The organism is Bradyrhizobium macuxiense (assembly GCF_007993935.1).
Taxonomy (GTDB): domain Bacteria; phylum Pseudomonadota; class Alphaproteobacteria; order Rhizobiales; family Xanthobacteraceae; genus Bradyrhizobium; species Bradyrhizobium macuxiense_A.
Map to the genome: position 1 here is coordinate 114,291 of NZ_VITY01000014.1, position 57,235 is coordinate 171,525.

Annotated in this window: 53 protein-coding genes and 1 tRNA gene (2 of these 54 only partly in view); 22 read left to right on the forward strand and 32 right to left on the reverse strand. The window is 62.9% G+C overall.

Translation table 11 applies throughout. The features are described 5' to 3' along the window. Positions 1-225, forward strand: the 3' end of a protein-coding gene (locus tag FBZ93_RS31290) for an FkbM family methyltransferase (RefSeq protein ID WP_146991286.1). The gene continues 579 nt to the left of window position 1, outside the view; the window shows 225 of its 804 coding nt (coding positions 580-804); the start codon falls outside the window, past its left edge; it ends in the stop codon at positions 223-225. A 22-nt stretch (positions 226-247) separates the two neighbouring features. Here FBZ93_RS31290 and FBZ93_RS31295 read toward each other — a convergent pair whose 3' ends face one another. After that, positions 248-1,660 carry an HlyD family type I secretion periplasmic adaptor subunit gene (locus FBZ93_RS31295; RefSeq protein ID WP_146991384.1) on the reverse strand — a complete coding sequence of 471 codons (1,413 nt, stop codon included), beginning with the start codon at positions 1,658-1,660 and terminating at the stop codon, positions 248-250. Then, positions 1,644-3,785: a type I secretion system permease/ATPase gene (locus tag FBZ93_RS31300; RefSeq protein ID WP_146991287.1), complete on the reverse strand. Its 2,142-nt coding sequence runs from the start codon at positions 3,783-3,785 to the stop codon at positions 1,644-1,646. The genes FBZ93_RS31295 and FBZ93_RS31300 overlap by 17 nt, the downstream gene beginning before the upstream one ends. Positions 3,786-4,708: 923 nt before the next feature. On the opposite strand from FBZ93_RS31300, the gene FBZ93_RS41445 reads away from it, so the two are divergent. Next, on the forward strand, positions 4,709-7,375 hold the full coding sequence (locus FBZ93_RS41445; protein WP_246667718.1) for a hypothetical protein: 2,667 nt from the start codon (positions 4,709-4,711) through the stop codon (positions 7,373-7,375). Between the two features lie 156 nt (positions 7,376-7,531). On the opposite strand, the gene FBZ93_RS31315 is transcribed toward FBZ93_RS41445, so the two are convergent. The 6 genes from FBZ93_RS31315 to coxB all read right to left on the reverse strand — a co-directional run bounded on the left by FBZ93_RS31315 (position 7,532) and on the right by coxB (position 12,290). Further along, a complete protein-coding gene (locus FBZ93_RS31315; RefSeq protein WP_050422713.1) occupies positions 7,532-7,726 on the reverse strand; it encodes a hypothetical protein in 195 nt (64 codons plus the stop codon). 24 nt (positions 7,727-7,750) lie between these two features. Next, entirely contained in the window at positions 7,751-8,158 is a 408-nt protein-coding gene (locus FBZ93_RS31320) for a cytochrome C oxidase subunit IV family protein (protein ID WP_074130345.1), read from the reverse strand. An 8-nt stretch (positions 8,159-8,166) separates the two neighbouring features. After that, a complete protein-coding gene (locus FBZ93_RS31325) occupies positions 8,167-8,889 on the reverse strand; it encodes a heme-copper oxidase subunit III family protein (RefSeq protein ID WP_050422715.1) in 723 nt (240 codons plus the stop codon). A gap of 16 nt (positions 8,890-8,905) precedes the next feature. Continuing rightward, the gene (locus FBZ93_RS31330) at positions 8,906-9,610 is read right to left on the reverse strand and encodes a cytochrome c oxidase subunit 3 (protein ID WP_146991288.1); all 705 of its coding nucleotides are present in this window, start codon (positions 9,608-9,610) and stop codon (positions 8,906-8,908) included. After that, positions 9,607-11,382 carry a cytochrome c oxidase subunit I gene (gene ctaD, locus FBZ93_RS31335; protein WP_146991289.1) on the reverse strand — a complete coding sequence of 592 codons (1,776 nt, stop codon included), beginning with the start codon at positions 11,380-11,382 and terminating at the stop codon, positions 9,607-9,609. Before ctaD ends, FBZ93_RS31330 begins: the two co-directional genes overlap by 4 nt. Positions 11,383-11,456: 74 nt before the next feature. Next, positions 11,457-12,290: a cytochrome c oxidase subunit II gene (gene coxB, locus FBZ93_RS31340; RefSeq protein ID WP_146991290.1), complete on the reverse strand. Its 834-nt coding sequence runs from the start codon at positions 12,288-12,290 to the stop codon at positions 11,457-11,459. A gap of 528 nt (positions 12,291-12,818) precedes the next feature. Between coxB and FBZ93_RS31345 the strand changes: the two genes are divergently transcribed. The 3 genes from FBZ93_RS31345 to FBZ93_RS31360 all read left to right on the forward strand — a co-directional run bounded on the left by FBZ93_RS31345 (position 12,819) and on the right by FBZ93_RS31360 (position 16,755). Next, positions 12,819-13,715 (forward strand): DUF2189 domain-containing protein, encoded by an 897-nt coding sequence (locus FBZ93_RS31345; RefSeq protein WP_146991291.1) that lies wholly within the window; start codon positions 12,819-12,821, stop codon positions 13,713-13,715. A gap of 454 nt (positions 13,716-14,169) precedes the next feature. Further along, positions 14,170-14,691 carry a GNAT family N-acetyltransferase gene (locus FBZ93_RS31355; RefSeq protein ID WP_146991293.1) on the forward strand — a complete coding sequence of 174 codons (522 nt, stop codon included), beginning with the start codon at positions 14,170-14,172 and terminating at the stop codon, positions 14,689-14,691. Between the two features lie 321 nt (positions 14,692-15,012). After that, on the forward strand, positions 15,013-16,755 hold the full coding sequence (locus tag FBZ93_RS31360; protein WP_433995458.1) for a SulP family inorganic anion transporter: 1,743 nt from the start codon (positions 15,013-15,015) through the stop codon (positions 16,753-16,755). 100 nt (positions 16,756-16,855) lie between these two features. Here FBZ93_RS31360 and aspT (FBZ93_RS31365) read toward each other — a convergent pair whose 3' ends face one another. Next, positions 16,856-18,550, reverse strand: coding sequence for an aspartate-alanine antiporter (aspT, locus tag FBZ93_RS31365; RefSeq protein WP_146991294.1), 1,695 nt, complete (start codon positions 18,548-18,550; stop codon positions 16,856-16,858). 13 nt (positions 18,551-18,563) lie between these two features. Next, positions 18,564-20,255, reverse strand: coding sequence for an aspartate-alanine antiporter (gene aspT / locus FBZ93_RS31370; protein ID WP_146991295.1), 1,692 nt, complete (start codon positions 20,253-20,255; stop codon positions 18,564-18,566). A gap of 347 nt (positions 20,256-20,602) precedes the next feature. Between aspT (FBZ93_RS31370) and aspD the strand changes: the two genes are divergently transcribed. After that, on the forward strand, positions 20,603-22,228 hold the full coding sequence (gene aspD / locus FBZ93_RS31380; protein WP_146991296.1) for an aspartate 4-decarboxylase: 1,626 nt from the start codon (positions 20,603-20,605) through the stop codon (positions 22,226-22,228). A gap of 99 nt (positions 22,229-22,327) precedes the next feature. Here aspD and FBZ93_RS31385 read toward each other — a convergent pair whose 3' ends face one another. From FBZ93_RS31385 to FBZ93_RS31395, 3 genes are all read right to left on the reverse strand, one after another. After that, positions 22,328-23,065 carry an outer membrane protein gene (locus FBZ93_RS31385; RefSeq protein ID WP_146991297.1) on the reverse strand — a complete coding sequence of 246 codons (738 nt, stop codon included), beginning with the start codon at positions 23,063-23,065 and terminating at the stop codon, positions 22,328-22,330. 213 nt (positions 23,066-23,278) lie between these two features. Then, on the reverse strand, positions 23,279-23,545 hold the full coding sequence (locus FBZ93_RS31390; RefSeq protein ID WP_433995459.1) for a hypothetical protein: 267 nt from the start codon (positions 23,543-23,545) through the stop codon (positions 23,279-23,281). Between the two features lie 156 nt (positions 23,546-23,701). Then, positions 23,702-24,130: a universal stress protein gene (locus tag FBZ93_RS31395; protein WP_146991298.1), complete on the reverse strand. Its 429-nt coding sequence runs from the start codon at positions 24,128-24,130 to the stop codon at positions 23,702-23,704. 315 nt (positions 24,131-24,445) lie between these two features. On the opposite strand from FBZ93_RS31395, the gene FBZ93_RS31400 reads away from it, so the two are divergent. Further along, positions 24,446-24,709, forward strand: coding sequence for a hypothetical protein (locus FBZ93_RS31400; protein ID WP_146991299.1), 264 nt, complete (start codon positions 24,446-24,448; stop codon positions 24,707-24,709). A 31-nt stretch (positions 24,710-24,740) separates the two neighbouring features. On the opposite strand, the gene FBZ93_RS31405 is transcribed toward FBZ93_RS31400, so the two are convergent. The 7 genes from FBZ93_RS31405 to FBZ93_RS31435 all read right to left on the reverse strand — a co-directional run bounded on the left by FBZ93_RS31405 (position 24,741) and on the right by FBZ93_RS31435 (position 31,453). Continuing rightward, positions 24,741-25,172, reverse strand: a complete 432-nt coding sequence (locus FBZ93_RS31405) for a hypothetical protein (protein WP_246667719.1) — start codon at positions 25,170-25,172, stop codon at positions 24,741-24,743. Between the two features lie 19 nt (positions 25,173-25,191). Continuing rightward, entirely contained in the window at positions 25,192-26,118 is a 927-nt protein-coding gene (locus FBZ93_RS31410; protein WP_146991300.1) for a DUF2950 domain-containing protein, read from the reverse strand. Next, on the reverse strand, positions 26,115-27,836 hold the full coding sequence (locus FBZ93_RS31415) for a DUF3300 domain-containing protein (RefSeq protein ID WP_167529296.1): 1,722 nt from the start codon (positions 27,834-27,836) through the stop codon (positions 26,115-26,117). The genes FBZ93_RS31410 and FBZ93_RS31415 overlap by 4 nt, the downstream gene beginning before the upstream one ends. Positions 27,837-27,923: 87 nt before the next feature. After that, a complete protein-coding gene (locus FBZ93_RS31420) occupies positions 27,924-29,234 on the reverse strand; it encodes a TAXI family TRAP transporter solute-binding subunit (protein WP_246667720.1) in 1,311 nt (436 codons plus the stop codon). Positions 29,235-29,322: 88 nt separating this feature from the next. Then, positions 29,323-29,736, reverse strand: a complete 414-nt coding sequence (locus tag FBZ93_RS31425) for a hypothetical protein (protein WP_246667721.1) — start codon at positions 29,734-29,736, stop codon at positions 29,323-29,325. Between the two features lie 30 nt (positions 29,737-29,766). After that, the gene (locus FBZ93_RS31430; protein ID WP_146991303.1) at positions 29,767-30,999 is read right to left on the reverse strand and encodes an HlyD family secretion protein; all 1,233 of its coding nucleotides are present in this window, start codon (positions 30,997-30,999) and stop codon (positions 29,767-29,769) included. Further along, on the reverse strand, positions 30,992-31,453 hold the full coding sequence (locus FBZ93_RS31435; protein WP_246667732.1) for a hypothetical protein: 462 nt from the start codon (positions 31,451-31,453) through the stop codon (positions 30,992-30,994). The genes FBZ93_RS31430 and FBZ93_RS31435 overlap by 8 nt, the downstream gene beginning before the upstream one ends. A gap of 171 nt (positions 31,454-31,624) precedes the next feature. Here FBZ93_RS31435 and FBZ93_RS31440 point away from each other — a divergent pair, with 171 nt between their 5' ends. Together FBZ93_RS31440 and ppk2 are read left to right on the forward strand one after the other, a co-directional pair. Then, entirely contained in the window at positions 31,625-32,080 is a 456-nt protein-coding gene (locus FBZ93_RS31440) for a hypothetical protein (protein WP_146991304.1), read from the forward strand. Positions 32,081-32,103: 23 nt separating this feature from the next. Next, the gene (gene ppk2 / locus FBZ93_RS31445) at positions 32,104-32,898 is read left to right on the forward strand and encodes a polyphosphate kinase 2 (RefSeq protein ID WP_208764083.1); all 795 of its coding nucleotides are present in this window, start codon (positions 32,104-32,106) and stop codon (positions 32,896-32,898) included. Positions 32,899-32,938: 40 nt separating this feature from the next. On the opposite strand, the gene FBZ93_RS31450 is transcribed toward ppk2, so the two are convergent. Both FBZ93_RS31450 and FBZ93_RS31455 read right to left on the reverse strand, forming a co-directional pair. Then, the gene (locus tag FBZ93_RS31450) at positions 32,939-33,373 is read right to left on the reverse strand and encodes a hypothetical protein (RefSeq protein WP_146991305.1); all 435 of its coding nucleotides are present in this window, start codon (positions 33,371-33,373) and stop codon (positions 32,939-32,941) included. A gap of 33 nt (positions 33,374-33,406) precedes the next feature. Further along, positions 33,407-36,157 (reverse strand): decarboxylase, encoded by a 2,751-nt coding sequence (locus tag FBZ93_RS31455; protein ID WP_146991306.1) that lies wholly within the window; start codon positions 36,155-36,157, stop codon positions 33,407-33,409. Positions 36,158-36,577: 420 nt separating this feature from the next. On the opposite strand from FBZ93_RS31455, the gene FBZ93_RS31460 reads away from it, so the two are divergent. Together FBZ93_RS31460 and FBZ93_RS31465 are read left to right on the forward strand one after the other, a co-directional pair. Further along, on the forward strand, positions 36,578-37,465 hold the full coding sequence (locus tag FBZ93_RS31460; protein ID WP_146991307.1) for an alpha/beta hydrolase family protein: 888 nt from the start codon (positions 36,578-36,580) through the stop codon (positions 37,463-37,465). A gap of 23 nt (positions 37,466-37,488) precedes the next feature. After that, positions 37,489-38,067 carry an invasion associated locus B family protein gene (locus FBZ93_RS31465; protein WP_146991308.1) on the forward strand — a complete coding sequence of 193 codons (579 nt, stop codon included), beginning with the start codon at positions 37,489-37,491 and terminating at the stop codon, positions 38,065-38,067. Positions 38,068-38,082: 15 nt separating this feature from the next. On the opposite strand, the gene FBZ93_RS31470 is transcribed toward FBZ93_RS31465, so the two are convergent. From FBZ93_RS31470 to FBZ93_RS31480, 3 genes are all read right to left on the reverse strand, one after another. Further along, positions 38,083-38,457, reverse strand: coding sequence for a response regulator transcription factor (locus FBZ93_RS31470; protein WP_146991309.1), 375 nt, complete (start codon positions 38,455-38,457; stop codon positions 38,083-38,085). 166 nt (positions 38,458-38,623) lie between these two features. Beyond that, the gene (locus tag FBZ93_RS31475; RefSeq protein WP_167529297.1) at positions 38,624-39,256 is read right to left on the reverse strand and encodes a response regulator transcription factor; all 633 of its coding nucleotides are present in this window, start codon (positions 39,254-39,256) and stop codon (positions 38,624-38,626) included. A 112-nt stretch (positions 39,257-39,368) separates the two neighbouring features. Further along, positions 39,369-40,766 carry a sensor histidine kinase gene (locus tag FBZ93_RS31480; protein WP_246667722.1) on the reverse strand — a complete coding sequence of 466 codons (1,398 nt, stop codon included), beginning with the start codon at positions 40,764-40,766 and terminating at the stop codon, positions 39,369-39,371. 696 nt (positions 40,767-41,462) lie between these two features. Here FBZ93_RS31480 and FBZ93_RS31485 point away from each other — a divergent pair. Next, positions 41,463-42,131, forward strand: coding sequence for a helix-turn-helix domain-containing protein (locus FBZ93_RS31485; protein WP_146991311.1), 669 nt, complete (start codon positions 41,463-41,465; stop codon positions 42,129-42,131). Positions 42,132-42,139: 8 nt separating this feature from the next. On the opposite strand, the gene FBZ93_RS31490 is transcribed toward FBZ93_RS31485, so the two are convergent. Further along, a complete protein-coding gene (locus FBZ93_RS31490; protein ID WP_167529298.1) occupies positions 42,140-42,577 on the reverse strand; it encodes a potassium channel family protein in 438 nt (145 codons plus the stop codon). Further along, complete coding sequence (locus FBZ93_RS31495) at positions 42,577-43,656, reverse strand: AI-2E family transporter (protein ID WP_146991313.1); 1,080 nt, start codon at positions 43,654-43,656, stop codon at positions 42,577-42,579. Before FBZ93_RS31495 ends, FBZ93_RS31490 begins: the two co-directional genes overlap by 1 nt. Before the next feature lie 191 nt (positions 43,657-43,847). On the opposite strand from FBZ93_RS31495, the gene FBZ93_RS31500 reads away from it, so the two are divergent. Then, positions 43,848-44,243, forward strand: coding sequence for a hypothetical protein (locus FBZ93_RS31500; RefSeq protein WP_146991314.1), 396 nt, complete (start codon positions 43,848-43,850; stop codon positions 44,241-44,243). A gap of 37 nt (positions 44,244-44,280) precedes the next feature. Here the strand turns inward: FBZ93_RS31500 and FBZ93_RS31505 are convergent, their stop codons facing one another. The 4 genes from FBZ93_RS31505 to FBZ93_RS31520 form a co-directional block, all read right to left on the reverse strand. Further along, entirely contained in the window at positions 44,281-44,598 is a 318-nt protein-coding gene (locus FBZ93_RS31505) for a hypothetical protein (protein WP_146991392.1), read from the reverse strand. Between the two features lie 194 nt (positions 44,599-44,792). After that, positions 44,793-44,972 carry a hypothetical protein gene (locus FBZ93_RS31510; protein ID WP_146991315.1) on the reverse strand — a complete coding sequence of 60 codons (180 nt, stop codon included), beginning with the start codon at positions 44,970-44,972 and terminating at the stop codon, positions 44,793-44,795. Positions 44,973-45,216: 244 nt separating this feature from the next. Further along, complete coding sequence (locus tag FBZ93_RS31515) at positions 45,217-46,017, reverse strand: ATP-dependent Clp protease proteolytic subunit (protein WP_167529299.1); 801 nt, start codon at positions 46,015-46,017, stop codon at positions 45,217-45,219. A 391-nt stretch (positions 46,018-46,408) separates the two neighbouring features. Beyond that, positions 46,409-46,485, reverse strand: a tRNA-Met gene (locus FBZ93_RS31520). 316 nt (positions 46,486-46,801) lie between these two features. On the opposite strand from FBZ93_RS31520, the gene FBZ93_RS31525 reads away from it, so the two are divergent. The 5 genes from FBZ93_RS31525 (at position 46,802) to FBZ93_RS31545 (ending at position 52,768) form a co-directional block, all read left to right on the forward strand. Continuing rightward, complete coding sequence (locus FBZ93_RS31525; RefSeq protein ID WP_146991317.1) at positions 46,802-48,235, forward strand: aldehyde dehydrogenase family protein; 1,434 nt, start codon at positions 46,802-46,804, stop codon at positions 48,233-48,235. Positions 48,236-48,394: 159 nt separating this feature from the next. Further along, the gene (locus tag FBZ93_RS31530) at positions 48,395-50,002 is read left to right on the forward strand and encodes a GMC family oxidoreductase (RefSeq protein WP_146991318.1); all 1,608 of its coding nucleotides are present in this window, start codon (positions 48,395-48,397) and stop codon (positions 50,000-50,002) included. A gap of 329 nt (positions 50,003-50,331) precedes the next feature. Continuing rightward, the gene (locus tag FBZ93_RS31535) at positions 50,332-50,847 is read left to right on the forward strand and encodes a CvpA family protein (protein ID WP_146991319.1); all 516 of its coding nucleotides are present in this window, start codon (positions 50,332-50,334) and stop codon (positions 50,845-50,847) included. A 152-nt stretch (positions 50,848-50,999) separates the two neighbouring features. After that, positions 51,000-51,782: an SDR family oxidoreductase gene (locus FBZ93_RS31540; protein ID WP_146991320.1), complete on the forward strand. Its 783-nt coding sequence runs from the start codon at positions 51,000-51,002 to the stop codon at positions 51,780-51,782. Further along, positions 51,779-52,768, forward strand: coding sequence for an NADPH:quinone reductase (locus FBZ93_RS31545; RefSeq protein ID WP_146991321.1), 990 nt, complete (start codon positions 51,779-51,781; stop codon positions 52,766-52,768). The genes FBZ93_RS31540 and FBZ93_RS31545 overlap by 4 nt, the downstream gene beginning before the upstream one ends. A 175-nt stretch (positions 52,769-52,943) precedes the next feature. On the opposite strand, the gene FBZ93_RS31550 is transcribed toward FBZ93_RS31545, so the two are convergent. Beyond that, entirely contained in the window at positions 52,944-53,357 is a 414-nt protein-coding gene (locus FBZ93_RS31550) for a DUF3775 domain-containing protein (RefSeq protein WP_146991322.1), read from the reverse strand. Between the two features lie 120 nt (positions 53,358-53,477). Between FBZ93_RS31550 and FBZ93_RS31555 the strand changes: the two genes are divergently transcribed. The 4 genes from FBZ93_RS31555 to FBZ93_RS31570 all read left to right on the forward strand — a co-directional run. Continuing rightward, positions 53,478-54,326, forward strand: coding sequence for an MBL fold metallo-hydrolase (locus FBZ93_RS31555; protein WP_146991323.1), 849 nt, complete (start codon positions 53,478-53,480; stop codon positions 54,324-54,326). A gap of 138 nt (positions 54,327-54,464) precedes the next feature. Further along, positions 54,465-55,307 carry a fumarylacetoacetate hydrolase family protein gene (locus FBZ93_RS31560; protein ID WP_146991324.1) on the forward strand — a complete coding sequence of 281 codons (843 nt, stop codon included), beginning with the start codon at positions 54,465-54,467 and terminating at the stop codon, positions 55,305-55,307. A 147-nt stretch (positions 55,308-55,454) separates the two neighbouring features. Next, positions 55,455-56,069, forward strand: a complete 615-nt coding sequence (locus FBZ93_RS31565) for a glutathione S-transferase family protein (RefSeq protein ID WP_146991325.1) — start codon at positions 55,455-55,457, stop codon at positions 56,067-56,069. Positions 56,070-56,086: 17 nt separating this feature from the next. Continuing rightward, positions 56,087-57,235, forward strand: the 5' portion of a protein-coding gene (locus FBZ93_RS31570) for a serine hydrolase domain-containing protein (protein ID WP_246667723.1). 48 nt of this gene lie beyond the right edge of the window; 1,149 of the gene's 1,197 nt are visible here — the first part of the coding sequence; it begins with the start codon at positions 56,087-56,089; its stop codon lies off the right edge, out of view.

Here is a 57,235-nt window from a genome sequence, read left to right on the forward strand (position 1 = left end):
ATCGACGTCGAGGGGATGGAGTTGAAGGTGCTGGAGGGCGCCAGTGCCACGATCCGGCAGCATCACCCGATCATCCATGCGGAATTCATCAAGACCGACAAGGCCGCGCTGGTTCGCAAGCTGAACGATCATGGCTACCGGACATACGACGCCGGGCAAAACTGCCTTGCGATCCATGAATCCGATCCAAGCCTGAGCCACGTGGAATCCCGGACCACGTCATGACGGCATGGACCGCCGGGCTCCGTCACCGCTCGCGGAGAGCATCCTGCCGGTAGCGCACGATCGGCGACAGCAAATAGCTCATGATGCTGCGGGCGCCCGTCCTGATTTCGACGGTGACGGTCATTCCCGGCGAAAGACTGATCTCCTTGTCGTCGACGACCATCTTGGTCCGATCGATCGAGACGTGCGCGATATACACCGGCCCCTGCCCCTTCGGCTCGCTGCTCTCCTCCGTCGCTGCCGTGTTGGGTTCGCGGGCGGGATCGCGCGCCCGGTCGCGGGACACAGAATCGGGCGAGACGCTGACGATCTTGCCGTGCAGCAGGCCGTAACGCGTGAAATTGAAGGTATCGACCTTGATTTCAGCGTCCTGCCCCGGATGCACGAAACCGATATCGCGATTGGAAACCATCGCCTCGATTTCAATCAGACTGTCGCTGGGCACGACCACCGCCAGCGTCTGGGCGGGCGTAACGACCCCGCCGACCGTGTGCACGGCCAATTGCTGCACCACGCCGTCGATCGGCGCCGCGAGCTTCTGAAGGTTGGTCTTGTGCTCGGCCTTGGACACCTCGTCCTTGAGACTGCCGGCCTTCTGCGTCGCCTTGGCCAGATCGTCGTACAGGCGATGCCGGTATTCCGAGACAAGCTTGGCGCGCGTCTCGTCGAGTGCGGCCACGGCTGCATTGCCCTCCTGGAGCTTGCTCCGCTGCACCAGGATGTCCTGCTGCATCCCGACGAGCTCCTGAAGCTCCTGCAGATATTGCAGCTTTGAACCGTACTCCCGGTCCGCCAGGTACTTGCGAACGTTGACGCGCTCCTGCAGCACCGGCAGCAAGGCTTCAATCTTGGCGATGCTGGCGTCGATCGTCTTGGTCTCCGCCACCTTCTGCACCCGCTGCCGATCCAGCTCGGACAATTTGGCGCGCTGCTCGGAATCCTGACTGCGCAGATACTCCAGATGCATCTGAACCAAGGCGGGCGGCGTGTCCTCCGGCGCACCGTCGAGCGCGCTGGTGTTGCCGTCGAGCGCAGAGCGCGTGCGGGCAATGTCCAGCAATGACGCGAGCAGATCGTTCTTCAGGTGCAGAAGCTCCGCCTGGTTGCTGGTCGGATCCAGCTCGATCAGAATCTCGCCGGCCCTGACGGTCTGGCCGTCGCGGACGTGAATGGCCCGCACCACCCCGATCTCGAGCGGCTGGACCAGCTTCACGCGGTCGCCCGGCACGATCTTTCCGGGGGCAGAGGCAACGATATCGATCTTGCCGAGGCCGGCCCATGCCACGGCGCAACAGAACAGGGCGGCCAGCAAGACGGCCGTCAGCCTGGCGGTCGGAGATGGCGGCGTCTCGACGATTTCGAGGGCGGCCGGCAGGAAGGCCAGCTCGTCCCGCGTTTTGCGCCCGGTTGCAAGCGCTTCACGAGCCGACTTCATGGATCCCCGCCTGCAACCGGTACAACGACGCGTATCTTCCGCCCGTGCTGAGCAGCTCCTCGTGAGACCCCTGCTCAACCAACCGGCCGCGATCGATGGTGATGATTCGATCGGTACGCCGGACGGCGGATAGCCGATGCGCGATGACAAAGACCGTTCGCCCCTTCACGATCCGGCTCATATTGTCCTGAATGACCCTTTCGCTTTCGTAGTCCAGCGAACTGGTCGCTTCATCGAAGATCAGAATGCGCGGGTCGGTGATCAGGGCCCGCGCGATCGCGATGCGCTGGCGCTGGCCTCCCGACAGACTGGAGCCACGCTCGCCCACGACGGTGTCGTAGCCTTCCGGCAGCTCGAGAATGAATTCATGGGCGCCCGCAAGCTGAGCCGCGGCGATCACCTGCTGCATCGGAGCGGCCGGATCGGCGAGCGCGATGTTGTCCCGTACGCTGCGATTGAACAGCACGTTTTCCTGCAGCACGACGCCGACCTGGCGGCGCAGCCATGCCGGATCGACCATCGCGAGATCGACGCCGTCGACAAGGACCCTGCCCTTCTCCGGAACGTAAAGGCGCTGAACCAGCTTCGTGAAGGTGCTCTTGCCCGACCCCGACGGGCCGACGATGCCGACGACCTGGCCGGCCGGAATGTTGATGTTGATCTCGTGCAGCACTTCGGGTCCATCGACCCGGTACCGGAAGGACACGTGCTCAAGCGTGACCTGCCCCTTGATGGGCGGCGGCACGGCGCGGCCGGGGTTGAAGGTCTGCTCCGCCGGCGTATTCAGAATGTCGCCCAGTCGCGCGACCGAGAGCCTGGCCTGATGGAAGTCCTGCCAGAGCTGCGCCAGCCTCAGGACCGGCGCGCTGACGCGTGACGAGAACATGTTGAAGGCGATCAGCTCGCCGACCGTGAGGCTGCCGTCGATCACCAGCTTGGCGCCGGCGTAAAGGATCACCGCGGTGACGAGCTTGCTCACGAACTGGACCGATTGGCTCGCAACATTGGCGAGGCTGAGCACGCGGAAGCTGGCCGCGACGTATTCGGCGAGCTGCTCCTCCCAGCGGCGCTGCATCTGCGGTTCGAGCGCCATCGCCTTGATGGTCTCGACCCCGGTCACGCTCTCGACGAGAAAGGCTTGGTTCTCGGCCCCGCGCTCGAATTTGGTGTCGAGCCGCTGCCGGAACATCGGCGTCGCGCCGGCCGAGATGCCGACATAGAGCGGGAAGGATCCGAGCACGATCCAGGTCAGGATCGGCGAGTAGACGAACATCACCGCGATGAAAACGACGGTGAAAAACAGGTCGATCACGACCGTCAGGGCGGAGCCGGTCAGGAAGTTGCGGATGTTCTCGAGCTCGCGAACCCGCGCAACCGAGTCGCCGACCCGGCGAGCCTGGAAGTAGGCAATGGGCAGCCCGATCAGGTGCCGAAACAAGCGGGCTCCCAGTTCGACATCGATCCTGTTCGTCACGTGGGAGAACAGATAGGTCCTCAATATCGCAAGCGCCGTCTCAAACACCGCGATGCCGATCAATCCGACGACGAGCACATCGAGCGTGCTGAGTGTGTGATTGACCAGGACCTTGTCGATCACCACCTGAAAGAACAGCGGCGACACCAGCGCGAACAGCTGCAGGAAAAAGGAGGCGATCAACACCTCCACGAAATGGTAGCGATACTTGTGGATCGCGCCCAGAAACCATGACAGGTCGAAGCGGCGTGCAAGATTGACCAGTCCCGCCCGGCGGCTGACCAGGATCATCCGGCCTGACCACACCGCTTCCAGATCGGCCCGCGTGATCAACTCCGGGCGCTCTGACAGCGGCGATTGAACGAGGATCTTGTCGGCGCCCACCTTGGCGAGGATCAAATGACCACCGTCGCGCAACAGCGCGATGGCAGGAAGCGGGGCCTTCTCGAGCCTTAACCAGTTGGTCGTCACCTCCCGGGCCTTGACGCCGGTCGAGCGCGCGTAGCGCAGCATCTCCGGCGTTCCGAACGGCCCATGGCCGAACTGGTGACGAATCTGGTCGACATCGGCCGGGATGCCGTGAAAACGCAGCAGCATCGCGAGCGCAACTATCCCGCTGTCTGCTGCCGTACCGCTCCGCGTTTCAATCATCTCGCGATTTAATCTGCTCAGTAGCTGAAAATGACTGCCGTCGAACGCGAACCGACACCGTCGTGAGCGCGCCCTGTCCCCTGTTCCTCGACCTCGTCGTCAGCCCAAACCGACTATTCGCAACGAACCGATAGAGCAGCAGATGAATATAACGCCCAGAGTACTATGTCTCTCCGGCGGGATGCAATTGGCCTTGTAAGCGAACGAGCCAAATTCACCAGCAACATCATGCCGATCCCGGAGCCCCTCGTCGGAACCTCTCGCAGCCGAACCACGCTCCGTAGTCTTACGGGCCGCGGCGCGCGAGACGGCCGTCACCAGCGTCGCAGGGATGGTCGCCTCGGCCGGATGGCGTATATCCGGATGGCGTATATAGAGTGTCGTGCCCTGCTGATATGACAGCCTGCAGAAATGGCCCGAACTCAGTTCCATGCCCGAGCTGAAGCCGATCGCACCTGAGGCGCTGCACATGAACAGCCTCACGCGACGCTGGAGCCCCGCACCTTGGCGTCGGTTGACTACCCCGTGACTGGTCAGCATGAGTATTACTTATTATTGGTACGCTACCATAGATTGAGGGCTCGACCAAGATGCCTTGGAATTATTCCGTAACATTGAATGATACTTCGAGCGCTGGCGCATCCGCCGACGCCTCTCTTGTTTACGATCTCGAGCAGGCCCTCAATGTCTGGCAGCGCTATGTCCTGGGCATTGGCACCCTCGTGGTGCAACTCAACATCCTGCCTACCACCGTTGGCCGTGCCGACGGCGGGCCGACCTCGAGCTACTATGTCGGATCAAATGGCGGGCTCGCGGTGTATGAGCCGTCAAGCCAGTACGAGCTGACCACCGGGCAGCATGTCGCGGGCACGACAAGCGACATCACCATCAACATCGATCCCGGCTATTTCCAGTACATCGACATGGCCTATGGCCTGACCTACGCCAGTCAGGTGCCTGGAAACGTGATCAATCCGATCGACGTGTTTCTGCATGAGTTGATGCACGGCTTCGGCATGACGGGCTGGTACAACCAGAGCGGCCAGTTGCAGCCCGGCCCCTACGAATCGACATTCGACAACCTGATTCAGAAGACCGCCATGGGCGCGTACTTTGTCGGCGCCAATGCCGAGGCGGCCTATGGCGGCCCGGTGCCGCTGACCACAAACAGCACCACTGAGAACTACTATCATTTCGGCAACCAGCAATCCGACCTCTACGCCACCCCGTCGACCGTCAAGGACCCGCTCACACTGGACTTGATGAACGGGATCGTTTTCTACCCCAATTACCAGTACGCGATCTCCAATCTGGACATCGGAGTTCTGAAGGATCTCGGATACAGCATCCGGACGACGCCGGTCGTCACGGTCAGCGATCAGGCCGCAGGCCGAAATCAGATTTTCGCGGCCTCGTCGCTGTTCTCGGTGAACATGGCCACCGGCGATTCCATCACCGAATATTCCTTCTGGGACAGCAACGGCCACGGTTTCTGGACGGTGGGAGGAGTAGCCCAGGGCACCAACACCGAGATCGACATCAACGCATCGCAGCTGGCTCAGGCGAGTTACCAGGCCGGACCGGGCTCGGACACATTGTGGGTGAGTGCCTTCGACGGCTATTTGTGGAGCGACTGGAAATCCTTCGTGATCTCGCCGGCCGATCACGCACCCGTGGTCACCGCGGCGAACGTGACCGCCGGGCACGCGCAGCTGTCGGCAAGTGAATCGGCCCTGTTCTCGGCCAGCGACGCGGACGGCGACACGATCTCTCAATACGCCTTCTGGGACACACAGGGCCACGGCTACTGGGCGATCGGCGGTGTCGCGCAACCCACCAACGCCGAGATTGACGTCCCGGCCGCCAACCTCTCGCAAGTGAGCTATGTGTTCGGATCAGCCCCGGACACGCTCTGGGTCCGGGCCTATGATGGATACCTTTGGGGAGCCTGGGTCCCGTTCACGGCGACGCCAAGCGTGGATCATCCTCCCGTTGTTTCGGCTTCCAGCTTCACGGCGGCACACGGGCAAACTTCGATCGCGGCTTCGAGCCTGTTCAGCGCCAGCGACCCGGATAGCGATCCGATCACCCAGTACGCACTCTGGGACAGCAACGGCAACGGCGCATGGGTGGTGAACGGCGCCGTTCAGGCCACCAATGCGGAAATCGACATCACTGCGGCACAGCTTGCCCAGACCAGCTACCAGTTCGGCTCAGCTCCGGACCAGCTTTGGGTCAGGGCGTACGATGGAACGCTGTGGGGCGCATGGGTCCCGTTCACGGTCACGCCAGGTCCGGATCATGCGCCGGTGGTCAGCGCCACCGACTTTTCCGCGACCCACGGCCAGGATATCGCCGCATCCGATCTCTTCAGCGCGACCGACGGCGACAGCGACACGATCGCCGCCTACCAGGTTTGGGATTCAACGAGCGATCCCGCCAGCGGTCATTGGGTGGTCGGCGGCGTGGCGCAGGCGGCCAACATCGCGATCGATGTTTCACCCGCTCAGCTGACGAGCACCTCGTTCCAGTCGGGCTCCGGTTCGGATGACCTGTGGGTGCGAGCCAATGACGGCATCACCTGGGGAGCCTGGAAAGAGTTCCACGTCAACGCACCGATCGACCACGCACCGGTGGTCAGCGCGTCGGACGTGACCGCCACACATGGTCAGGACATCGCCGCGTCCAACTTGTTCATGGCCAGCGATCCCGACCACGATACGATTACCAACTATCAGTTCTGGGACTCGACGACCGATCCCGCCAGCGGGCATTTTGTCGTGGCCGGCGCGGCACAGCCGGCGGGCCAGGCCATCGATGTCAGCGCGGCACAGCTGGCCAGTACATCTTTCCAGAGCGGTTCAGGCTCCGACGATCTCTGGGTGCGAGCCTTCGATGGCATGACCTGGAGCAATTGGAAGGAATTCCACGTCAACGCGCCGATCGACAATCTTCCGATCGTGACGGCCGCCGACGCTGCGGCGAGCCACGGCCAGGATATCGCGGCCTCCGCGCTGTTCTCGGCCACCGACGCGGATGGAGACACCATCACGAATTATCAGCTGTGGGATTCGACGTCGGATCCGAGCAGCGGGCACTGGGTGGTCGGCGGAGTGGCTCAGGGCAGCAACGTCGCGATCGATGTCACTGCCGCCCAGCTCTCGAGCACGAGCTTTCAGAGCGGCTCCGGTTCGGACGATCTGTGGGCGCGGGCTTACGACGGCATTGCCTGGGGGCCGTGGAAGGAATTTCACGTCACCGCACCGATCGACCAGGCTCCGATCGTCTCCGCGTCCGACTTCCACGCCACCGCCAACCAGAGCGTGGCCGCAACGAACCTGTTTTCGGTCTCCGATCCGGACGGGGACAGCATCGCCCAATATCAAGTCTGGGATTCGACATCGTCGGCCGGCAGCGGCCATTGGAGCATCGGCGGCAACGCGCAGCCCGCCAACACCGCCATCAATGTGAGCGCAGCTCAGCTTGCCAGCACCACCTTCGAGGGCGGCACCGTCACTGACGACCTCTGGGTTCGCGCCAACGACGGCATGATGTGGAGCGCCTGGCAGGAATTTCATCTCATCGTCTAGCGAGCGGAAGGGTGCGCTGAGTGGCGATGATCCGTCCGCCCGCCAGGGCATCGAGGCCTCGAGGCGCGAACCTTCTCCCAAAACAAAAACGGCCCGCGCGATGCGAGCCGTTCATTTCGCTGGTCCTCATGCCGCTATCACGGATTCACCGGCCTCTCATCGGCCAGCGTCGTCGGCGAGCGCATGTGTCGGATGACGGGTATCACCACGCCGGTTTTGTGGGCGCACGTACATAATGAGGGCTTCCGGAAGCTCTGCCTTCACCTTCAGCGCAGCGGCGAGCGCGTCTTGTCCGTCCAGGACCACGTGGTCGGCCTTTCCGTTCAGTTTGAACCCAACGGTAAACTGCATCCAAAAACCTCCGCGTCTTCACCACTACGCCGTTGCGGCGAAGAATATGCTCCGGAGCAGATGGGTGTAGCCGGATTCGAACACCATGATCGCCACAAATACCAACACCAGCACCGGCGGAAGCAGGATCGCGTAGGCCAGGGCCAGCCGCTCCCAGGCCATATGCATGAAGACAGCGACGATCAGACCGGCCTTGAGCACCATGAACAGCAGGATCAGCGACCATCGGAGATGGCCATGGATGCCGAAGTAGTCGACGAGATAGGAGCAGGTGCTGAGCACGAACAACCATCCCCAGACCACGAGGTAAAGCTTGATCGGATGCTGCTGGCCTGCCGCGTGCGTCGCCCCCGATGCGACTGCCTCGTGCGCGTAAGCGTGTAGCGCATGCTGTGCTGCCTGCCCTTCCACATGTACCGCTGCGTTTGTCATGCGCCACCTCACCAGAGATAGAAGAAAGCAAAGATGAACACCCACACCAGATCAACGAAGTGCCAGTACAGGCCGGTGATCTCGACGATCTCGTAATATCCCTTCCGGCTTGTGAAGAAGCCGCGTCGTTCGCGATCGAAATCCCCTCGCAAGACCTTGCGCGCAATCGCGATCAGGAAGATCACGCCGATCGTCACGTGGGTGCCGTGGAAACCGGTGATCATGAAAAAGCATGCGCCAAACTGCGGCGCACCCCAAGGGTTACCCCAGGGCCTCACGCCCTCCATGATCAGCTTGGTCCATTCGAAGGCCTGCATTCCGACGAAGGTCGCGCCGAATGCCGCGGTGGCCAGCATCAGGGCCGCCGTTCGGACGCGGTCGTGGCGGTAGCCGAAATTGACGGCCATCGCCATCGTTCCGCTGCTGCTGATCAGAACGAAGGTCATGATAGCGATCAGGATGAGCGGGATATGCTTGCTCCCGATGTTGAGCGCGAAGACTTCGCTCGGATTGGGCCACGGCACGGTCGTCGACATGCGCGCCGTCATGTACGACAACAGGAAGCAGCTGAAGATGAAGGTGTCGCTCAGGAGGAAGATCCACATCATGGCCTTCCCCCAGGACACGTTCTTGAACGCGCGCTGGTCTGAGGCCCAGTCGGCGGCGATGCCTCGCAATCCGGGGATCGTCCCGGGCGCGGCCTTCGGCTGCATCAGTGTCGTCTCTGCCATCGGTCCTTGCCCTCGCTTAAGTGAGCAACTGGCGACAGATGTTCACGAAATTTTCGGTCCAGCCGGTCAGCAAGCCGAGCAAAACCAGCCACACCAATAAAAGGAAATGCCAATAGATGGCACAGAGCTCGACGCTCAGGCGCACCTGCACCATCGGCGCGCCGCGCCACACCTTGGCGCTCGTCCTGCCGAGGGCCACCAAGCCGCCGATCAGATGCAGCCCGTGCAGCGCGGTGATCAGGTAGAAGAAGGAATTGGCCGGATTGGACGCCACGACATAGCCGGCGACGTTCAGCTGCTGCCATACCACCAGCTGTCCGGCCAGGAACGTCACGGCGGATGCTCCACCCACCAACAGGCCGACGAGCACGTCCTCATCGTCGCTGCGGCGCGCGGCCATCAGCGACCATTGCAACGCCGCGCTACTGATGATCAGGACGCCGGTATTGATCCACAACAGCTTCGGCAACGGCAGCTCGCGCCAGTCCACCATGGTGTTGCGCATCGAGTAGGCACTGATCAGGAGCGCGAACAACGAACCGACGACCGCGAGAAACACGCCCAGCCCGATTTTCGCCGGCGACACGGACGCCCCCCTCTCGCCGCGAAAATCGACGGCCACCCCCTCCTCCAGCCAGGGTTTGGCCGCAAGCCGCTGCTGCGAGAGCCACCATCCCGCGATGGCCGCAATGGTCGCCATGAACAGGATGACGGCACTCACGGATGGGCTCCCTGCGCCACCACTCCGGACGGTGGCTCATTTTGCGGCACGAAATCCCTGGCGGCACCGGGAACGCTGTAATCGTAGGCCCAGCGATAGACGACGGGCAGTTCCTTGCCCCAGTTACCATGCCCCGGCGGGGTCTCTGGCGTCTGCCATTCCAGCGAGGTGGCGCCCCAAGGATTGCCGCCGGCTTCCTTTCCCTTGAACAAGCTCCAGACGAGATTGAACAGGAAGACGAGCTGGGCGAAGCCGACAATCAGGGCCGCCACGCTCATGAACGCATTGAGGTCATGGGCGGACGCCGGGACGAACGACGTCTCGCCAATGTCGTGATAACGGCGGGGCATCCCGAGCAGGCCGAGATAGTGCATGGGGAAGAAGACCGCATAAGCCCCGATGAACGTCACCCAGAAGTGGAACTTGCCAAGCAGATCATTGAGCATCCGTCCGGTCACTTTCGGATACCAGTGATAGATCCCGCCGAACACGGCCATGATCGGCGCGATGCCCATCACCATGTGGAAGTGGGCGACAACGAACATCGTGTCGGATAGCGGAACGTCCACGACCACGTTGCCGAGAAACAGCCCGGTCAGGCCGCCATTGACGAACGTGACGATGAACCCGAGGGCGAACAGCATCGGCACCGTGAGATGAATGTCGCCGCGCCACAGGGTCAGCACCCAGTTATAGACCTTGATGGCGGTCGGAATGGCGATGATGAGCGTCGTGGTGGCGAAGAAGAACCCGAAATAGGGGTGCATGCCGCTGACATACATGTGGTGCGCCCACACCACGAAGCTGAGAGCGCCGATCGCGACGATGGCCCAGACCATCATGCGGTAGCCGAAGATGTTCTTTCGCGCGTGGGTGCTGATCAGATCGGAGATGATGCCGAAGGCCGGCAAGGCGACGATGTAGACTTCGGGGTGGCCGAAGAACCAGAACAGATGCTGGAACAGGATCGGGCTGCCGCCGCCATACTTCGACAGCTGCCCCATCTCGACCAGCGTCGGCATGAAGAAGCTGGTTCCCAGCAGGCGGTCCAGGAGCAGCATCACCGACGCGACGAACAGCGCCGGGAAGGCCAACAGTGCCATCACCGTGGCCGTAAAGATGCCCCACACCGTCAACGGCATGCGCATCAACGTCATGCCGCGCGTGCGGGCCTGCAGCACCGTCACCACGTAATTGAGCCCGCCCATCGTGAAGCCGATGATGAACAGGATCAGCGAAGCCAGCATGAACACGATGCCCCAGTCCTGCCCGGGGGTGCCGGAGAGGATCGCCTGGGGCGGATAGAGCGTCCAGCCGGCGCCGGTTGGCCCGCCAGGCACGAAGAATGTTGCGGCCAGCACCAGCACGGCGAGCAGATAGACCCAGTAGCTCAGCATGTTCACATAGGGGAAGACCATGTCCCGGGCGCCGACCATCAGCGGGATGAGATAGTTGCCGAAGCCGCCAAGGAACAATGCCGTGAGCAGGTAGATCACCATGATCATGCCGTGCATGGTGATGAACTGGAGATACTGGTTAGAATCGATGAAGGAGAATGTTCCCGGGAATCCCAGTTGCAGGCGCATCAACCACGACAGCACCAGCGCCACCATTCCGATCGACATCGCCGTGATCGAGTACTGGACGGCGATCACCTTGGCGTCCTGCGAAAAGACGTACCTCGTCCACCAGCTCCTCGGATGATAAAGCTCCACCTCACCGACTTCGGCGGGCGGGATGCCTGCGACCTGATCAAGCGGGATATCGACCATCGGAATTCCCTCCTTGGTCTTCTGTTCGGCGACGAGTTCGCTTCACAATCTCCGGCACATCCTCATCAGCCTGTTCATTCGCTTCCTGTCTTGTACGCCGCCTTCGCGACGTCGCGCTGGCCCGACAACGCAGCGAACGTCCGCTGCTTCTCCAGCCACGCGTGATATTCCTTCTCTTCCTCGACGATGACCCTGCTGCGCATTTGCGCGTGCGCCGCGCCGCAGAGTTCAGCGCAGAGAACGTCGAACGTTCCTGTGCGGGTGGGTGTGAGCCAGTAATACGTCACCGAGCCCGGTATCATGTCCATCTTCGCCCGGAACTCGGGAACGTAGAAATCATGCAGCACGTCGATCGAGCGCAGCAGCACCTTCACCGGTTTGCCGACCGGCAGATGCAGATCGTCGTTTTGAACGACGACGTCGTCCTGTCCGTTTGGATCGTTGGGATTCAATCCCAGAGGATTCTCGGAACTGATGAGGCGCGCATCTGACGTGCCGAGCCGGCCGTCCTTGCCGGGAAGCCGGTAGCTCCACATCCACTGCTGTCCGACGACCTCGACGTCGGTCGCATCGGCAGGAACCGTGACGAACTGGTGCCAGACGACGAGGCCCGGCGCCAGCATGGCGACGACGCCGATTGCGGTGCCGATGCTGAGCCACCATTCGAGCTTCTTGTTCTCGGGATTATAGGCCGCCCGCCGTCCCTCCTTGTGATGAAAGCGGAAGACGCAGTAGGCCATGAACGCGATGACCGCGCAGAACACCGCCCCGGTGATCCAGAACGTCAGGTTGATGGTGTCGTCGATGTAACGCCAGTTCGAGGCGATCGGCGTCCACCACCACGGGCTGTAGACATGAAACAGCACCGAGGCGATCGCAACCAGGAGCAGTATGAGCGCTACAGCCATCCTTCATCCTCCCAGCCGTTGAAGGCTACGGAGACGAACGAAAGGGCGGAGCTCACGTCAAAGGGATGGTGTCACACTCACCATCACTGCGCCTCTTGCCTCGCCCATTTTGCCGGTCGGACATGACAAAGATTCAGCGTCACGACCGCAATCGCATCGGAGCTGGGGGCGTTCACGCATTTAAAATGGTCCCCGTCGGGCCCGGCGTCAATAGAGGAGTGGATTGCATCCCTTGTCCGGCGCGTGTTGGGGCGGCGCGTCAGCGAACGCCTTTCGGCACGACCAGGCGATGGTGCGTCGCACAAACCAGGCGATGCGAAGGCACGATTTCGCGGACCGCATCGTTCGCTTGCTTCTCCGGCGCATCGGACTAACTTCACCGTACCGGTTGCGACGAATGTCGTCCGGCAAGCTCCTTCTCGTTGAACCTGATTTGCCGGACTCAGTCGCGATTTTCGCGCATGAGGCGGATGCGTGTGTTTTGAAGCGCTCCGTTCACCTGCGGCCACGAGCAAGGAGACCGGAGCCATGACCACCGTCTTCGCAAGACCCAAACTGCAATTGTTCGGTGTCTCCACCGTCTATGTCGTTCGCAAGATCAACCTTTCCGACTTGGGCAACGCGCTGCGCCTGGGCTGGGAAGACTTCAAGGCCATTCCGACCCACGCCATCGTCCTGTGCGTGATGTATCCCGTCCTCGGACTGTTCCTGTTCAGACTTGTCATTGGCTACTCGGTACTGCCGCTGCTGTTTCCGCTCGCGGCCGGCTTTACCCTGATCGGTCCCTTCGCCGCACTCGGCCTCTACGAACTGAGCCGCCGCCGCGAGCGCGGAGAGGAGCCGGGCGCCTGGGATGCAATGCAGGTGCTGCGTGCGCCATCGTTCGGTGCGATGCTCGAACTTGGCGTCCTCCTGTTCGTTCTGTTCGGCGTCTGGATTGCCGCCGCGGACGCGATCTACACCGCAACCTTCGGCTATGCACCGGCTGCGAGCATCCCCGATTTCGCGGAGCGTGTGCTGACGACGTCCGAGGGCTGGACCCTCATCATCGTCGGATGCGGCGTCGGTTTCCTGTTCGCGGTGATAGCCTTGTGCATCAGCGTTGTCTCGTTCCCGCTGATGCTGGACCAGCACGCGACAGCGATCGATGCGATCCGAACCTCGATACGCGCGGTGAAGATGAATCCGGTCGAGATGGCCGTTTGGGGACTGGTCGTTGCGGTCCTGCTGGCAGTCGGCTCACTGCCTTTCTTCATCGGTCTCTGCGTCGTTCTGCCGGTGCTCGGTCATGCCAGCTGGCATCTTTACCGGAAGGTGGTGGAGCCTGACCCGAATCCTCCGCAGGAAGAGCCTCGCCCGCCGATCGGTCACCGCTACGCGGCAGATTTCCCGGCCTCTCTCTTCCCATGGAGCCGCGAGCGCTAAAGGAGCAGCCACGAACGGTTGCAGCGTCACCGTGTTCGGCGGAACCGGCTTTCTCGGCAGCCGGATCGTCCGCCATCTGCTCAATCACGATTTTGCCGTCCGGATCGCGTCACGGCATCCGGACGGAGGGCTGGGCCGACCTGATCGCCGCGGACGGCGGGATTCGCCGAGCTTGGCATTGCGCCACATTCGATCGAGGAAATCTTCCAGAGGATGTTGTCGAGTTCGGGGTGATGTCGCCGGGTCGGCCCGGCAACAGAAAGGCCCCGGCAATCAATCGAAATTGCCGAGGCCTTCCACCAATCTTGGTTGCGGGGAGGCGTAACCACCGATACCGACATTCGGTTCAAGTCGCGATCTGAGCGTGGGCACCCCCGCGTCCCGAAGGCGCTCAGTCAAGGCTCGCTGATTAAGAGACGTATCATTCTCTCCTACGATCTTTGCGAGGACAACGATGCCAAGTGCAGCCGATTACTCTGCGATCGAGCATCTGCGTGACGGTAGCAGGATCGAAGTTCGCTCGCTCCGGCCGGACGACCAGGACGACATGCTCGCGGCGGTCGACCGCACCACCGTCCAATCGCGACAGCGCCGCTTCTTCGCCCCGAAGCGCAGCTTCTCCGACAAGGAGATCTCGTTTTTCATGAATATCGATTTCGCCAATCACGTCGCGCTGGTTGCGCAGATCGACGAGGACGGCCGGCCGGTCGTCGCAGGCGGCGGCCGCTACATCGTCGCACAGCCTCGCCGGGCTGAGTTGGCCTTCGTCGTGATCGATGCCTATCAGAGCAAGGGGATCGGCACGGCGCTGATGCGCCATTTGCTGGTGATCGCGCGCGATGTAGGGCTGAAAGAACTAACCGCGGAAGTCCTGCCCGAGAACGCGGCGATGCTCAGCATATTCAGCCGCTTCGGGTTCCGTTCGAGCGCCGGCGACGACCCGCAAGTCAGACATTTGACCTTGAAGCTTTCCTGAACGGACAAAGCACGTGTCCCCGGTCTGTGGCGGCGCGCGGCAGGCTCTTCCGGCGTCGCGATCAACGAAGCCCAGCGGGGATCTGCGATAGCCGCCGCCGCGCGCCTCGTTCCGGCATACGAGCTTCGGTTGAACAGAGCCCATCCGTTCCATGCTGACGAAGCGCCACTCGGGAGCCGGTCGGCGTTGCGGGCCGGCTTGAGATAGATCAACGCCTCGCCCTCAGGGCTGGCAAACGCTGCTGCAAATTGGCTTTCCGGTCAATTCGCCGGCCGATCGCCTAACAGCGCGGCTACTTTGGCCGGCCTGGGAGTGTTTGCCATGCGCTCGACCGAGTCCGGGAGTGCTCGCCAAATGGGCCGCTGGATGCGCTGGATGCCCGGCGTCGACACCCTCCGCCGATACGAGGCGGCGTGGCTGCCGCACGACATCTTTGCCGGCCTTGTTCTTGCGACAATGCTGGTCCCGGTCGGTATCGCCTATGCGGCGGCATCGGGCCTGCCGGGCATCCACGGTCTCTACGCGACCATCATCCCGCTGCTGGCCTACGCGGTGTTCGGCCCAAGCCGTATCATCGTGCTCGGACCGGACTCGGCCCTGGCTGCCGTCATTCTCGGTGTGGTCACCCCACTATCCGGTGGTGATCCCCTTCGCGCGGCAACGCTCGGCGCCATGATGGCCCTCGTTTCGGGAACGGTGCTCATGCTGACGGGCTTCGCGAGGCTGGGTTTCGTGACCGAGCTTCTTTCGAAGCCGATCCGCTACGGCTACATGAACGGAATTGCGCTGACCGTATTGATCAGCCAACTGCCAAAGCTCCTCGGCTTCTCGATTGAGAGCGAAGGACCATTGCGGGACCTGTTGAGAATCGGCGGCGCAATCCTCGACGGCAAGACGAACTGGGTTGCTTTCGCGGTTGGGCTCGCAACGCTGATCGTCATCCTGCTGCTCAAGGACAACAAGCGGCTGCCGGGTATTCTGATTGCCGTTGTCGGGGCAACCCTCGTCGTCGGCGCGCTCGATCTCGGGGCCGGCTACGGCGTGAAGGTCCTCGGTCCGCTTCCTCAAGGTCTGCCGGCTCTTGCCGTTCCCTGGATCAGCTATGCCGATCTGGTTCCGGTGCTGATCGGCGGAAGCGCCGTCGCGCTCGTCTCATTTGCCGACACCAGTGTGCTGTCACGAACCTACGCCGCGCGACTGGGTGACAAGGTTGATCCAAACCAGGAGATGGTTGGGCTCGGCGCCGCCAACCTGGCAACCGGCTTTTTTCAGGGCTTCCCGATCAGCAGCAGCTCTTCGCGCACGCCGGTGGCGGAGGCTGCCGGTGCCCGCACCCAACTGACCAGCGTCGTCGGCGCGCTCGCCATCGCGTTCCTTCTCGTCGTGGCGCCAAACCTCCTGCAGCATTTGCCCAATGCCGCATTGGCCGCCGTCGTCATCGCCGCGGCGATCGGCTTGTTCGAGATCGCCGACCTCAAGCGAATTTATCGCATTCAGAGATGGGAGTTCTGGCTGATCGTGCTGTGCTTCGTCGGCGTGGCTGTGTTCGGCGCGATTCCCGGAATCGGTCTCGCGATCGCCGTGGCTATCGCTGAGTTCCTGTGGGACGGATGGCGACCGCACTCCGCGGTGCTGGGCCGTGCCCACGGCGTCAAGGGCTATCACGACATCACGCGATACCCCGATGCGCGCCGGATCCCGGGGCTGGTCCTATTCCGGTGGGACGCGCCGCTGTTCTTTGCCAACGCCGAGTTCTTCAAGGAACGCGTCCTGGACGCGGTGGCGACGTCGCCCACGCCGGTTCGTTGGCTGGTCGTCGCGGCCGAGCCAGTCACCAGCGTCGACGTCACGGCCTGCGATACCGTTGCCGAGCTGGACGAAGCCTTGCACGAGAGGGGAATCGAACTTTGCTTTGCTGAACTCAAGGACCCGGTCAAAGACAAGCTGAAGCGATTTGGACTGTTCGCGCAGCTCGGCGAAGGCTACTTCTTCCCGACGATCGGCTCGGCCGTTTCCGGCTATTTGGAAATCAACAAGCTCGAATGGGAAGATTGGGAGGACTAGGTGCGGACTCTCAGGGGGTCGTCCGTCGGGAGACGGACGCGCCCGATGGGTGGTTTGGCCTGCAGAGCGGATGTGATCGGCGAACCTCAGGCGTGACGGCTCATCCAGCGAAGACGACGACCATGACCGATCCCCAGGTCGTCAGCAGAATGTTCGAGACCGGATAGGCGGGCGTATAGCCGAGCACCACCACAGAGCTGCCCGAACGCTCCTGAATGGCGGCCATCGCGGCCGTTACCGTCTGCGCTCCCGTCAATGCGCCGAGCAGCAGGATCGGGTTCATGCGCAACACGAAGTGGCCAAAGCAGAAGCCTGCGATCTGCGGCAATAGGGTTACGATCATGCCGCCCAGCAGCAAGCCGATGCCCGACTCGCGTATGGCCGAAAGGAAGACCGGCCCGGCATGAATCCCGGTCAGACCGACGAAGGCAGCCAGTCCGAGTGACGTCATCAGGCTGATGGCGCCGTCGGGGATCCGGCCGAAATATGGTAGACGGGTGCGGAGATAGCCGACCAGCAATCCGGCGAGCAGCGTGCCGACACTGGTGCTCAGCGAGATCGTGACACCACCAACCGAAAAGCTCACGAGAACGCCAACGAGGCCGCCGAAGAAAATCGCGAGCCCCAGCACCACGAAATCGATGCTGGTGCTCGGCGCGACAATCACGCCGATGCTCTTGGCGGCATTCTGCACGACGGTTTCAGGACCAACGATGCGAAGCAGATCGCCGCGCTCAAGGACCACTCCGGCCGCGATGGGGAGAGTTTCACCGCCCCGGTTCACCGAGCGCAAATAAAGGCCACGCGTCCAGTCCTGTTCCGACACCCGCTGAAGACTGCTGCCTGCGAGCTTCGCGTTGATCAAGAAAACGTCGGCCGAGACCACGGGGATATCGAGCAGCTCCTGGTCCTCGACCTCCTCGCCGCGCGGTCCGATCAGTTCGACGATGATCTGGCGCGGCGCCGACAACGCGATGACGTCGCCTGCCGCAAGCATCGTTCCAGGTTCGGCCTCGAGCACGCGCTCTCCGCGACGAATGCGGTGGATGAACACGCGGTGCCCGGGCACGCGAGCCTCGGCGGCGGCAACCGTCAGTCCGGCGATCGCCGCGTCGACATCCAGCCGGTACGCGCGCATCTCGAATTTGCGCCACGCCGACGCGAGGCCAGGCTTGGCGCGTGTGATGCCCAGGGTCTGTTCCAGCTTGAGCGCTTCCGTCTTCAGATCGATCTTCAGCAACGCTGGAACGACAATCGTGCAGAACGTGATCACGCCGGCATAGCCGAAGATGTAGCAGACCGCATCGGCTACCGCGATGTGCGAGACGAACAGCGCGCGCTGTGCCTCGGACACGGCCAGCCCATTGACTGCGTCGGTCGCCGTTCCCATCGCAGCGCTTTGGGTAAGCGCACCCGACATGAGTCCGGCCGCAAAGCCGGCGTCAAGCCGCAGTACGCGTGCAACGACGATCGCTGCCGCAAGACCGGTGAGACTCACGACAATGGCCATCAGCACAGGCTTCAGCCCGTCCCGCTTCATCGCCAGCACGAACTGCGGACCGACCGAATAGCCTACGCCGAACAGAAACAGCAGAAACAGAAAGGATTTCGTCATGCCGGAGACGGGCACATGCGCGAAATCGCCGACCGCAAGGCCAGCAAAGAGCGCGCCCGTCACCGGGCCAAGGCTGAAGGCGCCGATCCTGAAGCTTCCGATCCAGTAGCCCGCCGCGATCACCAGGAACAGCGCGAGCTCCGGATAGCGGACGAGAAACTGCTGCAGCCAGGTCACCATCGTCGGACCGCGGCTAAGTCATCATCATGACCAGCACCATGCCCCAGATCGTCAGCAGCGTGTTTCCGACCGCGTAGGTGACGGTATAGCCAAGGCCGGGAATCTGGCTCTTCGCGCGATCGTTGATCATGCCGAGCGAAGCCGTCGTGGTGCGCGCGCCGGAGCAGCACCCAAGCAGGATCGCGTCGTGGAATTTGAACAGGTACTTGCCGACGAACATCGCCAGGATCAACGGCACGGTGGTCACGAGGACACCCCAGAGGAACAGGCTGAAGCCGAGCTTCTGCAGGCCGGCGACAAATCCCGGACCCGAGGAGATCCCGACGATAGCAATGAAGACGTTCAGGCCGACCGAGTTCATGAACCACACCGTGGGCGACGGAATGCGGCCGAAGGTCGGGTGCACGGAGCGGAGCCAGCCGAAGAACAGCCCGGAGATCAGCGCGCCGCCGGAGGTGGACAGCGTGAGCGGGACGCTTCCGATCTTGTAGACGAAGGCGCCGACAAGGGCGCCGATCGCAATCGCGGCGCCGATGAAGGCGACGTCGGCCACGTCGGTCGCGCGGTCGGGCCGGCCGAGCATTCTGGTGGCGGCAGCGACATCGGGCGTGCGGCCGACCAGGGTGACGATGTCGCCCCGGTTGATCTTGGTGTTCGGCAGGATCGGAATCTCGACCGCGATCGCGCCGCGGGCGATCTTGCGCAGGAATACGCCGCGCGCGCCCGGTTCTTTCGCCAGCTCCTCGAGCGTCTTGCCATCGACGTCCTTGCTGGTCACGTAGACATCGACGCCCTCGATCGGCACCGCCAGCAGCTCGCGATCGTCGACTTCCTCGGCCTGCTCGCCGATCAGCTGGACGAGCACATCGCGGCGGCCTGCAACGGCGACGATGTCGCCGGCATGAATGACGGTGTCCGAAGTTGCCTCCACGATCTTGCCGGCTTGCCGGAGCCGGAGGACGAAGATGCGGTGATCGGGAAGCAGTGCTTCGGCCTGCCCGACCGTCTTGCCGGCGACGGGTCCGCGCTCATGAACGCGATAGGCGCGCACATCGAACTGGTGCCAGGCCGTCCCCGGGCCACCCAGCTGCTTCTTGCCGCCGTGCTCTTCCTCATATTTCTTGCATGCGGTCTCGAGATCGATCCCGAGCAGCGCGGGTCCGAGCAAGGCCAGGACGATCGCCGAGCCGACCGTGCCGAAAATGTAGGTCACGGCATAGGCGACCGGCATGGCATCGAGCAACTTCTTGGCTTCGTCCGCGGGCAGGCCGAGGCGATTGATGGCGTCGGTTGCGAGCCCCATCGATGCGGAGATCGTCTGCGAACCGGCATAGAGCCCGACCGCCGATCCGACGTCGTAGCCGGCAACCTTTGCACCGAGATAGGCAGACAGCAGGCAGAAGACACACACCACAGCCGCGAAAATCGCCTGCGGTACGCCGTCCTGCGCGATGCCGCGCACGAATTGCGGTCCGACGCCATAACCGATCGCGAACAGGAACATCAGGAAGAAGAACGGCTTGAGCGGGCCCGAAATGGTGATCCCGATCTGGCCGATGATGACAGCGGCGATCAGCGTCGCGGTGACCGCGCCCAGACCGAGACCCTTGTAGGTGAAGGATCCGAAATAGTAGCCCAGCGCCAGCGAGAGGAAGATCGCGATTTCGGGATAGGTGCGGAGCGTCTGGAAGAACCAATCGATCATGATGTCACCCGTTCGTGCTGTCCCGGAGCTTCGTCCTGCGCCCACTTCGATCTTGCGCCGAAGCAGGGCGAAGCATCGTGTCGGTGCACATCAGGCAATGGTCGACGAGACGGATGTTGATCTATGTCAATCGCAACCGCGATCGCCTTGCAGCTTCATCGTCTTGCCGCGTGGCGATCTCGCTCATCGCATCGCGACGCGACGATCTCTCAGGAGGCGCGCGCACAAGACCGTTGACATAGATCAAGGGTCGTCACCGGCTGCCGATCATGCTGCGCGCGATCGCGCAGGCAACAGAGCCTGTCGCTTTCATTCCAACAGCTTGCATCGCCCCGGGGAGTGTCAAAATGGCCGATCTTCTGACCTTAAAGAAATTCGAGGCGTTGAGCCCCTTCGAGATCAAGGACGAGCTGATCAATCTCGCGAAGACCAATTCGAAGCGGAGCCAGATGCCCTTCCTGAACGCCGGGCGAGGCAATCCGAACTGGGTCGCCACGACGCCGCGCGAAGGCTTTTTCCTGCTGGGACAGTTCGCCATCACCGAGAGCAAGCGGGTGATGGAACACCCGGCGGGCATCGGCGGCATGCCGCAGGCAAAGGGTATTGCCGGACGGTTCGAGGCCTGGCTCAAACAGCACAAGGACATGCCCGGCGCCGGTTTCCTGACCGAGATGCTGCCCTTTACGGTGCAGAAATTCGGCTTCGAGCCCGACGCCTTCGTCCACGAACTGGTCGATTCGATCATCGGCGACAATTACCCGGTGCCGGACCGCATGCTGGTTCACAACGAGAAGATCGTGCACGAATATCTGATGTGGGCGGTCTGCGGCGAGCCGCGGCCGGCCGGGAAGTTCGACATCTATGCGGTCGAGGGCGGCACGGCGGCGATGTGTTACCTGTTCAAGTCGCTGAAGGCCAATCGGCTGCTGGTGCCCGGCGATACGATTGCGTTGGCAACACCGATCTTCACGCCCTACATCGAGATGACACACCTTGAAGACTATGACCTGAAGGTCGTTCAGATCAAAGCTCCGCAGGAAAACAAATTCCAGTTCACCGACGAGGAAATCAGGAAGCTGGAGGATCCGAAGGTCAAGGCCTTCTTCGTCGTGAATCCATCCAATCCTCCGGGGATGGCGCTCAGCAAGGAGACCGTTGCCAAGTTGGCCAATCTGGTCAGGACCAAGCGTCCCGACCTGATGATCCTCACCGACGACGTCTACGGCACCTTCGTGCATAACTTCCGTTCGCTGCTCGGCGAGCTGCCGCACAACACCATCGGCGTCTACTCCTATTCGAAATATTTCGGCTGCACGGGATGGCGGCTCGGGGCCATCGCCATCCACGAGGACAACATCTTCGACAAGAAGATCGCCAATCTTCCGGACGAGGCCGTGAAGGCGCTGGACAAACGCTACGGGCCGCTCACGCTCGAACCGCGCAAGCTCAAGCTGATCGACCGCATCGTCGCCGACAGCCGCGACGTGGCGCTCAATCACACCGCCGGATTGTCGTTGCCGCAGCAGGTGATGATGAGCCTGTTCTCGCTCGCCGAGATGATGGACGTGAAGAAGGCCTATCAGGCCGCCTGCATGGAGATCGTCAACAAGCGCCTGTGGTCGCTGCTCGACGGCCTCGGACTGGCCGACAAGCTGACCCCGAATCCGAACTATGATGCCTACTACGCCCTGATCGATTTCGAGTTCTGGGCCCGCAAGAACATCGGCGACGATGCCGTCGAACACCTGAAGAGGAATGTCCACCCGCTGGACCTCGCATTCAGGCTGGCCGAAGCCCACGGGATCGTGCTGTTGAACGGAGGCGGCTTCGACGCACCCGAATGGTCGCTTCGCGTGTCGCTCGCGAACCTGCCCGATGATGTCTACGACGACATCGGACGCGGCGTCCGGACCATCGCCAGGGGCTATCGAGACACCTACGAGGCGGCGAAGGGCGCAGCCGCGAAGCGCTGAGAGCGATGCCGCGCGCCGGAAGCCTGATCAAGTAGCGCTGAAGCCAAAGAAAAGCCCCGGCGACCGTGCCGCCGGGGCTTTTGCATATTTTCAGGGAGATCAGTATCTCGCCACGACTGGCCCGCCGAACCGATAGTTCAGGCGTATCGTCAGCAGATCCACGTCCTGTCCGATCCGGTTGGCAGCACCGGCCACGATGGGATTGACCACCGAGAACGTGTTGTTCGCATCACCCATGAAAAGACGGTCATACTCGAGCCCGACCGACCAGTTCGGGGTGAAGCCATATTCGAAGCCCACGCCGACCGTGCCGCCCCAACGGGTCGACGTCGCCGACGCCACCCCGATTCCCCCGACCGTGGTCCAGATGTCGTAGCGATTGCTGGTGACCGCTGCACCGCCCTTCACATAGAACAGCGCGGCATCCCAGGCCCAGCCAAGCTGGCCGGTGAAAAGGCCGAGTCCGTCGGTCTTCGTGGTCGTCGAGAACCTCGGATCAACCAGGCTGAGGCGCGAACTCTTCAAATCCGCCCAATCGCCCTGTCCTTCCAGACCGAACACGAACTGGCCCGTCTGCCAGCGATAACCGAGCTGGCCGCCGACAACTCCACCTGAGCGCGAGCTGCACCCGTCGGCCACAACACCACCGACGGCAGGGATGAAGTCCCAGCAGGTGCGGCTCTCGCCCCAGCCGCCATTGGCACCGATATAGAAGCCGGTCCAATTGTAGACTGGCGGAGGCAGCGGCACAGGCGCCGCCTTAACGGCCATGTCGGCTGACAACGCCGGCGTGGCCATGCCCAAAATCACAGCGGCGGAAAGCAAAAATCTCTTCATGGAATGATCTCCGGATCTCTTCGCATCAATCGAGAACAGCAGTCATTGCGGTCGTTCAGTGATCGAAGCGTAGATGCGAGTTACGAAAAAGCGCGTGCCATAATGGCAACACTCAAGGGCAATCAAACGCCGCGTGTCTAATTGATGCTTGCAGCCCTTGGTTAAGCGCAGCGCTTGTGCCGCCAATGCCCGGACACGGGTCGCCAGATCGGCTCACGGTTCGACGAGCCAATCGGCAATGCGCTGCGAAGGAATCAATTGCTTTGGGAGATACGGATTGAGCGTGCCGGCGAACACGACCAACCCTTCGTCGAGTTTCGACCGAGCGAACTCCTTTGCCTCCGCTTCGGTGGCAAATGTTCTGGTCTCGCGAGGGCTGCGCGTCCTTTGATGCAGCAGACCGCGCTGGCGGATTTCGAAAGTCACATACCAGATCGCCGACACGGCAACACCGAAGGGAATGGACAGCCAAGCTGTCACAACATCTGGCCGCCGGTCGCACCTTGATCTTGGTCAACCCAATGCCGCCCGTAGAAATACGGATGCTGCTGTTCTGCTTATGCGATCGATCCAGGCCAACGCTCAGTCGCGGCACAAGATGATATCAGTGGCCGGAACGGCTAGCCGCCTTCCCGCTCACTGACAGACAAGCACCGGAGTCTTTGCTTGCGTCAGCACCTTGTTGGTCACGCTGCCGATGAGAAGCATGGAGAGCCCGCTGCGTCCGTGCGATGACATGACAATGAGGTCGCAGCCTTTGTCCTTGGCTGCTGCGATGATGGCTTGATCGGGTCGCCCGCTCTCCACCAGACTTGTCTCGCAGGCAGCGCCGGCCTCTTTTGCCGCGCGTGCGGCGCGATCCAGCGCGCCCGCGGCTTCTTCCTTGCGAATCTCGGAGTATCTCGCGAGCAATTCACGGTACTGCCCTCCTATCTCCGAGAGCGGTTCCACAACGAAGATGACCGATGCTTTGGCGCCGAGGGATTTTGCCAGCGCCAGCCCATGCCTGAGCCCATGCTCCGCCAGCTCCGAGCCGTCTGTTGGAATGAGAATGTGCCGGTACATGCCTTCACCTCCCGATCAACTGGATGATATCGCAGCCTGAACGCAGGCTGGGCCTTGGTTTCGGATCTGGTCTTGAGATAGATCAATCTGTCGCCCGCCGCGGCGCGCGCACGGATGTCTTCGATTGCTCCCAAGCCGGAACAACTCGTTCGCCAAATCACGCATGTTTGGTGAAGCGCTTGATCTAGATCATGGCCGGCAGGAGCCTTCGGCACGAAATCCCGATGGTGGCAGCTCGACCGCTTTGCCTTTGGGGGCCATGGCGCGAGGGGCGCGGGCCATCTGCGATTCTCGCATCACAATAGGCGCAGGCAGATGTGGGTGCTGATGTACGTATTTTCCTATTCGGTCAATCCGGCCGCCACGAGCGACAAGGCTGAATGGCGGCTGCTCCCCAATGTGGTGTTCCAGGAGTTCACAAGTGAGGAGCGATGCCGCACGGCCAAGTCCATGCTCGAGGGCAGCCTGAAGGAGGCGGGAGCCAGACTAAGGAGCGGCCTGGAAGATCTGAAAACCATCGGCAAGGCCGACCCGGCGCAGATCATCATTGCCTACAATGTGGAATGTCTTCCGAAGTAGATTCGGCAATTGAAGCAAGCGGAGCCCGAGTTCACCTCAGCGAAATCGTAAGTCCGCCCAGATTGGCGGCAAATTCCAATCCTGCTTTCGGTCCCTTGAGCACCAGCACCACGCCATGTTCATTTCGCAGGCTTACCCCGCCAGCGCCGGCGGCCCATGCACCGCCTGCTCCGACCAGCGCGTAGCTGCCCGCGAAATCGTTGACCTCCCGGATGCCCGAGGCAGTCCCCTCCAGCCAGCTCACCGAGGTGCCGGCCGATACGCCGAGACTGAAGCCTGACGCGATGAAGGGATAGTGGCGGCCGCGGTAGATCAGCGTGCCGGTCCCGCCGCCACCACCCACGATGAGGGCCGCCTTCACGAACTTGACCTGGACGTGGCCAGTCGCTTGCGCAAAGCATGGCGCGACCAACAGAACCAGCGCGACAAGCGCCAATATGACGGAACGGATCGTGCCTCGCATCACTGCAGCCCCTCTTTGCTCAGGGATTCGCTGGATCCACTTTCTTCCAGGTTTGATCCGGATCGAAAACGATCATGCGCTTGGCGAGGAAATCGGTGCGTGAGCCGAGATCCTTCTGATAGACAGTGCCTGCGTGGTTGACCAGGAAGGTCATGACGCCGGAATTGCCGTACTCGGCGGGCCAGGCGACCAGCGCAAAGCCACCGATCATCTTGCCCTTCACGACATAGTTCAACGCGCCGCCCGGGGCGTCGGAGCCTTGTGCCTTGAGGATGCGATAGTAGTATCCGTGGTACGGCTCGGCCTGCTCGCCGACCTTGTAGCCTTCTGCCGCGGCCTGGGCCGCCAATTCACCGAGCGGACTCGGATCCTTGTCGTCACGCCAGAACAATCCGTCGGTCTTGCCCGGCCTGCTGACGATGCGCTGGGCATAGGCGCCCACGCCCTCGCCGCGATCCTTCCCGGCGTACTCGTTCTGGGCGTCGACATAGGCAAGACAGGTCTGGATGGCGGCCAGTTCGTTGCGGCCGATCCGGCGGTAGAGGATTTCGCGGCGTCCCGCGGATGCGTCGAAGCTCCAGCCGTCGGCGTTATTGACGAGTGGGATCGGGAACGGAAAATCGTCCGTCCCCAGGATCAGGATGGCCTTCTTGTTGCCGTCGGCCTTGATCGAATGCCTGGCGTCGTAGGCAGAAAGGAAGGTCTGTCGCGCATTGGCGTCGGCGACATCGTCGCCGGACTCGATGATGTCGGTAGCGTCGCGCCCGAGCACCTTCAGCATGGCCCGGCTCGTGCCGGTCTTGACGGCAGTTGCCAGAGCCGACGCCGCGTCTTCAGGGTTGGGGAACCCCTGCTGGGCACGAGCCGGCGACAGCAGCATGGCGAGCGCCGTTGCTGCAGCCACGCTGATGGAAGCAATACGATTCAATCGCGAAAAGCCTGTCATCGTGATGCCTCCGACGGAGATGGAATCCTTGCGCCGGCGGCAAGCCAATCGTGATAGCTGCGGAACTTGATCCCGAGCTTGTCGTAATAGACCCTGAGATAGCCGTCGGCGCCGCGCATCACCGCCGCCGGCATGACCTGCTCGACCTCTTGCGCCATCACGCCGACATAGGCCTTGCTGCTGCCGAGGTAGCTGAAGCGGTAGTAGCCGAGGCCGTTGGCGAGATACCCGAGCAGCTCGATATCGTGCTTGAGCGCAATGTCGGAACGTCGGCCACCACCGCCGCCGCCACGGAAGCCACCACCTCCGCCACCGCCGCGGAAACCACCGCCACCTCCGCCGCCGAAGCCGCCGCCACCACGGCCGGCGAAACTTGCGCCGCCGCCGCGCGGCATGCTGGCCATACTCGATCGCCCGCGCGCCGATGCCGCCGCAGCTGCCCGTCCGGACGACACGTTCATCGCGCCGCCGCGATTGCCGCCGCCACGATTCGCCGCAGCTGCGCGGTTACCGGCACTGCCGCGGTTGGCGGCCTTGGCGCGATCACCACCGCCCTTGGCCTTGTTGCCGGCACCCGCGCGATCGCCGCCCTTGGCGCGATCGCCCGCACCGGCACGGTCGCCACCTCTGCCACGATCACCGGCGCGGTCGCCTCCACGATCCCCGGCGCGATCACCTGCACGGTCTCCAGCGCGATCGCCGCGGTCTCCTGCCCGGTCACCTGCGCGATCTGCCTGGCGATCGCCGCCGGGGTTGAGGACCTGCTGACCGTCGCGGCCGCGATAATTCATCCGGTCGCTGACACCGGCCCGGTTGTTGTTGCCGCCGAAGCGCTGCTGCACATTGCTGTTGTTGTAGCGAACGCCCTGGCGATGCGCCGAATTGTGCTGCCAGCCATTTGCGATGTTGGTGGTCCGGTGATTGACATAGACGTTGCGATTGCCCCAGTTGCAACCGCCGCCCCAGTAATTGCCCCAGCGTCCGATCGCCCATCCGGCGCCGAAGGCGAGCCCAGCCGCGATCACACCGGCACCGATATAGGACGGGTAACCGAAATAATACGGCGGGTATTCAGCATAGGGCCAACTGCCATACACCGTGGCGGGATCGTAATAGGGCACATAGACCGTGTCGGGATCGGTCTGCTCGATGACGATGACCTGCTTGTTCTCCTGGGTCTGGACGCTGACCTTCTGCTGCTTGGTCGTCACCAGCTTGTTGTTGGCCTGCGCCTTGCTGCGCAGCCGCTGGATCGCATCCATGACATCGGCCTGCTGGGCCAGCACGGCATCGCCCAGGTTCTTCGTCCAATCGATCTTGTCGCTCATCATCGCGAGCACGTCGGCGGTGCTCGCGAGTGCCTTGACGCTGTCATCCCAGGCCTGCTTGTCGACCTCGGTCTTCAACGCGTCTCCTTTCAGGCTCTTGCGCTCCTTCAACCACCGATCGGCCTGCACCACTTCGAGCGGATAGGTCGATGCCGCCAGCACGTTGGCCAGCAGCGAGTCCGGATAGAGCGCGATCGGCGCCACCAGCGCTTCCAGCTGTTCGGGCTTCAGCAACTGATCGGCCGGTTGTGTCGCCGCCGCGGCCGGCTGATTGGCCTGAACGGGCTGACTGGTTTGGGCTGGCGGTTTGTCAGCCGTCTGCGCGAATGCGGCGACTGATGTCATCGACACCAGCACAACCGCGAGCAGCGTGTTGCCCCAACGGACCATCGCGACCTCCATCGACACCAGCGGTCGACAGCATCGGCCACGGCCATGCCCCCTCTTTGATCGAGATCAAGGAAAATGTCCGTCCGCTCAGCTTCCGATCTGGCCCGGCTGCTGCGACGCAAGATGGATGCGGCGATCATGGATCAGGTTCTCGAGCCGATGAGCGGCGACGTTGACTGCCGTCACCGCGCGCTCGGCCTTGTCGTCCGCGACCGGCTGCTCGCGCTGTGTACGCAGCAGCTGGTCGATTTCGTGCTCGATCTCTTCCAGTTCCGCCTCATGCCCGGCCGCCCGAATGCGAGGCCCCAGCGCATAGAGTGTATCGAGCGCCTCCTTGCGGCTCGGTACCTCAATCGGCCGGAGGAATTTCCACGCCGCCGCGAGCACAGACGCAAGGGCGCCTGCGATCATCGGCGCCAAGAAGATCGCATTGCCCCATTGGTCGAGAAAACTCTCCCTGGTTCCCTCATAGACCGCCGCCGCCCCGGGATGCACGGGGAGGTAGGCGCCTGCATCGGTATCGGGCGTTGCGATCTGTGAGAGCGCCGGCAGTTCGGCAAGCAAACCCCGTCGCGCATTCATGATCGACTGCGTCAGGTCGCCGATCAGATCATTACCGAGCTTCTTCTGCGCCACCAGATAGAACGACGTCTGCAGCGTGGTCAGGTCGTCAGAAGGAATCGGCGGCGAGCCGCGCAAGGTTCCCTTCGGCACGTCGAAGCTTTCATAAGCGCGCTCCTTCCCAGCGATCGCGCCGGCGGACTCGATGGCGATCATCACCGGGCCGGCTCGCGCAGTGTGCGGGAAGACATTGCGCAGCAGCGCAAGATATTTCTCGGTCAGGGGTATCACAAGCAGGATCGCCCGCACCTCCTTGGTCTCGAGCGCCCGGCGCGCGTCCGCGGGGGCCAGCGGCTTGAACGTCACGCCCGCGCGCGTCAGGTCGTACTCGTCGGTCAGCACCTTGATCAGCTTCTGATTGGCCTCGGCGCCGATCACGCCGATCGTGGCGCGCTTCAGCTCCGCCACATCGGATATCGCAGCGCCAGGCGGCGCGATCATCAGCACAGTGGCGTGCGCCAACACGATGACGGCCTGGGCCTGCGAGAGATCACCGACGTCGCCGCGGACGACGGCGAGGTCGACCTTTCCGGACGCGAAGGCTGTGGCGGACTCGAGCGGTCCCGGGGTCTGGACCAGGTTGAGGCGAACCGGCGCTTTCGACTGTGCGAACTTAGCGGCGATCGCCGACACTAGCCTGCCGGCTTCGCCATCCAGCGACCCCACCGCGATCGTCAAGGTGGTTGGCCGCTCATACCAGCGGTAGCCCAACAGGCCGGCGCCGCCTGCCAAAAGGACAAGCCCAACCACAAGGGCGATGCGCAATGACCTCGGCAACCTGCTCGGATCCACGTCGCGTCACCCAATCGGTTCGGCGTCAGCCAACAACGGTCTTGCAGACCTGAGCCGCTGCGGGAGCCAGAGGCTAGATCTTGCACCGATGATAGTTGACCTCCATCCCCTCGATGCCCGGGAACTGGCGCGTAATCGTATCGTCGTCGACAGCCTTCAGGAAGAACTGGACATTCGATACCATGATTCCAGACGCACAACCGACGATGATGTTGATATTCTGGCCGTCGTCTTTGCGCGATTTGATCTTGCAGTTCTCGAACTTGCCCCGCAGGCGATCCGGCTCGGCAATGAATCCTCCGCCATAGACGCCAGAGAAATTCGAGAAGGTCAGCTGGTTCGCCCTCCCCTTGTGCGCGAACACCTTGCGGCACTGCTCCGCACTTGTCGCCCAGGCGCCCGTGAGGTCGAAGGCGGCGGCGAAATCCGGTAATGCGACGACCAGGCTTGCGGCCAGGATCGCACCATGTCTCCAGCCCGAACTCATTCAAACCTCCTCTGCGGCAGATACGACCTGTCAGTGTCCGCTCAGAACCAGCGTCTTGATCGGCAGCAGCAACGCCTGGATGCGAAGCAGCAGCGCGTGGACCAGCCCCACGGTATCGATCGCATGGAGCACGAACGCCTGCCCGACGCCGGTCTCCTTTGCCGAGATCACCTCGTGATTGCTGGTGTAGGCGTTGACGATGCAGCTGCTGCCCGCGGTGACGCCCTCGAGGCCGCCCTTGTACAGGGGCTCGAGAAACACCAGGATGGTGCCGGGCCGGGCGATGTTCTGGGCTTCGATCAACTGTTCGCCGCCGCGAAACTGCCCGGCCGCGATGTAGTCCTGCACCGATGTGATCACCATCGGGATGATCACCCACGGTTTTGAGACGCAGGTCGCCTCGGCGACCATGCCCTCCTTCAGAACCTGCGCCTCGATCTGGCCGAAGCCAGCCTGGAGTGACGTCTGTCCTGCCCGATCCGGAATCAGGATGCCGGCCGGGCGCATCAGCGGATTGACAACGTCGCCGGCGCGAAGAAAGAACTGCTCGACGCGGCCGTCGACGCCGGCACGGACCACGGTCTTGTCGAGATCGACCTGCGCCTGTGCCAGCGCCGCCTCCGCGCTTGCCTTCTCGGCCGGCAACAGCGTCGACACCCGCAGCGTTGCCGACTGCTTGACGGCGGTGGCGGCATCGATGCCGGCTTGTCTCTGATTGACCAGCACCTGGAGCTTCTCGATATCACGCTGCGGAACGATGCCGGGATTGCGGCGTTGCAGCTCACTCTTCACGTTGAGTTCATCCTCGGCCTGCTGATGCGCGCTTTTCGCTTCCTGGACCTGCGCCTCCGCCTTCACCACATCGGCCTCAGCCGCCACCAACGAAGCATCGACTTCGGCGACCTTGCGCTTTGCGGTGTCGAGGGCCGCAACCTGCTTCGAGCTGTCGAGCCGGAAGATCACCTCACCCTTCTTCACCGGTTCACTGAAACCGATATTGACCTCCGCAACCCGCCCCGAGCCTTCGGGCAGGATTGGAATGGTCCGGTAAAACAGCGCGGCGCTGGTGGTTGACGGATGATAATAGAAGATCGTCGTGATCAACGCGACCGTCAACATGAGGCAGCCGGTGATGCCCCAGCGCAACTCGTACCAGACCGAATAGAACGTGATCTCCTTGCCGAACCGTTTGCCCTGAACATAGCGGCGATAGAGGTAGTCGGGCACGAGAGTGAACAGCGAGCACAGGATGAGCTCAAGCATGGCCCTGCACCTCCTGCTTGGCGGCGTCCGATACGTTCCGATCCGGCTCGCCTGCGGTCGACTGATGCGGCGCCTCACCGCTGTTTCCCGTAGAACTAGCGCCTGCATCCGACGCATCGGCGATTTTCTCCACAGACCCTGCGATGCTGCGCAATGGCGTGCCGAAATCGGGAATGTCGATCAGCGCGAGCAGGAGGCCCGCGACCCAGAAGGCATGGATATGCGTGAACAGCGAGATCAGGCCCAGGATAGCCACGATCTCGAACTGCAGCTTCTCCGATTTGTGCGCCATGCGCTCGGGCAGGCTGTGCAGCCGCCAATAGAGAACGCCAACGTAAAACACCGTCGCGACCAGGAATATTCCCATCGCCACCATCCACACGTCCGTCCCGCTGGGAGGCGCGAGATAGAATGGCAGATGGTGCGGAGCCAGCGGATGCATCTGTTCGCTCAAGCCAAGTCTCCCAAGCCAGGTGTCCCGGTCGCGATCGAACCGCATGGGATTCTGGGCCGACACTGCGTGCCCACCCATCGCGACGGCTTGACTTGGATCAAGGAAGCCCGACGGCTCGCTCCTACCCTTCGAGGGGCAAGGTGGATGATCGGGCCTTAGGAGTCCCCAGCCATGCGAGACAAAATCGATGACCTGATCCCGAACGCGCACGAGATCCAGAAGCAGGCCGCGTCCAAGGAAGCCGAAAAGGCCGAGGAGCACGCCAAGCGCGCAGCCGCCATCGAAGCCGAGAAGCTCGCCTTGATCGAGCGGCTGAGCAAGCCCTCCGGGCTCAGCGAGGACGAGAAGGTCAAGCTGGCATCGACGGTGATTCAGCGCGCGGTACGCAACGGCCTCAGCGAAGTGCAGGTCTATCGTTTCCCGAACTCGCTGTGCACCGACAAGGGGCGGGCCATCAATCAGATGGAGGCCGGCTGGGAGAAGACGCTGACAGGAATCCCCAAGGAAATCTACCAGCTCTGGGCGGACTACCTGCAGCCGCGCGGCTACCGCATCCGCTACCAGGTCGTCGATTACCCCGGCGGCATGCCTGGCGACATCGGCATCGTCATTGCCTGGGGCGACTAGCTCAAACGATGGACGGGATATCCATGGCGAAGTCCGCTGAGAAGATGAAGCGCAAGGACTATGAAGAGGAGCTGCAGAAGCTCCAGGTCCAGCTCTGCCGTCTGCAGGATTGGGTGCAGGCGAACAAGCTCAGGGTCATCATCCTGTTCGAGGGACGCGACGCCGCCGGCAAGGGCGGAACGATCAAGGCCCTCACCGAGAAGGTGAGCCCGCGCGTGTTTCGTGTGGTCGCCCTGCCCGCGCCGTCCGATCGCGAGAAGTCCCAGCTCTTCATCCAGCGTTACATGCAGCATTTTCCGGCCGGCGGGGAAATCGTGATCTTCGATCGCAGCTGGTACAACCGCGCCGGCGTCGAATATGTGATGGGGTTCTGTACGCCCGCCGAGCACAAGCGCTTCCTCTCGCTCTGCCCGCAGATGGAGCAATACATCATCGAGGGCGGCATCATCCTGATCAAGTTGTGGCTCGAGGTCGGGATGGAGGAGCAGGAGCGGCGTTTCAGGGCGCGGATCGACGATCCGCTGCGGCAGTGGAAGCTGAGCCCGATGGACACGGAATCCTTCCGGCGCTGGTACGATTATTCCCGCGCGCGCGACCTGATGTTCAAGGCGACGAGCTCGAAGCACGCGCCATGGAACGTGATCCGCTCCGACGACAAGCGGCGGGCGCGGCTGAACTGCATCTCATTCCTGCTCAAGACGATTCCCCACGGACGGGTCAAGCGCGACAAGGTCAAGCTGCCCAGGCGCTCCAGCAAGGGCCGCTACAACGATCAGGCCGGTCTGCGCGGGATGAAGTTTGTCGAGGAACGCTACTGAAAGGCCAGGCCGCGCCGGGCGCGGCCTGGGTCCTTCGGACCTATTTCAGGCGGATCGAAACGCCGCCCACGGCGGCCGAGACCTCGGCGCCGACCTTCGGGCCGCTGAGCTGCAGGATCACGCCGTTAGCGTTCTGCAGTTGCACCCCTCCGGCGCCCGCTGCAATTGCTCCGCCGGCGCCTGCGACGCTGTAGGAGCCTTCGATCGAGGCGGGTCCCCTGAGGTTGATGGCGCGCCCGACAAGCTTGGTGGTCGAGGCCCCGATCGTGAAGCCGACGCTCATGCCCGACACCGTGAACGGATAGTGCTTGCCGCGCAGGGTCAAGACGCCCTCGCCGCCTCCGACACCAACGATGAATCCACCCTTGGTGAAGATGACGGCGACGGAGCCGGTTTCAGCCAGCGACGGCGCGCTGAAGCCAGCCAGGCCGATCGCCAGTGCAGCAAGAGCTCCGATCAAACTCGCTTTCCTCATGTTTTCCCTCCAGGGACCTGTTGTATTGACACTCTATGATGCAGCCTTGAGCTTCGGTGCTGCCGCCTTCGGCTTGCCCATCCTGGCCAAAGCCTCGGTCCTCACGAGCTTCAGGCCTTCGGCCGCGTCGTAGCCGTGGATCTCCTTCACATCCAGCTTGCGCATGAAGTCGATGGTTTCCTGCGTGATGACCTGGCCGGGCACCATGATCGGGAAGCCGGGCGGGTAAGGGATCACGAAGTTCGCGGAGACGAGATCGGGACCGCTCTTCAGACGCCGGTCGATCTCGGGATCGTTCAGGCGAATGTATTGGCAGCCCGCGGCATCATAGGCCGAGTAGAACCCGCCGCGGATGTCGCCCTCGTTCGTCTTCGTACCTGCATCGCCGCGATAGGCGGCGTGGAAATGCGAGAAGTTCGGCAGGTCGGGCACATCCTTCATCAGGCTGTTGACCCGCATGTCGAAATCGACCCTGGCGGTCGCTCCGCCCTTGGCGAGCCCACGATCGATCTCACCGGCAATTTCAGCCAGCACCCGGACGAGATGCGCAACATCGCTCCGTGTGTTGTTGATGTTGGACTGGATCAAGACCGAGTTGCGCGAGGTCTTGTTGACCTGGATGTTGTAGCGGCTGGCAAGCAGACCCTTGAACGACGTCCCGTCGTAGCCGGCCGTGCCGCAGACCAGCGTCATGCGGGTCGGATCGAGGCAGAACTCGTCGTCGTTCAGGCTCTTCAGCGCACTCGCCCAGTTGGTGCCGGCCGCGAGATAATCGGTGAAGCCGCTCTGGCGGTATTCCCTTGGCACCATGGCGTCGGCGCCGAGCACGCGGAAGTACCTGGAAATCAGCGGATTGGTGTTGACCGCATTGCGGATCGCGAACGCGATCTCCATGGCATTGGCTACCAGTCCGTAGCCTTCGAGCTCCATCTGCCGGCGCGAGACGTCGAGGCTCGCGATCAATTGCTGGTTCGGGCTGGTCGATGCGTGGGTGAAGACGGCCTCCTTGAATTGCGCTTCGACGGTGTGGAATTCGATGTCCTTGACCGCCAGCATCGAGCCCTGCCGGATCGCCGACATCGACTTGTGGGTCGAGTTGGTCTGATAGACCCGCAACCGGATCTGGCGCGGATCGGGAATCAGCCTGGTCTTGAGCAGCACCTCGTCCGAGGGGTTCTTGCCGAGCTCGGCCTGCTGCTTCTCGTAAGCGGCAACCGATTTGGGATCGCGCATCCAGGCTTCGATCTCGTTGGCCGCGCCCATCGCGGTTCGCCGCCGCAGGAACGGCGAGAACCGCGCGAAGCCGAACCAGGCCTCGTCCCAGAGGAAGATCAGGTCAGGCTTGATCGCAAGGCATTCCTCCATCACCCGCCGCGTATTGTAGATGTGGCCGTCGAAGGTGCAGTTGGTCAGGTCGATCATCTTGACCCGGTCGAGCCGGCCATCCGCCTTGGCGTTCAGCAGCGCTTGCTTGATCGTCTTCAGCGGTACCGCGCCGTACATCGAATATTCCGTCATCGGGAATGCCTCGACGTAGAGCGGCTGCGCGCCGGCCAGCACCATGCCGTAGTGGTGCGACTTGTGGCAGTTGCGATCGACGATCGCGATGTCGCCGGGGCCGAGCAGCGCCTGCACCGCCATCTTGTTCGATGTCGAGGTGCCGTTGGTCACGAAGTAGACGCGATCGGCGCCCAGCGCACGCGCGGCCTTCTCTTGCGCCTTCTTGATGTTGCCGGTCGGCTCCAGCATGCTGTCGAGGCCGCCGGTCGTGGCGCTGCTCTCGGCAAGGAACAGGTTCAGCCCGTAGAATTCGCCCATGTCGCGGATCCAGTCCGACTTGAACACGGACTTGCCGCGCGCGATCGGCAGCGCGTGGAAGGTGCCGATCGGCCGCTGCGCGTATTTCTTCAGATTGTCGAAGAACGGCGTGTCGAAGCGATCCTGCACGCCCTCCAGAATTGAAAGGTGCAGCTCGAGGATATCCTCGACCGAGTAGAATACCCGGCGCACCACGTCGGCCTCGGGGTTGCCGGCCAGTTCCTCAACGTCGCGATTGGACATGAGGTAGAGGTCAAGCTCCGGACGGATCCGCTTCAGAATGTGGGCCAGCCGCAGCGCAGACGCATCTGATTCATCGCCGAGCCCCATGGCACCTGTCATGGCGCGAAGCACGGGCGCATCGTGGCGCGAGCGCAAGCCAAATCCTTCGTTGATCACAACCGCCGCGATGTTGGGGTTGAGCATTGCCGCACAGAAGGCATCCTCGAGGCTGCCCACCACCACCGGCTCATAGATGAAGGCGTCGACCGGACGCCGCAGCTTGCGCCATTCGGCCAGCAGTCCCGGCCAGTTGCCGGCCGGCACCCCGGTCACGATCAGGGTCTCGAAATAGGGTCGGCGCGCCGCCGATTGTCCGAGCGTCGGCGGCAGCAGGTCGGGAACGTCGCCGCTGGCCTCATCCTGCGTGCTCCAGTCACCGGCATACTGGCGGAAGGATTTTGTCTGAAGCGCCTGCGCGATGCGCGCCGCAAGCATCTGCGAGGTAGCGGCATCGCCCGCCGCCGCGGCTTCCTTCAGCGCGGCCATCAAACGCAGGCCCGGGTAGCCGTGAAACTCCTCGGTGACCGAAAGCGCCGACAACGCCGCGTCGTACGGCGCGCGGTCGCCGCCTTTGCTCCACACCTTGGCCGCCTCGACCAGATCGCGCCAATTGTCCGCCCGTCCACCGGGTCCCGAGAAGAACTGATCGATGCGTTGCTGTGCCGGCTTCGCCTCGTTTGCCATCACTATCTCCCGATCTTGGCGCTGGTGCTGCCTGATCGTAAGAACCGTGCCCAGCGCCCCCTTTGATCCAAGTCAAGCCGCAACGGGATTGAGACGGACCGTGCGCGAGCGCGTGATCGCGACGTCTTGCGACGCAACAAGGCCGCAATATCGGGAAACCGCTGTATCGCCGCGCGCTAAGTGTTTGCCTGTGGCGTTCTGTTGCTCAGCACGCTGTCAGGCGTGCGCATCCAAGCTATCTTCCCTGGATTGACATCAAGCCCGCCGCACGACGCCGCAATGAATCCATGCGGTCGCGCCGGCGTCACCGATGCTCGTTGATTCAGATCAAGGCCGCACAGCCGGCAGCGTGCCTTTCATCTTGCCCGGCTCGATTGTCGTGACCCGCATATTTGCCGGATGACCGCTGGAGCGCGTGGCATGCGTCAGCACCGCTTACGGACCCTCGCCATCGGCGCACTGCTGTTGCTTGGCCTGATAGCCCCTGCTCGCGCCGATGACCAAGATCCACCCCGGCGCATCCAGGAAGAGATCTGGGCGTTGCCGACACCACTACCGATGTTCGCCTATCTGGTCCGTCCGCTCGGCGACGGCCCTTTCCCGCTGGCCATCATGAACCACGGCGTGTCGCTTAATGCCAGGGATCGCAGCTTCTTCCCGCTGGTCGAGTTTCGCGATGCCGCGATGTGGTTCGCACGGCGCGGCTATCTCGTGGTGGCGCCGGTCGGCACCGGCTATGGCGCGGCGGCGATCGATATACCCGAACGCGGACTGTATGGCCCGTTCTTCTCCAAGATAGGCAAATGCACCGATCCGAATTTTTTCGATGCCGGTCTCGCCGTGGCGCAGGTTGATCTGTGGATCATCGACTACATGACCGCCGAGAAGCGCATCGTACCGAAGGACGTCATCGTCGTTGGACAGTCGGCCGGCGGCTGGGCGGCGATCGCGCTGTCGAGCCTCAATCCGCCGCCGGTCAAGGCCATCATCACCTTCGCTGCAGGCCGCGGCGGCCGCGTCGACGGCAAGCCCAACCACAATTGCAACCCCGACAGACTGGTCGAGGCGACTGGCGCGCTTGGCCAAACGTCGCGGGTGCCGATGCTATGGCTCTACATCGAGAATGACACGTTCTTCGGCCCGGCCCTGTCGAAGCGAATGTACGAGGCCTTCACGGCCGCGGGCGGCCGTGCCGAGTATCATCTGTTGCCGCCGTTCGGCGACGAAGGGCACTTCCTGATCGGTTCTCCGGATTCCATTCCCATCTGGTCACCGTTGGTCGACCGATTTCTTCGTTCGATTCGCTAGCCAGGCCCGCAGGAGGGGCATGCATGGTCCGATATGATACCCTGGCCAAGTTGGTGCTGTTCGCGGCCGGCATCGGCGTTGCGCACGGCCAACAGACATCCTCACCGCCGGCCGCGATCAAGGACGGTGGCGAAGTAGCTCCGCGAGGAGCGCGCGCGGCACGAGACATCAAATATGGCGAGTGGCGGAAGCTGTGCTTCAACGCCGCCGGCGCCAAGACGCTGTGCCGAACGACCATCACCGGCACCTTCGCAACCGGCCAGACGGCTGTTCGCGTCGATCTGATTGAGCGCGAGGACGGCACCGAGCGCGTCCAGCTGTTCCTGCCGGTCGGGATGTATCTGCAGGCCGGCGTCAAGCTGTCGGTCGACCGGAACGAGACCTATCGCCTGCCCTATACCTGGTGTGTGACCAACATGTGCATCGCGGCTGATGTTGCCAATCCCAAGCTTGTCGTTGAAATGGATAGCGGAAAGACGCTCTCGATCGACGTCGTCGACACCAGCATTCTGACGGTGACGACATCGGTGCCGCTCGACCATTTTGCGGCTGTGCGCAAGGGAGCAGCTGCGTTGACGCTCGATCAAGCCATTGATGAATGATTGGTCCAGCTACGGCTAGACCACACCGGCCAGTAGCCGTTCGATCGGTTGGATCAGCGACTTGGCAGTGAATGGCTTGGTCAGATAGGCAACGCATCCCGATGCCATCGCCGCCATCCGTGTCGCCGGGTTGTCGTTTCCGGTGATGTAGATGACCGGGATCTCGATGCCTTGATCGGCCAGGCGGTGCCGCAGCTCGATCCCGGAGCCATCGCTGAGATTGACGTCCAGGATCAGACAAACCGCGCTTTCAAAGCTGCCATCCCTCAGTAAGGCGCTTCCGGTCTCGAACAGTCTGGATGCAAACCCATACTCCCGCAGCAGCCGTCCGATCCCGCGGAGCATCGAGGGATTATCATCCACGACGAAGACGAATTTCGCGGTCGGCAAATCCTGAAGCCTCCACGTCGTTGCTGGAAGACCTTCACCCGCCTTTGGATGAAGAACACGTCAACCGGCTATCGGCGCGCCACATTGTCGCGGCCAATATCCGAGATACGCGCCGTCACGGAGCTTTCATATTGTACCATGGGACAGGGGGCGCGGCGCCGGCGGATCAGGCCTTGACTTCGCCACCGGACGCGCGCGTGCCGAGCCGTTCCGCGATCGAGACCAGCTCGGCGAGTGACTGCACCTGCATCTTTTCCATGACCTGGTGCCGATGCGCCTTGATCGTGCGCTCGGTCGTACCAAGCTCGTGAGCAATCTGCTTGTTGATCCGGCCGCACACGATCAGGTCGAATACCTGCCGCTCGCGGGGGGTCAACTTCGCGAGCAGCGCGCGGAGCGAGTCAAGCCGGGTTCTCTGGCCCCGGACCAGTTCGTGCCGCGCGACGGCGCGATTGATTGCCTCGATCAGCTGCTCCGATGCGATCGGCTTGGTCAGGAAATCCTCGGCACCCGCCTTGATAGCCTGGACGGTGGTCGCTGTGTCGGCATGCCCGGTCAGGAATACGATTGGAATCGTCGACTCGAGCTCGTTCAGACGACGTTGCAGCTCCGGACCACTCATTCCGGGAATGCGCACGTCGAGCAGGATACAGCCGGCCTCTTCGTCGTCAGGCAATTGATCGAGCAGCTCCCTGGCGGATGCGTACGTGCCAACACGATAGCCCGCGAGCTTGAGCCGCCGCTCGAGCGCTTTGCGAAACGAGGGATCGTCGTCGACTATGTGCACGTAAGCGTGCATTGCCGCTCTACTCCAATCGCCGCTCTTCATAGCATGATCATCTACGGCGATCTGACCATACCGTGTTGGTCTAAATCGAACCTTGCGCCTGCTCAAACAAGACCCAAACGCACTATGCCGCCAGCGGCAGCGAAAGGTGAAATACCGCCCCTCCGCCGGACTGGTTCTCAGCCCAGAGCTGGCCGCTATGCGCCAGAACGATCGTCCGTGCGATGGACAGGCCGATGCCCATGCCCTGCTCCTTCGTGGTGAAGAACGGATCGAAAATATCGTTCAGTCTATCCTGGGGAATTCCAGGACCGGAATCGCAGATCGAAATCACCGCCGAGGCATCGCCGTTGACCTCGGTCCGGCCGATGATCGTGCGTCCGTAGGGCATTTTGGCCATCGCATCCATGCTATTGACCACAAGGTTGAGGATCACCTGCTGCAGCTGCACCGGGTCACCTTTCACCCGCAGGGTCTGCGGTGAGGTCTGCAGGTAGATTGCGACGTTGCGCGCAGAGGCCTGCAGCTTGAGGAAGTCAAACGCTTCCCGCATGGTCTGGTTGAGATCGATCTCCTTTTTCTCGAACGGCGCACGCTTCAGCAGGCTGCGCATCCTGCGGATGACCTCGCTTGCACGCAGATCATCGCGCTTGATGTCGGAAATGATTTCCCGCACCTCCTGAAGATCAGGTCTCGGCGAGCCGAGGATCAGTTCCGCGGTCTCGGCATTGGTCAGGATCGAGCCCAGCGGCTGGTTGAGCTCATGGGCGATCGAGGACGAGAGTTCTCCGGCAGTTGCCTGCCGATTGATATGGGCGAGGTCAGACAGGCGATTGCGGGATTCGACCTCGGCCTTGCGCCGCATGAACCGCTCGTGCAGCAGGAATGCAATCAGCGTGGTTTGAACCAGCAGTGCCGTGACCAGGGCGACCGCCCGCCAGCGATATTTTTCCAGGAAGGTTGGATCACGAAAGCGAATTTCGCTGCCCTTTGGCAGGTTCGCTTCGCTGACATTCCAGCGCTGCATCTGCCGCCAGTTGAAGATCGGATGCACGACATCGACCACCGACGGGGGCAGGTTTTCCGGCGCCTCGCCATCCAGAATCCGCAGCGACCGCCGCGCCGCCTCGGCACCGATCAGCGAGGGGACTATGGTGAACCCGCCTATGCCGCCGGCATCGAGGAAAGTCTCAGACGCAACGACAATTGGGCGATTGGCTTTTGCGGCGACAAATGCGAGGGCATCCGAGGGCGGATAGTAGTTGTCTTTGCCGTCGCTATAGAGGCCCGTGTAGATGATCGCGCTATGATCGGGGAGCGCTTTGACGCGCTCAATGACGTCGGCCATCGGACGTCCGATGATCTCGATGATGTCGAGACCCGGAATGCCGGCGGCAATCTCGTCTTTCCAATTCCGGAACAGAACCTGCCGATCCCATTCCGCACCAACCAGCACCACAGACCTGAGACCCGGCACCACGGCGCGGGCGGCCGTGACGGCATCCCTGAGCTTCGAGGTCACGATGCCGCCGGTGGCAAAGGCCGGCGGCCGCAATCGCTTGAAATCGGCATCTTCGACCAGTGCGAATACGATCGGCGTGTCGGGCCAAAGCTGCGGGCGCCAGCGGAGCGCAAGTTCTAGCGCAGCCGCGCCAACCGTGACCACGACACCGATCGGCCGATCGCGATACTTCGCTTCGAGAAACCGCCGAAAACCCTCCTCATAGGCTTCACCGCCGAAGCGATTGAGGTCGAGGCTCTCGGTGTAGACGGTGGTCGGCGCGTGACCGTGGGCGCTCACCGCGTCCCTCAGCCCAACGAACACCTGGTAATAGAAGGGCCCACGCCGGTCGGACTGGTCCAGCACCAGCATGGAATGTGGGCGCGTCTGTTGCGCCCGGAGCCCGGCCGGCGCCAACAACATAGCCAGCAGGATGATCAGTCCAGAGAGCCGAATTGCACTGCCCATGGCGTTCGGAGCCGGAGATCAATGGCTTGGAAATCTAGCACCCGGTTATCGTCGTGAAAATTGAAAAGTAATCTAAGGCGGTGCGCATCAATTACGAACAAATTGCCGCATTTCGCGCACCCTGTCCTTTAGGACAATGACCTCAAGACCAATAGAGACTGGCCGGACCCCGTCGTAGACATTGCGCGCGGACAAGCATTTCGAGCCGCCGCGGGCGCTGCAACAGTCGTTACCCAAGAGAGTTAGTCCATGTTCGCTCACGTCAATGTCAGACCGGCCAATATACCGAGCATCCTCGGCGGGCTGACCGCCCAGCACGCCAACTGCATCACCAGCGAATTCCACTATCGGAAAGGCACGGAGATTTACGGGGAAAAGGAGCCGGCGGAATACGTCTACCAGGTCGTTTCGGGGGCAGTCCGCAGCTACAAGCTCCTCTGCGACGGACGGCGCCAGATTGGCGCCTTTCATCTCGTGGGAGACATTTTCGGCCTGGAGAATGCCGACACCCATCGCTTCACCGCCGAAGCCATTGTCGACACCAACGTGCGCCTGATCAGGCGGACAAGCCTCGAACGGGTGGCGGATTCCGATTTCGCCCTGGCTCGCAACCTGCTGATCATGACCACCAACAACCTGCAGCATGCTGAAGATCACATGCTGCTGCTCGGCCGCAAGACCGCATTGGAGCGGGTCGCCGCTTTTCTGCTCGAAATGGATCGCCGGCTGACCGGGATCGGCGTCGTCGCCTTGCCGATGTGCCGGCGCGACATCGCCGACTACCTCGGCCTGACGCTCGAGACGGTATCGCGTGCGCTGTCCAAGTTGCACAGCTATGGAGCACTCGACTTCCTCGGCTCGAACCAGCGAGAAATCATGCTGGTCGACCGCGATCAGCTGTTCAGGCTGGATAATTGACCGCGGCGTCAGGGGGATTTCGCCAGCGACGCCTGGCGCTCGATGGTCTTTTGCAGCACTTCGAACAGGACCGCCGTCGACCAGCCGAACATGAGGATGCCGTTCATGGCGGCCATCGGTCCGACCAGCTGCCACTGCTTGACCGGGAGAACGTCGCCGTAGCCGAGCGTGGTGTAGTTGACAAAGGCGAAATAGAGCAGATCGCTACCGGCGGGCGCTGCGCCAATCGCGAGATAGGCCAACGACCACACCACGATCTCCAGCGTGTGAGCCAGCATCAGCGCGAGCGCAGTCGCAACCATGACGCCGCTGAGCTGCAGCCACGCCCGGCCGGACGCGGTCAAGGCGACGTTGCGAAGCCACCCGATGGCTGCAACGGTCCACAGTGAATGGATCACGATGTTGACCGCGCTGACCGCCGATCCCACGAGGAGCTGAAACAACATCATCGCTCTCCCGCCAGCCGGGCGCGGTCGTCCCGGATCCACGCCGTGATCAACTCCCAGGCGACCGCGAGAATGATAGGACCGATGAAGAGGCCGACGATGCCGTGGGCAAGCGTCCCGCCGATCACGCCGACGAGGATGACCGGCGCCGGCGTGGTGAGGCCGCGCCCCATCACCAGCGGCTTCAGCACGTTGTCGAGGACGCCGACAACCAAGAAGAAGAGCGTCAAGGCGAGCGCCGTCGTGAAGTCCTTGGCCGACCAGAGCCAGATGATGACCGGAACGAGCACGATCGCCGCCCCGATCTGCACGATCGCCAGCAGCATCACGACAAACGCCAGCAGCCCCGCACTCGGAATTCCGGCCAGCTTGAAGCCAATGCCGGCCAGCAGTGACTGCAGAACGGCGATGCCAATCACGCCGCGGGAGACCGCCCGAATGGTTGTGCCTGCAAGGTCGAGGAAATGCTCGCTCTGTTCCGGCACGATGCGGGACAGGAAGCTTCGGCACGCCGCGGCAAGCTGCAAGCCATAGGGAAACAGAAAGCCTGCCAGGATGACCGCCAGCAGGAACTTCAGCATCCCGACCCCGGCATTGCTGGCGAACGCAAACAGGGTCCCGGCCAGCGGCTTCAGATGCGGCACGACCTCGCGCAGCACGGCGCGCAGATTGGTCGATGCCCGATCCCAGACATCATAGAGCGGCCCGCCGACCAGCGGCCAATCCTTCACCTCCGCCGGCGGCGACGGCACAACCACGTTGCCGGCGCTCAATTGTCCGGCGAGCTCCCTCACCCCCTCGACGGCTCCAATGCCGAGCCAGGTCGCCGGCCCGATCACGACGCCCAGCGAGATCAGGGTCAAGACAAGGGCCGCAATGCCGGCGCGGCCGCCGAGCATGCCGGCAAGCCAATTGAAGACGGGATAAAGCGCGACCGCGAGCACCACGCTCCAGGCCAGGATCGGCACGAACGGACGAACCAGGACGAACGACCAGACGATCAGCAGCGCCAGCAATCCGAGACGAATTGCGAGCTGAATGAACTCGTCTCCGGTCACGAGCTGGCGCAAGGTTTTCAAGGACGTCCTTTCGGTCGAGCATCATCAGGCAAGTGGGAAGCGGTGCCATCACCGGCACGGCTCGGCTTGATTCAGATCAAGCGTCACCCCGCATCGGCTGAGAAGCTCGGCTGCGCATGATCGAGAAGCCGGTGACGATCTGGCCGCCACGCGATCACGACTGCCTGTGTCACCCCGATGTGGAGGACGTCATGATGAACACCAGAACCTTGCTGGCCTTGACCCTGCTCGCGAGCACGATCGGTATTGGCGCGGGCCAGGCGGCCCCGCTACCGACCAACGTCGCTGCCATGAAGGGCGCGGTCGACAGTGCCACCGTTCAGGTTCGTTGGGGCGGCGGTTGGCGTGGCGGCGGCTGGGGCTACCGCGGCTGGCGAGGCTATGGCGGCTGGGGCGGATATCGAGGATGGGGCTATCGCGGCTGGGGCGCGGCGGCTGCCGGCGCGATCGTCGGCGGAGCCATCGCGAGCTCGGCTTACTATGGCGGGTATCCCTATTACGGCGCCGGATATGGTTACGGCTATGGCTCCGGATACGGCTATTGCCCGCCCGGCGGAGGCTACGGCTACTACCAACCGCGTTATTAGGGCTGGTAGGCCATCCCCCTCCCGGCCTTCGGTGACGTCACCGCAGCCCGAACAACGAACGCCGATAGCCGCTCTCGCGCGCTTCTTTGCTGCACGCGTAGCTGCCATCGAAGCCCCTGGCATAGCGGCTCTGGCCTTTGCGATAATAGCGTCCGCGGCGGAAATCGAGCCAGACCACGGTATCGGCGGGACAATGCCGCTGGGCCTGGGTTTCATACCGGAACGGCGTCAGCGGCTGCGCGACCGTTTGTTGCGCACAGCCGATCAGGACGATCGCGGCGAAGGCCCCGACACCTGGACTTGCCAAGGGACGGTCTCGACGTCCGTTCGAATTTGCAGCTGATCTGAAACGCATTGCCGCCGGGAGTGATCCGTGTGGTGCTGAAATGGCGCTCATATTGCCAGAGCTTCGCTGGCGAAACACCTGAAGCAGCTACGGCCGCACGTCATCGTCGGCGGCCACGCGGTGAAGACCGGGCTTGCGCCTCCGATGGCGGGCGCGGATTTCGTCGCCGACATCAACTTGCTCAACTTCACATAAAATGCCGTTCAGGACGACAGCAATCCAAAGGCGATCGCCACACTCGACAGCATGCCGGCGGTCATGACCACGACCCTGAAGGCAATATCGCCGTCGGCCACTTCAAGCCAATGACGCAGCCAATTGCGGGGGCCAGCCTGCCGGCCTACGCCAAGCACGTGCCAAGGTTTATCGCGGTCGTACCCCATGACTGCCACTGTAGATCAAGGTGCAAGGTGGTGACCAGTGCAGCTTGTGCCAATCCATCAAGCGCAGATGCGGCAGATTCGATAACCCAATTTGGCTATACGGGCGGCCTGATCCCGCCGCAACACGGCTGAGGCAGTGTATTAGCGGCTTGGCGGCCCCCAGAGCTGGATCGCTCAAGCCGGAACGACAGATCTCGGGACACCTCCGCCTGACGTTCGCTTCTCGCCTGACGGAGGTCCGTCTCTAGCTTCCTTTCGAGCCTGCGGTAATCCGCGTTGGACGTTCCTCTTCCGACGCGCTCTTCGAGGGCTCCGCGGCACATACGGAGCTCTTTGATCCGGAGGTCGCCGTGCGAGCGATGCGATCAAACGGGTTCCGCTCCACAACCTTCAGCGAAGCGAGCTCCTCCTTGTTCAAAAAGGAGATCTTCCCCGGCGGGGTCATCACCATCCTTCCAATCGCCGCCGGAGGGATAAGGAACTTGGCCGACAACCTCGCGAGCTTGATCGTGTCGCGTAGCGTCCCATTGTCTTCGTTGCCATGGACATTGGAAACCGAATGGACGCCGATCTTGGCATTTGGCGCGACGTAGCGCTTCCTGCTCGCCAGAAAGATGAAAGCGCACGCCGAGTCACATTCTCCCGAAACGTAAGTGGCGATCTGCTTCTGGCGCGCGAGCATGGCGATCCGGAAACCCTCGTCGAGAGAACCACCTCCGGAATCGAGATCGAGGCCAACGATCCGGCGCTCTGCGGACAGATAACCGCGAAATCGGACAAAATCCCCGTCTCGAATATCTCCGCTGAGCTTCAAGACATCTCCGAAACAGCCAGGGACACGGGAAAATTCCATCGCAAGACAGGTCGTCGCGGACAATGCGACCGCGATGTTCAAGACGAGTGCGGTGACCGGCATCGAGCGATCACGACGACGTCGCATCGTCGATCCGCACAGATCCAGACCGCGATGCGGGGCATTTTGGCTCTTTGCGCGGGCATCGGAAAATAGCGCGCTGGCTCGCAAAGCGTGCGTCTTGGCTTCCACGGCGCTCCCCCATTTTGACCCGGGATCTCGCATGAAAGACAGAACATGGAAGCGCGCTGTGGCTTGATCTGAATCAAATTCGAACCAGCAACTGCGCAGGCAGGTCCGCGACGATGTTATTGAGTCCTGAAGGTGTCAGCAGGTTTCGATCTAGAGGTCACAGGTCATGGCCGGCACGCTCGTGTTGTCGGCTGGATGAGAACTGCTGGCCGACCGTCGAATCTCTCGTGCAACGGCGTACCCCGCACTCGAGCAAGCTCGACCATTCGTCATCGGACGGTTGTGGGGTGATTTGAACCTGCAAGCCAAGTCATTGATACGATTGCGCTCGACTTCACAGAAAAAAGAAACCCCAGCAAACCTTTGAGGTTGCTGGGGCTTTCTGCGAACTTGGTTGCGGGGATAGGATTTGAACCTATGACCTTCAGGTTATGAGCCTGACGAGCTACCGGGCTGCTCCACCCCGCGTTAAACCGTTGCGTGCCTTGCAGAAAAGGTGCCCGAACCTGCCGGCCAACGCTTGTAACGGCGCCGAGCGATCCGTCCGGAGAGCTTCCTGAGAAGGCGACCCGGGCCGAAGCCGTCGGGTGCGGGGCGTATGTATCAACGTGAGGTCGGTTTGGAAAGCCCCGGATGCGGGTTTTTGAGGATTTTGTGACGTCCAAATCACCGGTTTTCCTGACAAATTTACCGCCGGGAACCGGGCCTTGCCAGACCGCGCGTAAAAGCGGAGCTTGGCGCCAACAAAATCCGTCAAGGAAACGTCATCCGAGGGGAAACGCCAATGGACCGGCCATTGAAGAGCCCGGGGCTGTACGCGCTTGAGGAGGTCTTCCACCGCCAATTCGAGCAGTCGCGCGGCGAGCCGGCGCCGACCTTGCAGGCGCGGCTGGACCGGCTGCGCCGCCTGCGCGCCGCGCTGACCGAGAACGAGGCGCGATTCGAGGCGGCGATCTCGGCCGATTTCGGCCACCGCTCCACCGTCGAGACCGCGATCGCCGAGACCATGCTGGTGCTCGGCGAGATCAAGCACGCCGCCAAGCACCTCAAGGGCTGGATGGCGCCCGAGAGGATCCCGACCACGGTACAGTTCGCGCCGGCCAAAAACCGGCTGATTCCGCAACCGCTCGGCGTGGTCGGGATCATCGCGCCGTGGAATTATCCGCTGCAGCTGACGCTGGCGCCCGCGGTGGCGGCGATAGCGGCCGGCAACAGCGCCATCATCAAGCCGAGCGAGCTGGTGCCGCGGTTCTCCGAATTGCTGATGGAGGCGATCGCGAAGAAATTCGACACCGCCGAGCTCGCGGTCACCGATATCGACGACGACATCGCGAAGGCCTTTGCCGCGTTGCCGTTCGATCATCTGATCTTCACCGGCTCGACCCGGATCGGCCGGCTGGTCGCCGAGGCCGCGGGCCGCAACCTCACGCCGGTGACGCTCGAGCTCGGCGGCAAATCGCCCGTGATCGTCGACGGCTCCGCCGATATCGACGAGGCCGCGCAGCGCATCGCCTACGGCAAGCTGCTCAATGCCGGCCAGACCTGCATCGCGCCCGATTACGTGCTGGTGCCGCAAACCTCGGTGCAGCCGTTCGCGATGCGGCTGCAGGGCCACATGCAGCACATGTTCGGCACCGATCCCAAAAATCCCGACTACAGCTCGATCGTCTCGGACCGGCACTACGCCCGGCTCGAGGGCCTCGTCGCCGATGCCGCCGCGAAGGGTGCGACCATCATGCAGCCGGCCGCGCCGAACGAGCCCGAGTGGAAGGAGCGGCGCAAATTCCCGCCGACCGTCATCGTCGACGCGACGCCCGAGATGACCGTGATGCAGCAGGAGATCTTCGGGCCGCTGCTGCCGGTCATCGGCACGCGCGACGCAACGGAGGCGATCGCCTTCATCAACAGACGCGACCGCCCGCTGGCGCTGTACTGGTTCGGCACCGACAATGCCGCTCGCGACGCGGTGCTGGCGCGCACGGTGTCCGGCGGCGTCACCGTCAATGACTGCCTGTTCCATTTCGCGCAGGCCTATCAGCCGATGGGCGGCGTCGGCGCGTCCGGCAGCGGCGCCTATCACGGCGAATGGGGGTTCAAGACGCTGACCAAGCTGAAGCCGGTGTTCTATCGCTCGCGCTTCAACCGGCTGGCCGATCTCTATCCGCCCTACGGCGCGAAGGTCGCGCGGCTGGAGAAGCTGATGCGGATGCTGTCGTAGTATCCAAGGCGTCATTGCGAGGAGCGAAGCGACGAAGCAATCCATAGCCCCGCATAACGGATAGATGGATTGCTTCCCTGAGCCTGTCATCCGGCGGCGCTCCGCGCCGACCGGGTGGCTCGCAATGACGGATGGCAATGTAAGACGGGGGAAACATACGTGACTGACACATTCGATTTCGTGGTGGTGGGCGCAGGCTCTGGCGGCTGCGCGGTGGCGGGGCGATTGTCGGAAGACCCGGCGACCTCGGTGGCGGTGCTCGATGCCGGCGGCAAAAACGACAATTGGGTCGTGACCACGCCCGGCGCCATCATTCTGATGCTCTCGAGCAAGCTCAACAACTGGGCGTTCGACACGGTGCCGCAGAAGGGCTTGAACGGCCGCATCGGCTATCAGCCGCGCGGCAAGGGCCTCGGCGGCTCCTCGGCCATCAATGCCATGGTCTATATCCGCGGCCATCGCGCCGACTACGACCACTGGGCTTCGCTCGGCAATACCGGCTGGAGCTATTCCGACGTCCTGCCCTACTTCAAGCGTTCGGAGCACAACACCGAGCTCGACGGCGAATATCACGGCAAGGGCGGGCCGCTCAACGTCACGGGCCTGCAGTCCGACAATCCGGTCAAGGAGATGTTCTTGCAGGGCGCGCGCGAGGCGCAGTTCCGGATCCGTGACGATTTCAACGGCGCCGAACAGGAAGGATTAGGCATCTACCAGGTGACCCAGCGGAATGGCGAGCGCTGGAGCGCCGCGCGCGGCTACATCCATCCTCACATGGGCCGCCGGTCCAATTTGCGCGTCGAGACGCAGGCGCAGGCGACCCGCATCATCTTCGAGGGCAAGCGTGCCGTCGCCGTCGAATACATGCAAGGCAAGGAGAAGAAGGTGCTGCGCGCAAAGCGCGAGGTCATCCTCTCGGCCGGCGCGTTCCAGTCGCCGCAATTGATGATGCTGTCGGGCATCGGCGACGCCGCAGCGCTGGGCAAGCACGGCATCGCCAGCGTGCATCATCTGCCGGGTGTCGGACAGAACCTGCAGGATCATCCGGATTTCGTGTTCGGCTTCGCCTCCGACGCACCTTATTTCTCGGGACTGTCGTGGAGCGGCATCGGACGGATCATCAAGGGCATCGGGCAATACCGGCGCGAGCGGCGCGGCCCGATGACCTCGAACGTCGCCGAATGCGGCGGCTTCCTGAAGACGCGGCCCGAGCTCGACGTCCCCGACATCCAGCTGCATTTCTGCATGGCCATGGTGGAGGACCACGGCCGCAAGCCGCGCTGGGGCACCGGCTTCTCCTGCCATGTCTGCCTGCTGCGCCCGGCCAGCCGCGGCAGCGTGTGGCTGAACAGCGCCGATCCCCTGGCTGCTCCCGCGATCGATCCGAATTTCTTCGGCGAGGACAGCGACGTCGAGACCATGGTCGCGGGCTTCAAGATGACCAAACGGCTGCTCGACACGCCGGCGCTGCGCGCGCTGCAGCAGAAGGACATGTTCACCGCAGACGTCCGCACCGACGACGACATCCGCGGCATCCTGCGGGCGCGCTCCGACACCGTCTATCACCCGGTCGGCACCTGCAAGATGGGCACCAATGATCCGCTCGCGGTGGTCGATCCGACGCTGCGCGTGCACGGGCTCGAAGGCCTGCGCGTGGTCGATGCCTCGATCATGCCGACCTTGATCGGCGGCAACACCAACGCGCCGACCATCATGATCGGCGAGAAGGCCGCCGACATGATCAGGACGGAGACGCGGGCGGCTTGAAGCGCCGTGTCATTCCCCGGTGCGCAATTGCGCACCTGGGGACGCGCGTCAGCGCGAGCCCGGAATCCATTGGGCCGCAGTTCCGTGGATGAATGGATTCCGGGCTCGCGACTTCGTCGCGCCCCGGATGACGGATGATTTGGGTGTAACCAGCGCATCAGTTCATCGCGAACCCGCCATCGCGACGAGAATGATTTCTTACCGGCATCGAATAGGCCGGACATCGACAGGTTGCCGGACGTGGACGATTGATCGCTACAATTGTCCTTGATGTGAGCCGGTTTCATCAACCTGGGGACCGTAGGAGATCGGGCAGGAAATCCTTACCCATGAACCTCTTCGATGCCGCCGTGATCCTCGGCTTGCTGTTCGCGGTCGTGACCGGCTTCACGACCGGCCTGTTGCGCAGCGCGGTCACGATCCTCGCCTATCTCGTTGCGATGCCGCTCGCGGTCGCTGCGCTGGCGATGATCGGGCCCCACATCGCGACGCTGCCATCCTCGCCGTTTCCGCCCAATGGGGTGCTGCTGTTCGCCCTGTTCCTGCTGATCGGCGTCATCCTCGGAAAGATGGCGCGGACGATGCTCGACGACACCATCGGCTCGGACATCGGGATTGGCGACCGCCTCGGCGGCGCGCTGCTCGGCGCCGTCAGGGTCGGCCTCGTCGTGACCACGCTGGTGCTGGTGTTCGATCAGCTGGTGCCGTTGGCCAGGCAGCCGCAATTCCTCAACGGATCGCAACTGCGGCCGCTGTTCTCTGCGGCCGGACAGGCCGGCTTCCGCTCGCTGCCGCCCGAAGCCACCATGGCGATCGAGAGGCTGCGACGGGAGCAGCGCATCTAGCCGATTGAGTTGTGGCCAATTGAGTTGACCCGCCCGTTCCTGCCCGGCATGCACTTATGCATTGCACGTCCCTTACCGGCGCCGCCGGGCTTGGCTAGACTGGCGCCATCGAACCTTTAATAAACCTATCCGACATCACAGGGAGTGAACACGTGGATCTTGGAATCAAAGGCCGCCGCGCCATCGTCTGCGCATCGAGCAAGGGACTGGGCCGCGCCTGCGCGATCGCGCTCGCCAATGAGGGTGTGCATGTCACGCTGACGGCGCGCGGCGCCGAGGCGCTGAAGCAGACCGCCGACGAGATTCGTAAAGGTCATCCCGGCGTCACCGTCACCGAGATCGTCGGCGACATCACCACCCCGGCCGGCCGCGAAGCGGTGCTCAAGGCCTGCCCCGAGCCGGACATCCTGATCAACAATGCCGGCGGCCCGCCGCCCGGCGATTTCCGCAACTGGACCCGCGACGACTGGATCAAGGCGATCGACGCCAACATGCTGACGCCGATCGAACTGATCAAGGCGACCGTCGACGGCATGATGGCGCGCAAGTTCGGCCGCATCGTCAACATCACCTCGGCGGCGGTGAAGGCGCCGATCGAGATCCTCGGCCTGTCCAACGGCGCGCGCGCCGGTCTCACCGGCTTCGTCGCCGGCCTGTCGCGCAAGACCGTGATCAACAACGTCACCATCAACGGCCTGCTGCCGGGCCCGTTCGACACCGACCGTCTGCGCGGCACCGCCAAGCCCGAGGCCGAGAAACGCGGCATCTCGGCCGACCAGGTGCTGAGCGAGCGCGCCAAGCTGAATCCCGCCGGCCGCTTCGGCCGTCCCGACGAATTCGGCTACGCTTGCGCGTTCCTGTGCGGCGACAAGGCCGGCTTCATCACCGGGCAGAACATCCTGCTCGATGGCGGCGCCTTCCCGGGTACGTTATGAGAGCTGTTTGGTACGAACGGGCCGGCGCGGCGCCGACGGTGCTCACCGTCGGCGAGATGCCGACGCCCGACGCCGGCCCTGGCGAAGTCCGGGTTCGTCTCGAGGCCTCCGGCGTCAATCCGGCCGATGTCGGCCGCCGCAGCGGCAACTATCGCGCGATGGAATTTCCACGCGTGATCCCGAACAGCGACGGCGCCGGGATCATCGATCAGGTCGGTGAAGGCGTCACGCGCTTTGCCTTCGGCGACCGCGTCTGGCTGTTCAACGGCCAGCGCAACGGCCGCGCCTTCGGCACCGCGGCCGAATACATTACGCTTGCCGATTACCTGGTGACGCCGCTTCCGCAGGACGTCTCGTTCGCGGCTGGCGCTACGCTCGGCATTCCCTGCATGACGGCGTGGTGCGCGCTGTTTGCCGACGGACCGATCGCCGGACAGACGGTGCTGGTCACCGGCGGCGCCGGCGCGGTCGGCCACTATGCCGTGCAACTGGCAAAGTGGGGCGGCGCGCGGGTGATTGCGACGGTCAGTTCGCAAGTCAAGGACGTCGAGGCGCGGCTTGGCGGCGCCGACATGGTCGTCAACTACCGGACCGAGGACGTCGTCTCCAAGGTGATGGGCTTCACCGAGAACCGCGGGGTCGACCGCGTGATCGACGTCGATTTCGGCGGCAATCTCGCCACCACGCTGAAGCTCATGGCGCCGAATTCGACGATCGCGGTCTACGCCACCAACGGCAACCGCACGCCGACGCTGCCGGTGCGCGAACTGATGGAGAAGTGCATCACGGTGCGCTCGCTGGTGCTGTTCGCGCTGCCGCCGCCGCTGCTCGCCACCGCGCAGGCCGACATCACGAAGTGGCTAGAGTCGGGCACCCGCGTGCACAACATCGCAGGTCAATTCGCGCTCGCCGAGACCGCCGAGGCCCATCTCGCCGTCGAGAAGGGCGACAAGATCGGCACCGTGATCGTCGACTGCGCGCGATAGTCTTCTCCCTCTCCCCGTTCTTGCGAGGAGAGGGTTGGGGTGAGGGGCTTTCACCGCGAAGAAGGTGATAGCTGAACATGCCGAGACTCCCCCTCACCCGGATCGCATCTGACGATGCGATCCGACCTCTCCCCGCAAGCGGGGCGAGGTAGAGTGAGCAAGCGGCTTCTGCTTCTTAATGAATCGGCGTGGTGCGCTCGTCGGCGGGCGCGAGACCGAACTCGTCGAGCCCTTCTGCAAGGAAATCGCCGAGCATCGGCTCGCCCAATAGATAGCTTGCGGTACGGCCGTTGCGGCCGCGCGCGGCTTCGCGACGAAGATCGGCCCATTCCTCGATCGTGCCGTCGCCGCGGCCGAGCCGCATCAAGGCGACGAGATCGACCTGCTCATCCTCGCTCAGCGCGTCGATGAAGCCAGTGATCTCACGCGCCACCGGATCGTTGCCGTCGTCCTCCAGCACGTCGATCATCTCGTCGTCGGCGCCGTTCGAGCCGGAGTCCGGATCGACGATCCCCTCCTTGACGTCGAATTCCCGCGCCTTCTCGATCAAGAAGCCAACCTTTTCGGGGGAGATTGTGAGTTCCGGCATGCGCGCACTCCTTGGTCCAACGAGGCGGTAACGCAGGAGGCGCCGACTTGATCCATTGCGCCGCCGCGCGGAAACCCGCATGGTCCGGTGAGAGAAACAAAAAAGCAGAGGGCACGCCGCATGCATTGGACCGTAGGCAAGGTCAGGATCACCAAGGTCGTCGAACTCGAGACCGTCGGCAGCACGCGCTTCATCCTGCCGCTCGCCGGCCGGGAAGAGATTCAGAGCCTGCCCTGGCTGATTCCGCATTTCGCCAACGAGGACGGCCGGCTGAAAATGTCGATCCATTCGCTGCTGGTGGAAACGCCGGAGCACCGCATCATCGTCGACACCGGGCTCGGCAACGACAAGCAGGGCCGCAATGTGCCGACCTGGAACAACCGCAGCGATCCGTTCCTGGAGAAGCTGACCGCGGCCGGATTTGCCCCTGAAAGCATCGACACCGTGCTGTGCACGCATCTGCATGTCGACCATGTCGGCTGGAACACGAAACTTGTCGGCGGCAAATGGGTGCCGACCTTCGCCAATGCGCGCTACGTGTTCGGCAAGACCGAATTCGAGCATTGGCGCGACCACAGCGACGATCCCGCACATGCCGCCGTGTTCGCCGATTCAGTGAAGCCGATCGCGGATGCCGGCAAGGCCGATCTGGTGCCGAGCGATCACCGCCTGACAGAGGAGATCACGCTGATCCCGACGCCGGGTCACAGCCCCGGCCACATGAGCATCCACGTCAAGTCCGGCGGCGAGCAAGGGCTGCTGACCGGCGACGTCGCCCATCATCCCTGCCAGATGTATCACCTCGACTGGTCGTCGACCGCGGATTCCGACCAGAAGCAATCGGCCGTGACGCGGCGCGAGCTGTTCTCACGCTTTGCCGATACGCCGGCGCTGGTGATCGGCGGACATTTCAACGCCGGGCACATCAAGCGCGATGGCGATGCCTTCAGGTTCGTCGCACTGGGGTAACGCCCGAACCGGCCTTGAAATAAGGCTTAGCAGCAATGCAGCGGCCTCATGGTGGTTGAATTTCCGCCCGCGCTGTTCCATGAAGCGTGTCGAGGTATACCAGTAACAATCCTCAAGACACCGTAGGGAGTGATCGATATGAAGCTTGTTCGTTATGGCGAAAAGGGTGCGGAAAAGCCCGGTCTGATCGATAAATCCGGCCAGCTCCGCGACCTCTCGGCCCATCTGAAGGACCTCACCGGCGAAGCCTACGCGCCGGAATCCCTGAAGAAGCTTTCTGCCCTCGATCCCGCCTCCCTGCCCGCCGTCTCCGGCAAGCCGCGCTTCGGCGCCCCCGTCACCGGCATCTCGAAGTTCGTCGCGATCGGCCTGAACTACTCCGACCACGCCAAGGAAACCGGCGCGGCGATCCCGACCGAACCGATCATCTTCATGAAGGCGAATACCTCGCTGTCCGGCCCCAACGATGCGGTCGAGAAGCCGCGCGGCTCGACCAAGCTGGACTGGGAAGTCGAGATCGCCGCGATCATCGGCACCCGCGCCAAGTACGTCTCGGAAGCCGACGCGCTCAATTACGTCGCCGGCTATTGCGTCTGCAACGACGTCTCCGAGCGCAACTTCCAGACCGAGCGCCTCGGACAATGGACCAAGGGCAAGTCGCACGACACGTTCGGTCCGGTCGGCCCGTGGCTCGCCACCAAGGACGAGATCGCCGACGTGCAGAACCTGTCGATGTGGCTCGACGTCAACGGCAAGCGCCGCCAGACCGGCTCGACCAAGACCATGATTTTCACGATGGCGAAGTGCATTTCCTACGTCTCGCAGTTCATGACGCTGCTGCCCGGCGACATCATCACCACGGGCACCCCGCCCGGCGTCGGCCTTGGCATGAAGCCGCCGACCTTCCTCAATGTCGGCGACGTCGTGACGCTCGGCATCGAGGGCCTCGGCGAGCAACGCCAGGAAATCGTCGCGGCTTGAGGTTCGGCGCCGAACACCGGTGCGACCACGTCATTGCGAGCGAAGCGAAGCCATCCATCTATCCAAGCAAGCGGGTGAATGGATTGCTTCGTCGCTTCGCTCCTCGCAATGACACATCAATGCGATAGCTCTAGCGAGGAGCCTGCAATGAAACTCACCTTCTCCCCCGCCTCCCCGTTCGCCCGCAAGGTGCGTATCGCGGCGATCGAGCTCGGTCTGATCGACAAGATCGAGTTCGTACCGGCCACCGTCGCGCCGGGCACGGCCAACGACGAATATTCCAAGATCACGCCGCTGAAGAAGCTGCCTGTGCTGATCCTCGACCATGGCGATGTGATCCTGGATTCCTACGTCATAGTCGAATATCTCAACGAGATCGGCGGCGGCCGGCTGATCCCGGGCTACGGCCCGCGGCGCTGGAAGCTGAAGACCGATCAATCGCTGCTCAACGGCATGCTCGATTCCATGCTGCTGTGCCGCTACGAGAAGATGGTGCGGCCGCAGGGCTCGCTGTGGCAGGCCTGGTACGACGATCACTGGAACAGGGCCTGGGCCGGCATGGCACGGTTCGAGAACCGGCCCGACGTGCTGGATGGCTCGTCGTTCGACATCGCACAGATCGGCCTTGTCTGCGTGCTCGGCTATGCCGACTTCCGCTTCGCCGATTGCGGCTGGCGCAAGGCCTATCCCAAGCTCGACGCCTTCTACCAACGCATGCAGGAACGGCCGTCGGTGAAGATCTCGGCGCCGCCTGCGGCGTAGCAGCGGATTGCGGGGGAATGACGATGCGCCATCGCTTCCCCCGCTTGCTCGTTCTCGGCGCGAGCCTCGCGCTCGCGTTGACGGCCTCATTCACCAATCTGAGGGCCGACGATATGACACCCGGACAACAGGATCATCCTTGCGGATCGCCGGCCGCGCTCGACGACGGCTGGACGATTGCCGCGCCTGAGAGCGTCGGCATGGATGGCGCGCGGCTGTGCGGCATCGCTGCGCGGCTCGGCTTGCGCAGCAGCGAGGTGCATTCCGTGGTCGTGGCGCGCCATGGACGACTGGTGTTCGAGCAATATTTTTCCGGCATCGACCAGCCGTGGGGCTATCCGGAGGGCCGCATCGAATTCACGGCGACGACCAGGCACGACATGCGTCCGGCATCGAAGAGTGTGACGTCGCTGCTGGTCGGCATCGCCATCGACCGCAAGCTGATCGCGAGCACCGACGAGCCCATCGTGAAATTCTTCCCCGACCATCGGTCGGTAAAGTCGGCCGGATGGGACGCAATCACGCTGCGCCATCTGCTGACGATGTCGTCGGGCATCAAATGGGACGAGACGCTGCCCTGGACCCATCCCGACAACGACGAGCCGCACTTGGCCTTTGATGCCGATCCGATCGGCTACGTGCTGGGCAAGCCGATCATAGCGCCGCCGGACACGCTGTGGAATTACAGTGGCGGCGGTACCGATCTGCTCGGCAACATCCTTGAACAGGTCTCCGGCAAACCACTCGAAGCCTTCGCGCGCGAGACGCTGTTCCAGCCGCTCGGTATCACCGATCTCGAATGGAAGACCTACAAGAACGGAAAGATCGCCGCAGCCGCCGGCCTCCGCCTGCGCCCACGCGACGCCGCGAAGATCGGTCAATTGATGCTCGATCGCGGTATGTGGAACGGACAGCGGATCATCTCGGCGGACTGGATCGCGCAATCGATCGCACCGCGCTTCCAGGCGGTCGGCTATTTCGGCGGCACGCTGTTCTACGGCTATCAATGGTGGGTCGGCCGGTCTCTGTCCGAGGGTAAGGAAGTGAGATGGGTCGGCGCCTTCGGCTGGGGCGGCCAGCGCATTATCGTCGTGCCCGATCTCGATCTTGTGATGATGACGACGGCAGCCCAGTACGGCCAGCCGAAGGAAGGCCTTGCGGCGATG

Bases quoted from the DNA above. Each gene is read 5' to 3' on its own strand.
- FBZ93_RS31295 (WP_146991384.1), bottom strand. From the start codon at position 1,660: ATGAAGTCGGCTCGTGAAGCGCTTGCAACCGGGCGCAAAACGCGGGAC.
- FBZ93_RS31300 (WP_146991287.1), bottom strand. From the start codon at position 3,785: ATGATTGAAACGCGGAGCGGTACGGCAGCAGACAGCGGGATAGTTGCG.
- FBZ93_RS41445 (WP_246667718.1), top strand. From the start codon at position 4,709: ATGGCCTATGGCCTGACCTACGCCAGTCAGGTGCCTGGAAACGTGATC.
- FBZ93_RS31315 (WP_050422713.1), bottom strand. From the start codon at position 7,726: ATGCAGTTTACCGTTGGGTTCAAACTGAACGGAAAGGCCGACCACGTG.
- FBZ93_RS31320 (WP_074130345.1), bottom strand. From the start codon at position 8,158: ATGACAAACGCAGCGGTACATGTGGAAGGGCAGGCAGCACAGCATGCG.
- FBZ93_RS31325 (WP_050422715.1), bottom strand. From the start codon at position 8,889: ATGGCAGAGACGACACTGATGCAGCCGAAGGCCGCGCCCGGGACGATC.
- ctaD (WP_146991289.1), bottom strand. From the start codon at position 11,382: ATGGTCGATATCCCGCTTGATCAGGTCGCAGGCATCCCGCCCGCCGAA.
- coxB (WP_146991290.1), bottom strand. From the start codon at position 12,290: ATGGCTGTAGCGCTCATACTGCTCCTGGTTGCGATCGCCTCGGTGCTG.
- FBZ93_RS31345 (WP_146991291.1), top strand. From the start codon at position 12,819: ATGACCACCGTCTTCGCAAGACCCAAACTGCAATTGTTCGGTGTCTCC.
- FBZ93_RS31355 (WP_146991293.1), top strand. From the start codon at position 14,170: ATGCCAAGTGCAGCCGATTACTCTGCGATCGAGCATCTGCGTGACGGT.
- FBZ93_RS31360 (WP_433995458.1), top strand. From the start codon at position 15,013: ATGCGCTCGACCGAGTCCGGGAGTGCTCGCCAAATGGGCCGCTGGATG.
- aspT (WP_146991294.1), bottom strand. From the start codon at position 18,550: ATGGTGACCTGGCTGCAGCAGTTTCTCGTCCGCTATCCGGAGCTCGCG.
- aspT (WP_146991295.1), bottom strand. From the start codon at position 20,255: ATGATCGATTGGTTCTTCCAGACGCTCCGCACCTATCCCGAAATCGCG.
- aspD (WP_146991296.1), top strand. From the start codon at position 20,603: ATGGCCGATCTTCTGACCTTAAAGAAATTCGAGGCGTTGAGCCCCTTC.
- FBZ93_RS31385 (WP_146991297.1), bottom strand. From the start codon at position 23,065: ATGAAGAGATTTTTGCTTTCCGCCGCTGTGATTTTGGGCATGGCCACG.
- FBZ93_RS31395 (WP_146991298.1), bottom strand. From the start codon at position 24,130: ATGTACCGGCACATTCTCATTCCAACAGACGGCTCGGAGCTGGCGGAG.
- FBZ93_RS31400 (WP_146991299.1), top strand. From the start codon at position 24,446: ATGTGGGTGCTGATGTACGTATTTTCCTATTCGGTCAATCCGGCCGCC.
- FBZ93_RS31405 (WP_246667719.1), bottom strand. From the start codon at position 25,172: ATGCGAGGCACGATCCGTTCCGTCATATTGGCGCTTGTCGCGCTGGTT.
- FBZ93_RS31410 (WP_146991300.1), bottom strand. From the start codon at position 26,118: ATGACAGGCTTTTCGCGATTGAATCGTATTGCTTCCATCAGCGTGGCT.
- FBZ93_RS31415 (WP_167529296.1), bottom strand. From the start codon at position 27,836: ATGGTCCGTTGGGGCAACACGCTGCTCGCGGTTGTGCTGGTGTCGATG.
- FBZ93_RS31425 (WP_246667721.1), bottom strand. From the start codon at position 29,736: ATGAGTTCGGGCTGGAGACATGGTGCGATCCTGGCCGCAAGCCTGGTC.
- FBZ93_RS31430 (WP_146991303.1), bottom strand. From the start codon at position 30,999: ATGCTTGAGCTCATCCTGTGCTCGCTGTTCACTCTCGTGCCCGACTAC.
- FBZ93_RS31440 (WP_146991304.1), top strand. From the start codon at position 31,625: ATGCGAGACAAAATCGATGACCTGATCCCGAACGCGCACGAGATCCAG.
- ppk2 (WP_208764083.1), top strand. From the start codon at position 32,104: ATGGCGAAGTCCGCTGAGAAGATGAAGCGCAAGGACTATGAAGAGGAG.
- FBZ93_RS31450 (WP_146991305.1), bottom strand. From the start codon at position 33,373: ATGAGGAAAGCGAGTTTGATCGGAGCTCTTGCTGCACTGGCGATCGGC.
- FBZ93_RS31455 (WP_146991306.1), bottom strand. From the start codon at position 36,157: ATGGCAAACGAGGCGAAGCCGGCACAGCAACGCATCGATCAGTTCTTC.
- FBZ93_RS31460 (WP_146991307.1), top strand. From the start codon at position 36,578: ATGCGTCAGCACCGCTTACGGACCCTCGCCATCGGCGCACTGCTGTTG.
- FBZ93_RS31465 (WP_146991308.1), top strand. From the start codon at position 37,489: ATGGTCCGATATGATACCCTGGCCAAGTTGGTGCTGTTCGCGGCCGGC.
- FBZ93_RS31475 (WP_167529297.1), bottom strand. From the start codon at position 39,256: ATGCACGCTTACGTGCACATAGTCGACGACGATCCCTCGTTTCGCAAA.
- FBZ93_RS31485 (WP_146991311.1), top strand. From the start codon at position 41,463: ATGTTCGCTCACGTCAATGTCAGACCGGCCAATATACCGAGCATCCTC.
- FBZ93_RS31490 (WP_167529298.1), bottom strand. From the start codon at position 42,577: ATGTTGTTTCAGCTCCTCGTGGGATCGGCGGTCAGCGCGGTCAACATC.
- FBZ93_RS31500 (WP_146991314.1), top strand. From the start codon at position 43,848: ATGATGAACACCAGAACCTTGCTGGCCTTGACCCTGCTCGCGAGCACG.
- FBZ93_RS31505 (WP_146991392.1), bottom strand. From the start codon at position 44,598: ATGCGTTTCAGATCAGCTGCAAATTCGAACGGACGTCGAGACCGTCCC.
- FBZ93_RS31510 (WP_146991315.1), bottom strand. From the start codon at position 44,972: ATGGGGTACGACCGCGATAAACCTTGGCACGTGCTTGGCGTAGGCCGG.
- FBZ93_RS31525 (WP_146991317.1), top strand. From the start codon at position 46,802: ATGGACCGGCCATTGAAGAGCCCGGGGCTGTACGCGCTTGAGGAGGTC.
- FBZ93_RS31535 (WP_146991319.1), top strand. From the start codon at position 50,332: ATGAACCTCTTCGATGCCGCCGTGATCCTCGGCTTGCTGTTCGCGGTC.
- FBZ93_RS31545 (WP_146991321.1), top strand. From the start codon at position 51,779: ATGAGAGCTGTTTGGTACGAACGGGCCGGCGCGGCGCCGACGGTGCTC.
- FBZ93_RS31550 (WP_146991322.1), bottom strand. From the start codon at position 53,357: ATGCCGGAACTCACAATCTCCCCCGAAAAGGTTGGCTTCTTGATCGAG.
- FBZ93_RS31555 (WP_146991323.1), top strand. From the start codon at position 53,478: ATGCATTGGACCGTAGGCAAGGTCAGGATCACCAAGGTCGTCGAACTC.
- FBZ93_RS31560 (WP_146991324.1), top strand. From the start codon at position 54,465: ATGAAGCTTGTTCGTTATGGCGAAAAGGGTGCGGAAAAGCCCGGTCTG.
- FBZ93_RS31565 (WP_146991325.1), top strand. From the start codon at position 55,455: ATGAAACTCACCTTCTCCCCCGCCTCCCCGTTCGCCCGCAAGGTGCGT.